This is a genomic window from Cupriavidus sp. YR651 (assembly GCF_900101625.1).
Taxonomy (GTDB): Bacteria; Pseudomonadota; Gammaproteobacteria; order Burkholderiales; family Burkholderiaceae; genus Cupriavidus.
In genome coordinates, this window is record NZ_FMYZ01000003.1 from 57,672 (window position 1) to 115,342 (window position 57,671).

A 57,671-nucleotide genomic window follows, 5' to 3' on the forward strand; every position below is an offset into this window, starting at 1 on the left:
GTCTGAGCAGGCTCAGGCTGCGCAGTGGATTGTGGGAATCTGCACGGGCCCGCTGGTATTGGGTGCCGCGGGGTTGCTGCAAGGATACGAAGCTACTTGTCATTGGGCGTCCCACGACTTGCTTCCCGCGACGGGAGCCATTGCCGTAGACAAGCGAGTGGTCGTTGACCGCAACCGAGTGACTGGGGCAGGTATGACGTCCGGGATTGATTGCGCTCTGAAGGTGATTGAGTTGGCTGGCGGCGAAGATTTGGCCAAAGGTGTTCAGCTGTTTGCAGAGTATGACCCGCAGCCGCCTTTCGACACGGGAACGCCACGCAAGGCCTCGCCGGACCTGGTTCAAGCAATGCGAGACAAGGTCGCTCCAATTGTCGAAGAACGGCGTAAGGTTTTAGCTGAGCGGCAAGGACGTTCCGAGGGGAGGCTGTCATGAACGCATCCCGCCGCAAAGCGCTCAAATTTCTCGCTTCCGCATCGCTTGCTTCCTTGGCGGTGTCGAGCCCCTTTCGCGCAACTGCAGAAGACTCTCGCAAGCCTATCCGTTTGCTGGTTGGCTATCCGCCAGGTGGTCCTGCTGACATTGTCGCGCGGATAATGGCCGAGCGACTTTCATCAGTGATGGGAGGACCCGTCGTGGTCGATAATCGTCCCGGAGCTGGGGGACAGATTGCGGCTCAGGCGTTGAAGTCCGCTGTGCCGGACGGTGCCACACTTTTCTTGAGCAACACGCACACCATTGTGACAGTGCCACTAACGGTGGCGTCGCCTGGCTTTGCGCCAAGTACCGACTTCCGGCCGATTGGCACGGTAGCAAACTTTGAGCTGGCACTTGCGGTTCACAAGAGAACGGGCGTGAAGAAGTTGAGCGAACTTAAGGCCTGGTTGGCTGCCCATTCCGATGAGGCCAATATCGGCGTTCCCGCGCCAACGAGCGCCCCTGAGTTCATTGCAGGCAAACTTGCTCGCGCTTTTCGCACAAAGACAGTCCCTGTTCCTTACCGAGGAGCTGCGCCGATGGTGCAAGATTTTCTGGCTGGCCAAGTCGCGGCGGCTGTTTCCGGGGTGTCAGACTTTCTACCGTACCTGGAAAGCGGCGCACTACGCATTCTCGCTGTGACCCGAGAAACGCCGATTCTGGCAGGGGTTCCATCCTTCGAGCAGGCTGGATACAAGGGGCTTGATGCTACCGACGTTCTTGGTGTCTATGCACCGGTCGGGATGTCTGACGCCGTCGTTACGCAGTACAACGCCGCCATCCGACAAGTCCTTTCGATGCCTGACGTTGCAGCAAAGTTGCGAGGTTACGCCATGACAGCGGCACCGAGTTCCCCGGCGGAGCATGTTCAACGGCTTGCCGAGGTTTCTCGGACCCTCACGAACCTCATGAAAGACGGCTCTTACACAACCCAGTAGCAGTGCGATAACATCTCCCTCATATCGGGGGACATATTCGAGTCCGCGGAAAAATTGACCTGCGGACTTATTTCGCGCAAAAACAGTTGTACATCTGAGTAGCGCCAAGGAGACGTAACGGATTTTCTGAAGCGTCCCCGTTGGGTTGGACTGTGCGATGTGCCCCTTATTTCAGACGCAAAGAAAGGAGCGCGATGTCCGACAGTCTGCTCGTCAGAGCTAGCCGAGACGGCGACCAGTTTCACTATTTGTGGGCAGCCCGTCGAGCGCTTTCGTTGCTCAATCCGCTATCCGGCTTGGTGGCCATCACCATCGAAGGTGCTTCGACGGACGAGACGGGCACCAGTGCGCCGGTGGAGACTGGGGAAGAGCTTATTGATATCGCCGAATACTATGGCGACACCGATATGAGCAAGGCATCCCTGGTGCGGTACATGCAACTCAAGCATTCGACTCTGCACGCTGAGGATGAGTGGAAGCCTAGCGGTATCGAGAAGACAATTTCGGGCTTTGCTAAGCGTTATGGCCAGCTCCAGACGGTACTGGGTGCGGAGAATGTCGGGGGAAAGCTGGAGTTTTGGTTTGTCACCAACAGGCCCATTCATGCTGATTTCGCCGCAGCGGTCAAAGACGTTGCAAGCAGTGGGACGACTTCCGACACCACCAATCTCGAAAAGCTGGAGAAGTACACGGGCCTGCGAGAAGACAAACTCGCGGAGTTCTGCCGTCTGCTACGACTGGAGGGTCTGGAAGACAATTACTGGACCCAGCGCAACATCCTCTCTCAGGACTTGAACGTCTATCTCCCGCAGCTTGATGCGGATGCGCCTATACGGCTAAAGGAGCTCATTACCCGCAAGGCTCTCTCGGAGAGTGCGAACGAGCCAAGCGTCACCAAAATTGATGTGTTGCGTGCTCTTCAGACCGATGAGCCAAGCTTGTTTCCTGCTCGTTGTCTCATTGAGTCGGTGCCGGATGCGGTCACGCGAGCCCAAGAACACGGTTTGGTGAAGGCTATCGTCGCGGCAGGTGCGATTCCCGTTGTCATCAGTGCTGATGGTGGCGTAGGCAAGTCGGTATTCTCAACACAGATTGCGCGAGGATTGCCGGAAGGCTCGGTGGCGATTCTATATGACTGCTTTGGGAATGGTGAATATCGCAGCCTTTCCGGATACCGACATCGACACCGCACGGCTCTCGTGCAAATGGCGAATGAGTTGGCCGGCAAGGGCTTATGCCATCCACTCATCCCCAGTCCCCAAGCAGACACGACGAGTTACGCGTGCGCTTTTCTCCATCGCCTGCGGCAAGCAGTTCGTATCGTCCGCGCCGACCATGCGGACGCGCTGGTATGCATCATCGTCGACGCGGCCGACAACGCGCAAATGGCCGCGGAAGAGGCCGGCGAGGCAAGGTCGTTTATCCGCGACCTGCTGCGGGAGACGCTACCTGACGGAGTGCGATTGGTAGCGCTATGCCGCCCGTATCGCGAAGCTATGCTCGACCCCCCACCTCACGCCTTGAGGTTCGCGCTTGAAGCATTCAGCCAAGACGAGACGGCTGCCCATTTGCGGAAACACTTTCCGTCTGCAACAGACCAAGATGTAAGTGAATTTCATCGGCTGAGTTCACACAATCCTCGGGTACAAGCACTAGCGTTGTCACACGGGGGAACACTTCCTGACATTTTGCGATTGTTGGGGCCGAATCCCTCGACGGTGGAGAGCACAATTGGGGAGATTCTCGAGCAGGCTGTTCAAAAGCTACGGGACGAAGCCGGCGTGACGGCGCGTGAGCAGGTCGACATGATATGTGCGGGCCTTGCGGCCCTTCGGCCGCGGGTACCGATTTCGATTCTGGCATCTATGTCGGGAGTAGATGCTGCGGCAATCAAGAGCTTTGCCCTGGACCTAGGTAGGCCTCTGGTAGTTGCTGGCGAATCGGTTCAGTTCTTCGATGAGCCCGCGGAATCCTGGTTTCGAATGAGATTCAGGCCGAGTGCGGCGACGCTGGAGGCCTTCCTGGAAAAGCTGAAGCCTTTAGCTTCGGAAAGCGCCTATGCGGCTTCCGTGTTACCCGCCCTGATGCTTGAGGCCGGCCAATTTGCGGAATTGGTACGGCTGGCGCTCGACTCGGAAGCGCTGCCAGACGCAAATCTACTCGAGCGGCGGGATATAGAACTCCAGCGGCTACAGTTTGCACTGAAGGCGGGGCTACGAAACCGCGATTACGTCGCGGCGGCAAAGCTTGCGATGAAGGGAGGCGGAGAAAAGGCGGGCGACGTTAGGCAGCGCGAACTGCTGCAGTCAAATATCGACCTGGCAGGAAGCATGCTAGATGTCGATGCTGTACAAGAGCTCGTGACCCGGAGGGCGTTCGAAGCGGACTGGAAAGGGTCGCATCACGCGTATGAAGCGGCGTTGTTGTCTGCCCACGCAGAGTTGATTGGCGAAGCCGGAAGCCGCCTCCGGATGGCGAATGAGTGGTTAAAAAACTGGAACTCACTCCCAAGAAACGAGCGCGAGAATGAGTCCGTAACAAACGAAGACCGTGCCGTTCTCGCTCTGGCCAATCTGAATATTCACGGTCCACAGGCGGCGTCGGACTTCCTGGGTCGATGGCGTCCGCGCAGCTACGCTTATGAGGCAGGACGGATTCTGGCAAAGCGGCTGCTCGACCACGGTCGTTGCGCTGATGTGGACGCCTTGGGGAATGCAGCTTCGAACAATCTCGGCCTGCTCCTGGCCATCGTTCAGGAATCCAGAGCGCTGCATCTGCTTCCGCCAGTAGATATCTCGAGATGCGCGCTGGAGGGCGTAAAAAGCCATCTTGAAAAGACGCCGGACGAACGAGAGCTCAATATAGAGCTATTGGCTGTCGTTGCGGTCGTAGAGGCAGCGCATCTTCAGAAACTATGTGAAGCTGAAGAGGCAGCGAAGATTTTGGATGTCTCCCTTCCCAGCGTGGCCCCGCGGATAGTATTGTCGCCACACGCGTCTGAGCGCTTCGACTACACGCGGGCATATGCTTTGAGAGCAGCGTTGCGCGGTGAAAGCGTCACGCTAAAGGATGTTGCCCCGGAAGAACTACGAAAAGAAATCGAGAAGCAGAAGTCGCATGGAGCAAGCGGTGAGCTGCGGGAGTTTGAAGCTAGCATCGGAGCGGTGTTACCGTGGGCGAACGTTTGGGCAGCAGTGGTGTGTGGTCGACTGCAAGCGCATCAGATAGCCTCAGCAATCGCCGAAGCGCGCAACGCCTCGCACAGGGCGGAGAGCGCAACATATCGAGAACGGTCTCTGATTGCTGACGAGGTTGCTAGCCTTTGGATTGATGTTTTGATGGAAAGTGGTACCGCGACAACGGACACTGTACGCGAGCTTGTAGCATGGTCGCACAATCTCAATCGCCCGCTATATACCCCCACGCTGAATCGGCTTGCAAGGCTTTGCGCGAAGACCGATGGCATTGAAGAATTTGCCTTCGAATTTGCGCAGACGTCAATTGATTTAGTGCGCAGGGACCGGTCGGACGCGGGAAGCGAGGCGGACGGGTACGTGAGCGTTGCGCGGTCTTTGCTAGCGTTGAGCCATGCAGATGCTGCCTTGTACTTTGACAAGGCAATAGAAGTGGCAAACAAAATCGGCGAAGAGAACGTTGCTCGGTGGCACGCGATTCTCGCGCTTGCCGAGCATGCTGCCCAGACGGAGAAGGCGTCTCCGGAGATGACCTACCGTTTCGCACGATGCGCCGAACTGACGTGGCGTTATGTCCTCAGAGATAAGCATTTTCCCTGGGAGGCCACGGTGGAAGTGCTGACGAAGCTCGACCCGCAATCGTCATTCGCGATTATAAGTCGATGGCGGGACCGAGCATTCGGCAACCCCGCTCGCGTTTTGGCTGTGGCTGTAGAGTCCCTGGCAGCAAGCGGAAGACTGTTACCGGGAGATGCGCTTGCCATGATTCCTTTCGACGCGAGTTGGGACGAGGATGCACTCTTAGCATCGGCCCTGCCTCGGTTCGGAAGCGATGCGGAACGTATTGCCGGATTGAGTCTTGTTTATAGGTACCTCTGTCTGGGTTCCCACGGTGCGTCCAAATGGCAACGTGTTAGGGATACCGCGGCTACTGTCGGAGTGTCATTGCCGGGGATTGAGCAGCGGATTGCTGAAGCCACCGCTCGTGAAACGTCGAAACAGAACCGCGTTCCTGGCCCAGCAGTGCCGGGTTCATCGGAAGAGGTATCCGGACATGACTGGGAGGCTGTTTTCGCTGGACTTGATGTGGCGTCTGCCGCGGAGCTTACGGTCGCGTACCAACGATTCCGCGAGGGTGAACCACCATTTCGGTCGACTGAGTTCTTTCGCGCGGCTTTCGCGCGAGTGAAGTTTGGCCGGGAGGTTGAATTTGTTCAGGCGGTGGAACGATGCGACTGGTTTGACCTGTTTGAGCTTCGTGACTTCCTTTCAGAATGGCCATCGCGATGGATACCGCGAGAGGTTATTCGCGCGGCGCTCGCGTCAATGGTTGCGAGGATGTGCAAAAAGTTCTGTTTGCGAATCGAGCGAAATCGCTACTACGAGGTCATGCCATTTCAGTTAGCCAGCGAACGTTCCGGGCTAGGTATCCAGGAGATGGTGGATGCCGTATTTCAGGGGCTTGCTGAACTGCCGGACGCTCTCGAAGGTGACCGGCTATTCAGCCTCGTCGCTCTGTTGGCACCGAAGATGACGGGGCCCGAGTCTGTTGCTGTCCTATCATATGCAATAGCGTTTCTGGAGATTCATCTTGAGTCGGAGGATGGTGATGGGGCATGGTCATATGATTTGGAAGCCCCTGACGATATCCATAAGGCCGTGGCCGGGTACATTTGGGCGGGACTCGCATCGCCGGTGGCAGAAGTGCGCTGGCAAAGTGCTCACGTCGTAGTGGCGCTTTGTACCTTAGGGGCTGACAAGACGCTGGCGGCAGTAGTTGACTACGCGAATGGCGCACCCGCGCGAGCTTTTCACGATGGGAAATTGCTGTTTTACAGTCTACATGCGCGTCAATGGTTGTTGATTGGACTGGCGCGTGCTTCGTTAGAGTACGGAAAAAGCGTGGCTTCCCATGCGGATTTCGTTCTCTCGTTGGCTGACCCGTCGCAGTCCCATGTTTTTATGCGGGGTATTGCGGCGCGCACAGCTCTTGCTCTAGATGAGCAACATCTCATTGTGTTATCGGAGCAACGCAGAGATGAGCTTCGGAACATCAATGTATCGAAGCTTCCAGAAGTTGAGGGTGACGCCTTCGCCGCCAAGAGCGCTCGACGTGAGGTGGCTTCCCTGTCCGAACCAGTTGTAAGTCGAGACAACGAGTTCTTCTTCGGTATTGATTTCGGGCCGTACTGGCTGGCAGCCCTGGGTAGATGCTTTGGGATGACGCAAGGCGATGTCGAAGAGGAGGTCCTGACAGCAATTCGAAAAGACGTCGGATACAGCGGTCCCAGTCGTTGGGACGCCGATGAACGGACCAAGAAAAAGATATATCAGCATGACGAGACCCACCACAGTCATGGGGCCTACCCCAAGGTAGACGACCAGACGTTCTATTTTTCGTATCATGCAATGATGATTGCGGCTGGGGTACTCCTGGCTTCGAGGCCTCTTGTCATCGATGAATGGGAAAGGTCGCGGTTCGTGGAATGGCTGTCCGGACATGGTTTGTCTCGCTGCGATGGACGATGGCTTGCGGACCGCCGCGACCCGGAACCGAGAAGTTTGTTGACTACCCGAGTCTCTCCCGATTGGGAAACATGGCGAAACAGCGTTTCTGCAGACGAGTTCACCGACGCACTGGCTGCGAATCCTGGGTATATAACCGTCTGGGGTTCCTGGTCTGACGAAGAAGGAAACATGCGGCAGACTACGCTTGTATACTCGGCGTTAGTTTGCAGCAGTCGCTCTTCTTCGCTTCTTCGAGCCTTGCAGTCAATAGATGACCCCCATGACTTCCGCATTCCGTCAGCGGGCGACGAGCGCGCAGAGATTGATGCTGGAGCATTTCAACTGCGGGGCTGGATAAAGGACGACCACAACGATAGCGGCCTCGATGAATCCGACTTCTGGGCGGGCACGACACGGTTTCCGGCGCCCGAGCCGGCGGCGTTTGTCGTTGAGAAGTTTGGACTTCGCACTGACTCGGACAGACGCCACTGGCATGTGCCGGAAGCCGTCGTAGCGGCATTCCGTTCTCAAGTTTGGGGCATGAGAGCGGAACGACGTAGCTCTGAGCCGCCCAGTGGGCGAAAGCTGGAAGTGTCCAGCGAGTTCATTTCTGAGCTATTGACCGCTGTGGACATGGATTTGATTATCGAGGTACAGGTGGAGAAAACGAATCCTTCGAGATTCCGAAACGGGGATAGCGATGAGCCAGCAAGAATCCCTTCAAGCAGTCGAATCTTTGTCGTCAAAGCCGATGGAACAATCGATACGCTATGAAGCACTCACCGCGCTGGGTAAGCGGCTTGTAAAGGAGCTTGACCTCAGCGGAGACGTCGATACGCTTGGCAGATGGATGGCGCACTATGTTGCAGAACTCCTTCATGAAGCTGAGCAGGCATCTGGCGAAGACCGATTAGAGAAGCGGAGCGCGGTTCGCGATGCTATTCTGGCGCTATGGGCGCATCGAGCTGAGTTGCCATCCGGTGTCAGGCCATTCGCGGATTTCGAGCCAATTCTTAGAGTCTTGGAGCAACTTGCGCCGGACACGCCATCATTGCGTTTCGTGCCACGTCCTCATCTTCCGAAGGATGCCACCCAGGAATCGATGGAGACACAACAATGGCTCGACATGGCTCAATCACTAGACCAGGCGGCAAAGCTGCTTATCACATATTGCCTGGCGTCTGCAGCGAAGGCATCTGTAGACCCGGCACAGGAATGGGCGAAGCTTGCTGCAGAAGCTGGAGAGGAGGACGTGCTTGAGGTGCGGCTGGCTCGATTTCTAAGGTGGGAGCGCGACCTGATGCATGGCGATGATTCGGAATCGCCCGAGCAAAGGGCGTTAGCTGAGCGCCGCGACAAACTTGACGCCTTTATTTCACTAGCTACCAAGGTTCGAGCTGAAATTGAAGAGCGTTTGAAAACGTCTCCCAAGGCTAGTTTGCCCGGTGAGATATGAGCAGTAGGCAGCCAGGAGAGGCGTCCTGCACCGCTAGCCGGAAAACGGCCACGTAGTGAGCCGAAAATGCCTTTGTGCTCACAGAACGGCCAGGGCATCCCTCTCCTGAGAATGTCACTTAGAGCTAAACTTTGAAGGGGACACTCTGCCTTCCAGAGCGGCGGTCCTGCTGGGGTCAATCGCAGCACCTTGTCATCCGGTCGGTTATCCGAATGCAACTTTCCCTTCTTCAAAATTCCGAAATGCACGCGTTGCGTGAACGTGAGGAAGCTATTCTGTGGATAAGAACGCAAATGGCTCGTTTCGGTGTCCATCTCGAAAACCTGCAAGAAGCGGGTTGTTTCCGACCTCTGCTAGACAATCAGTCGTCTGCCGCCGCCATTCTCTATCGGGATGCTCAAGGCCAAACTTGGGATGGGCGCGGCGACCTTCCTAGTTGGCTACAGCGCGCTGTGAATGCAGGGCAGTCCATTGAGCATTTTCGGATATGAGCTAGCTAGGCGCGAACTCGATAGTCTCGCGCACGGACATTCTCATAGCGCAGTTGCCGCAGTATTTTTTGGCTTAAGCGTTTGCAGTAATGAACTGAAACAGGCCGAGATTGTTCTAACCTAGCCAGGTTGAGTTAGAGTTGACAACCCAGCAACTTCGTAAGGACGAAGACATGGCAACATACAAGCAACTCATCGCGCAAAAAGAAGCGTTAGAAGCAAAGCTGGAAGAGGTCAGGGCGACCGAGGTGGCAGCCATTATTGCCCAAATCCAAGGTTTGATGACCGAATATGGTCTGACGGTGGACGACATCGCCCCGAAACGCCGGCGTGGCCGCCCCGCTGGTAGCAAGGCAAACGGCGAAAAACAACCGCTTCCCCCCAAATACCGCGACCCGAAATCCGGAAAAACGTGGTCGGGGCGTGGACGAGCACCTGCCTGGATTGGAAAGAACCCAAGCCGCTTCCTAATCGCGGAAGAGTAGGCGAACACACTCGGGCGATGGACCCCAGAAGCGCAAAGGGGAGGCAAGCCTCAATCACTCCTCCCCTGGCTGCCCAACCGCGAAGCGGTTACGTCTCCCTGGGAAACGTGCAAAAGGATATCCTCAATCGAGCATATCCTGAGGTTATTCCGAAGCATATCCTCAATCGAGGAGAGTACTGGAATAACCAGATACATATCCTCACGTAAGCATATCCACAAATCGAGGATATCCTCACAAGAGATTCTCCCTAGGGAGGATATGCTTACTAGGGGAAATCTTTAGTGAGGATATCCTCCCTAGGATATCCTCACAAGAGATTCTCCCTAGGGAGGATATGCTTACTAGGGGAAATCTTTAGTGAGGATATCCTCCCTTTGATATGCTAGGGATAGCCGAAGGCCCCCCATGCAGCGGCATCAGGACCCCTTCAGCCATCCAGGGAAGGATGGTTCCGACAGTCATTCGAGTCACGCGCTATCTTCGTCCGCGTGCTGGTCGTCTCAACTCTTCCCCCACAGAGACCAGTCTCCCCCCATCGCTGCCGTACCAAGCCGACCAATGAGGCGGTCATCCCAAGAACCCCCTCTCTTGGAGAGGCTGGATACACCCCGGGGCGCCAGTGTGGTCGGCCGACGGATGACATAGGGTATAGATGCGCGGACTAGATGAATCCCATCTTTTCTAGATGCTTTCGTTATGAATTTGTCGGGGTAATCCGCGATTTGGTTATAAGAAGCCGTGCGTCGCCGGAACGCCGAGTCTGCAACCCAGAACTACAGGGTGGGAGCGGATGTCTGCGGGGGCGCCGCCGGACGTTGCCCGCCATTAAGACTCCAGACAAGAACGGTCCCTGACCGGTTGATGTTCCCGAGCGCCATCATCCGGCGCCCATGGTTGCCCGATACATGCGGGGACAACACGCTCCGTGTCTCGCACATCTTCCATGCCCTCAATCGGTAAGGGCGCAGCCAATAGGTAGACGGCTCGCAGGACAACAGCCGCCACCACAATAAGAACAGCTACTCCAATCGCCTGGAAGAGGAATCTAATCGCGGGGTGGTGCATGCGGTCGTACTCAGTGTTTATGGGCTCAAGAGGCGAAGTCCCAGCAAACGCAAGGCAAGGCCAAAGGCAAGCGATGGATAGACCGGGCGGCCGTGGTTTCAAGTTTAGCGGAAGGTGTCCGATATTGCACATACGGCGCAATGCGTCCGTACTGTCGAACAAACGGGTTGCCCCCCCGCGAACGGGGCATCCCGGCATGCAATCGGAGGCCGGTTTGAGCTCGCTTGGTATGAACATTCACGGGGACGTGCGCAGCGCGTCCGAATTCAAGCAGATTGTCGATGATGGGGGCCGCCCATATGGCCCATACAGATGTCCATTCTGCGAGGTACGGTACGAAGAGAGATGCATCGTCACAGATTGTGTGAGGGCACCGCACTTCAAGCTCCCGAAAAATACATCTCACCGCGGGTCGTGCAACGGGGAAGCAGGCGAGGTGGTTCCATCTGGCAAAACCGAACCTTCGATTGAACCGAAGCGGACTGTGGTGGGGGAAATCGAGCTTCCGGAGGCCCTGGTGAACCGGCGAAAGGCGACAAAGGTGCGCGGACCTGAAGATGATGGGTCTGGTCCGCCGCCAGATGATGCGGAAGTCGCCCGACGTAGGAGAATCGTTGCCTCTGATAGGACGATATCAAGCCGCTACACCACCTCTCAGCTTCAGGCGATTATTTCCGCGTACAAGAAACTGAAGTCTCACGCGTATGAGGTTGCGATTGCAGCCGGGCTAACAAAAGGCACAAAGCAATACAACGAGAGTTTCGGCAAGACGCTCGACGCACGTCCTTTGGACTTGTACGGGCAGAAGCTCACCTATGGCAACGCGTTTCAGGGTAGCAAGCTTATTCCGAACAGAAAGGAACGCGTCTACAACGGTTCTGGGCTGGTGCGGGCCAACGGCGACCATTTCATTGTGGAAGACGAGGATTCCTGGCCGAAGTCGAAGACGGAGCACGTACACTTCAGTTTGAAGATTGCCAGGCTTCTAGTGCCAGACGCGCCGACGAGTCATCAGCGAGCATTGGAAGAGCTGGAGCGGCATGCTGCGGCGGGACGAAGCATGAGATGGCACGCATATGGCCTGGCAGTACTTCGAGATGAGAGGTTCGAACTTCTCATTGATTCCTTCGACCACATCTGCTGGACCGGCATCTACAAGCGGTGACTGCCGGCTCGCGCTTCGTACAGGCCCAATAGCGCAGCAACGTCTCGCTGGTGCGGCACGACGGGAACAGGGCGATGGGGCCTCAGGTCAAGTATCGCCAGAGGGCCCAGTCCCTCGTCTTGCAGTTCCTGTGCACAGATTGGAGTGAGAGGGGTGGGCCGCGGGTCCCCCATGTACATCCGGATGAATTCCGAATAGTCACTGTGACACGGAAAGATGCCGGCGGTAAGTTGGCAGCTTTGCTCGGGATGCGAAACATACTGCAAGCGCCAGCTATCGTTCGGGGTACGAGCTAGTTCGATAGTAGCGAGTTCGATATCGAGGCCATCCGCTTCGATACCAGCGGTCAGCACGATTTGAGCTTCATCGAACGGCTCCTCACCCGCAAGCCGGGCAAGGTTGATTGCGCCTTCGCGGGTCAGGGGAAAGCATCCTAACGTGACAAGTCGAGATGCCGGAATGCGAACCTGAGTGGCTTCCATAGCATAGTGGGGAAGTTGGTCTTCGCCCGTATAGCTCCCGAAACCCGACATGCACTTACCTCGTCCAGTGCATGCTGTTCGCGATTCAACGCCTTGCCTTTCGGATGACCTCAGTTGACCGAGCGGGAATTCCAGCAATCGTGCCGCAAACATCGCAGACTGCGACCAAAATGTTCTGCGCGGAACCTTTGTTGTCGGAAAACGGCGCGTTGCGTAGGAAAAAGGTTGTGCTCACAACTTTTTTGCACTTTGGGCAAATTGCTGTGCTCTTGTCGCCTTCCTGAAAAGCTGCTGTGCTCATAGTGTTTTAGCCTTCCACGGTCTATCGGCGTGGTTCGCGAGCCGAGAGCGGTGGTCGCGAACCACTAGCCCCTTATTTGCCCTTGGCTCGGTGCAACTGCCAGGCACCGATTTCCAATAGTACGGCGCAGTCTCCATCGTCATTCCAGACTGCTTCCTTCAGTCCCCAGAAATAGCGATGAACGGTTTGTCCGTTTGAATTGGTATCCACCACGTTCTCGCCGGGCTTAGTCCATAGCGAGATATACGAACCTTTCTTCACAATTCCGTCTGGGAACCAATACGTATGACGTACCTTGTTTGAAATTGTTCCGTTCGAGTTGTACGTGCTGTCAGCGAGAACGTAGTGTCCGATGTCGGCGTCTTCCAGAGCCTGGAGGTAGACGTATTCCTTGTCATAATCTCCATGGCCATGAACGCTGATGATTTTTACCTTCATATCGACCTTTTATTTTTTTGAGTACTCAAGACGGTGACCGTCTCTTCGTCTGTGTTTCACAAATATGGCTTCTTCTGGTAGCCATTTTTTTATGGTATCGGGTATCGCGATTGCGCGACACCACGACAAAGAGGGGCCTTTCATCTTCCTCGGTTCGCAAGTCTGCAGAGGAGCCGGTGGCAGGATTCGCTTGATTCTCTCGGTAAAAGACATACACTGGTTACGCGGCAACCCTGCCGCTTCACTTGCTACCACGACAAGTAGAACTAGACCTCGGTAGCGCAATCTCCAGTCCAAGCCTGTTCCACAAGCCACCTAAGTTTGTTGGCGCGTGCCTCATCGCATCGCGCTGCCGGGCTGCAGTGTTGTCTTTGTGGAGCAGGCGAAATTTGTCGCACTTCGTATGCGACAAAGGGGGACCTATGCCTGTATGGAACGTGGACTCCGTCGATGCGGAGCCAGAAATCGAGTTGCGCCATTGGAGCGTGTACGAAACCGAAAGAGGTGAGCGGCATTTCGTTGGCCAAGCTGCTGATTCCGCCACCGGGAGAGTGAGCTCGGCTATTCAGAAGTTCGACCGAACATCGCGCGTCGGCGTTACTCGTAGCGGCCGCCGGTATGTCTTGCAAGGCGAGCCAGGATTCGACCCCGATGCCATGCACGTTTGGAACGTGTGGTCGATGGTCAATGCGGTGATTGAAGCAAAGAATGTCACCGCAGAGTATCTTGCGCAGGACGAGAGTGGCTGCAATGACTTTGCTGGGCCACAAATGGGGAGTGGGCCATGTCCAAACTGACATCATCCCTGGGCCCAGGCAGTACATCTCGGCGCATAGAGAATTGGCGATTGCTAAAGACGTATCGCGCATTGCATCTCTTCGGGCTTTTCCCGCCTCACAGACGCTTTTGGGTGACGGCGGCAATTGTCGCGCTGGACGTCGCCGAGCGTGTCGCAGTCACGGAGGACGGCGTCACCTACCACCTCGCGGGAGAACCGGGGAGCACGGTGTTTGCGGCTCGTTTTGTTGCACTGTGCGCAGCGTTCGATGAGCGTCTAGAAGGAACGAGAGACGTCACCGACACGCTCTTGGGCGAAGCCTGCGTTCAAAGCCTATTCGAAAACGCAATGCGTGCTGGCCGCCATCCTGTCACCTGGCAGTAGAGATGTAAAGTGGCTTGTCTTCCGTGGAAGTTGGTGTAGGCTGTTGGTATGGGTTTTCACACGCGGAGCTTGGTAGCCACTGTGGCAGCTTGTTCGATATCCGTCTGGTCTACGAACCGATGAAGGACTACGACAGGCGCTACGGCCGATAGCTGTAGGAGCAGCGTGAAGGGGTAGCTCCCATTCGACACTTGTCTTTCAGTCGATACAGGTTCGATATCTACCCCTATCTTCCCAAGTCGCTTTGACAACTGAAGAAACGTCAGGCCTTGCTTGGAGAGCTCTTGCATGAAGAGCTTGTGGGCTGCGTCTTCCCAAGTTTCGCCTTTAGCGTGAGCCCATAGCGATGGAGGGACGTCTGCGCGCGCCGCTAGGAGTAGCTGCAAAAAGAAGCTGCAGCGAAACGAGCCGCGTTGGACTTTTCCTTCCAGGCCGCGGGCTGACTCGCTTACGCCCTCCGCGGCAAGCAAGTCTACGAGCTGCTCGTAGGAGATGCCCTTTCTTACCAGCAGACCTCGAGCAGTACGCGATGCGAGACGCGACCACGGCGTATCCTGATGACTCACGCTGGTCCTCATGCAGTGGAGAAGCATTGCTTTTGCGCGTCGCGTGCGAACGGAAGACAGCCGGCTCCAATAAGCAGAACTACAGCCCTATCGTGGCGGAGCCGGGTCATCAGTACGACGCAGTATTGGCATTCTATGCCGCCTTCCACCCACTGTGGCAAGGATGCCAGGTCTGCTGATTTTTGAGCGAGGCTGCCGTGGCCACTCTCTATCTCAATCCTGAAGGGATTTTGTATCCCCGTCGACCAATTCTTTGTGCCGACGATGTGCGGGTCCTCTCTGCAAACGTCGCGTTATTTGACGGGGTGTTGGCAGAATTTCCTTCCACGCAAATTGTCCTTCATAGCTGGCTTGTCTATGAAGTTGGTTATCACCAGGCAGTTGGCATGCTGTCGCCACACGCTCAGGAGCGCATTATTGGCGCGACCGTTCCGGGAAACAGGATTTGCCCTTTCAGGCATTCTTCAAAGCCAACTCGGCGCGAGTGGCTTAGGGCGGATTTAAAAAGGCGGCACCCACCATATCCAGTTCTGCTGGATACAGATGCCCGCCAAGTGCTGCCCTCGCTAATCGAGTACAGCCTAATCATCTGTGAGTGGATAACCACGCCGTTGGAAGGCGATGCTGCCGCCTTGTGCGAGCTGCTTCAAGAAGTCGAGCGTCCATACACGTCGACGCCTCCCACGAAATCCCTGTCGCGTCAAGATGATTGTTCAAAATTTTTGGCCGGGTAGGGGCGCGGGCAAAGTGTTCCAGAAGGAGGATTAGCACTCTTGTCCTTCCCCTCGCGTGGCGTTAAAATCGCCCATCTTTCGCCCAGCAGCTACCGAAGACCCAAGACCCACAACCTTATACGAGGGTAGACCCGTAGTATAAAGAAAATGGTGGTTTTGTCAACTTCATTCAAAAATTTTGAATCGACACCGTCAGTCGCTAGCTAGAGCTTAAGCGCAGTTGTTTCCTGAGGTCGAACGCAATCGCCATACAAGGAGTACGAGAAACAGGGATTTGCACACGAAGAAAGGCCACCGCGTTTTGGTGAATGGAGCCAGAACGGCTCTCTAGAAGGTATAGGCGGGTGACAAAAGAGACGCAACCTCTAATGCCACCCGTGCGCGAGCTGCGGACAGCACACGTGCCAACGTCAGTGTCCTCGCTCGCCCCTATTTTGTCAACTGAAATCAAGGGGGCGGCATTCGGTCGCCCATACTTCAAGCAAGTGAGGCAACAAAATGTGGACAAAAGCTGACATTCCGGCCGAAGATAATTGCCGGATTGATTTTCTGATTACTGGCGCGCCTCGGGATTGGGCGAGTATCGGGCGCATTATGGAGAGCCTTCAAGACGTGGGTTTCCAGCGTTTTGCGCTTCATTGGCGCGCCGAATCGGGACATGAGCCGGAAGATGATGAATCGGACGATGACGACCTACTGACCCCGGCCGCCGCCTCAAGCCACACTGAGGATGCACGGATTCCATCTCGCGGCTCGCTCAAGGCGGCCATCGAACGCTCGGCCATAGAATTGAACGAGCGTATTCGCTCGGACGCAGACGCCAGGCTGCATACAACTTCCTCGTTGCCTGGCCACCTCACGGGCTTCGCTAATGTTCTCGTCGACAACGGGCCCGACGGAAAGAACTATCGCGAGGCCTACGCACGGAGCCTTGGACCGGTTCCAGAAGAGCGGCGCCGCGTAGCAAGGGTTCGGCGGGCCACAAAGCCATCCTCCAAATAACAGCCATGAAGCTCGCACGACTGCCTAGGTAGTCGTGCGCTTGCGCTCGTCCGTGGGAAGTCTGGCCATGCCAGTCAGCCCTGGATGCGGCCGCCTATCGCTCGTTCATTCAGTCATTTCCAGGAAAGATGACCATCGATATGGAAGTCTTGGATGCCATCGCGCAGCCCACGAATTCACTTGTTGTTGCCAGCGCGCCGGACGCCAATGCAGTTCGCCAGCCCAACGCGTTTCTTGCGCAGGTCAGACCATTCCCAACGGAGAGGAAGCCTCGCTACGACGCCCTATATAGCAACGGGCGGGTAGGAATGAGTAGCGTACTAGAGGACGTATGCGAAAGACAGGACGACTCGGAATTCTTTCATCCTAGCGAAGAGCACATGTTGACCGCTCGCATCGTTGTAGGCGCAGTGCGTGATGCATACACACGTAAGGACCCCTCGACTCCAGAGTTTGCGGGGCGTTTGGCGCTCCAAGCCCGCTATCTTCAGTCGCCGGGCATTGACCCGTTCCCCAAAGCGGACGTAGCTGGCCTTTGCACTGTTATCGCCGGGCCGCCGGGAATTGGAAAGGGAGCGTTCCGCCGACGCATCCGGGCCTACCTCGGCGAACAGCCGGTCCCGCACAAGAACCCTTCCCCTGCGACTCACTTCGTATGGCAAATGAAATACCTCGAGATGCCGTTCCCGAGCAACATGAAGGTGGAGAGCTTAATCTCGCAGTTGTTGATGCACATGGACGCACGAGTCCGTGGGGTCGCGTTCAAGGATTCCCAACGTCAAGCAGCGAAAAGTAATCTGGCCAGGCTTCGCCTTTTTACTCACGCCGGCATGGTGGGGCTTGGTCTGCTCTATATGTATGACCTGGACGGCAGCAAGCTGAGTCGCCGGCCCGCCGCGGAATGCCTAGATTTCCTGTGCGAGTTCGCCGAGTACACAGGCGTTCCGGTTGTCTGTTCTTCCACCTACTCAATCTTCGGCGTACTGGACGGCTCTTCAGGAGGTGCCATAACCCTTGCCAATGGCGGAGTGCGCCGCTTCGACTACATGCGTCTCGATTCGGACTGGCGCAATCTCGTGAATGGTTTCCTGATGCAATACAAACTCACAGTCGGGTCGACCAACATTGCCTTTGCGGCCGACAAGGCGATTCCCGAGAGGCTCATGCCCGCTGAGCGGGCCTTTGTTGAGTCAGTGTCATGGTTCGAGGGATGTCTCATGGTCGAAACGCTCGGGCTCCCGGAGCTGTTGTTCACATTCCTCGGATTTCTTTGGCAAGTACTGTCCAAGAAGAATGCCAACAGAACTGTTATCGAGAAAGGAGACTTTGATTTCGCTGCGGCCCAGTACCGAAAGGGCAGTGGACTTCTACGAGCGAACCTGTTCATTTTGCTTACCAAGGAGCGATGCTCGCAGGTAGAAGTCAATCGGTTCCCGGACTGGATAACTCCTGAACAGCGGGGAGAGAAGTGGTGACCATACTGAAAACTGGAGGTCGCTGATGCTCCCGACCATCCGACGGCTTTGTTGTGCGATGCCTGGGGAAGATGTCCATAGCTTGATTAGGCGTAACGCACTGATGTCGGGGTTTTTGTCCGACAGAGCGTTCATCAAGGCAATGCAAGCCTATGTCCAGCATGACCTTCGCGCGCTTCCGAAGTTCCTGCCTCAGTTCTGCTCGGGTGTGGACAACGCATATGGCACACCAATGGAGGTTCTTCTCGGAAGGAGCCTTCTTCCGTACTACGGGAGTGTGTTGACAGCCGAAGCGTATCAACGCTTATTGACCCGTATCCTGGAAGCTGCGCCTGGAGTTGGACGCCCGACGCGTCTTCCGCTCATCGGCTCAACGTCTCTCTTCGCGGAACCTCATTGTGCGCAATGCGATAGCCATTCAGAACGCCTCTGCGGAATGGCTGTCGTGATGAGCATCCACTTGCCAGAATTCGTTACGCATTGCGGCGAACATGGTCTGGCATTGACGAGTGCATCCGGGTCGGCCACGTATCACACAGCTGTGCAGATGCCCCCCACTGAGGTGCGAGAAAGGAATGCACACGAGTTCTCCGTTAGGAGTTCTCAATTGCTAAGGGAAGAATTCACCCCCGGCGCCCGCCTCGAACATCTGAAGGGTCGCCTTCTAGCCCACGGATTCTGCACGAAGGCGGGCAGATATCGTTTGCAAGCAATCACGGAGGCGACAGCGGATGCCTTCGAGGGAGGCTTCATGGATTGTAGGCTGAGCGAGGTGGTTGCGAACGGACAGGCGGCGCAGCACGCAATAGCGGCATTGCGCCGAGAAGGCCGCCAGTTGCACCCGGTGTACTTCATTCTTCTCGATTGGGCCTTGGACCGTTGCTCGCCAAACAAGGTCGGTGTCGAACGGACTCCACGCAGGCCAGGACCATCGAAAGAGCTTCTCCATCAAGAGGTCGCGGCGGGGAAGTCCATGGACCAGATTGCTAAGGAGAACAATTTCTCTCCCTCAACAGTTGCCGTGTACGCGGATTTGTATTCCATACCGCGCGCTACGCTGCCTAGGCGCAAGACGGCTACGGTGACCGACGACGTCGTTGCGATGTTGTCTTCCCAGACACCCGAGAAGGTTGCCAGGCAGGTTGGGCTGTCGGAGGCAACGGTATGGCGAATCGGGCGTGCGGCCGGTGTTCAGCGATGCAGGTCGCTCGAAGACCTGCAACGCGAAGAGCGTGCACGAGAGGGACAGCGTCAGCGCTGGCTTGATGAGTGCCTCACCCATCAGGCATGGGGAAGGAATCAGTTTCGAGAAGGCGTTCCTCTTGTGTGGAAATGGCTTTACCGCGATGACCCCGTCTGGTTGGACATGCATTCGCCACCGAGAAGGCGCTCAAGTGGCGCAGGTTCCAGGCTGTCGTTGGAGATGACAAAGCTGTTAGTCGCACCGGCCTTGGCCGCGGCGCACTCGTTAGACCGACGTTCTGACCGACCGTTGCGCAGGTCTGAACGCCGTATGTCAGAAGCAATGGGTCTGACCCCCTATGAGTTTGTGCGGCTGACGAAGCTTGAATCCAGCGTGAGAGAACTCGTCGATACCAGAGGCGCTTTCGTCCGGCGTCGTCTCAGATGGTCGGCGCGCACACTTCGCGCTGCCGCACGCACTGCACGGTGGCGAATTGTCAAGAAGGCCTGCATCGCCACGAGGAAATAGACACTAGATGCTAGATAACCAGTTCATGCCGGCTATACAACAAGCAGAGCCGGTTCCGCATTTCCTGCATCGCTTGTTCATGCATATCGACAAAGAGGTTAAGGCGCAACTAATCCAAACCGTAAATGGTCATCCAAACGCCAGACGTACGTCATGGGTTTTGCCAATCAATCTGAGTGGTCTCGCAAAAATCCTTGGAACGGGGTGGTGCGGAAATATGCTCATGCGTCAGCATAGTCTTGCGCCACTCTTTCATGCGTTCCTCGATGCAAAGACATCGGAAGATTTCCGAGAGCTGGTCGAGCATGGAAAAGGGGAAGAAGCGTACATGAACGCGAAGCCTGCTATGCATATGGGATTTTCCTGGTCAGCCGCATACTGTCCCACATGCATCAGAAGCGGCGAAGCTGGCATCCCAATTGTCAGGCGAACCCATCTGTTTTCAGGGCTGGCCGCTTGTCATAAGCATGGCGAAGCGCTGATTGAGTTTTGCAAAGTGTGCGCTTATCGGTATAGAAACTCGGCCTGGAAACTGCTGATGCGCGACCGATGTGCTTGTGGGGGACCGTTGCGCTCCCGAGCAGAAGGGCTAAAGGATGTTGAGCTAGAACAGGACATAAAGCTTGCGCGAGTGATAAGAGGACTTCTCGACAATGACATGACGAAGTCTATCGGGACTACCCTCGCCATTCATATGCAACGAAACGCAGCCAAACTCGGAATTCTGAGAATGAAATGGAGTGCACAACTTCTGCGCGAATTCATGAACGACAAACTAGGTAGCCAATTTGTAGAGCGGCACCGCATCCAGGTATCGGACCAAAGTCAATTCTATAAGAGACTATACCTCGGAGAGCCGGTTCAAAAACCGGTGACGGGGAGCGCACTAATTCTTGCGCTGTTCGGTGATGAATTTTCGCTGCATCGGTTGAACGAAGGAGTCGAGGCAATCCCTCAGGAAAGGGCTCAACGAGGAAGGCAAGATTGGGAGGTTGAGGCGGAACGGACAGGTCTGGTAGCGCTCGGTACGAAGACCGTAACCGTCGCGGAGTTCACGCCGTATTGTCGCGAGCGTTTGAGAGCAATGATGGAACGATATCCCAACGCCTTGCGGAATGAGGTTCTGGTGCGGCTTCGTCCCAGAGTGCAGCGGTGGCTGCGAGGACACGACGTGGCATATCTCGATAGCGTGCTCCCCTCAAAGCTGAATTTCCGCGGCCCAATCCGCTGGACAGAGTCCGTTGATGCCTCCTTGGTGAAACACATGAGAGAACAGCACAGGATACTTTGGATGTCGCAGGGGGAACGCCCGTTTCGCGTCTCATTTTTCTTGCTTATCGCAGGGTTTCCTGGGGCGAGTGGGCGGAGATGGAGGCACGTTGGCCTACCGCTTTCGAAGGCCGTAAGGCTCGAACTTGAAGAGACCCGGGAACAATTCCGGCAACGAATACTATGCCGATACTGGTTAGCTCGAGGATATTTTGCAGACGCTGAAGCAGCGATGTCGAGGATTCGGATGCTCTCGGACAATGAGGTTCGGACCGGCATTAAATGCGAGGCCACGCTGCTCCGTAGCCGCGCTGCTTCCAGGAGGGGGAAATGAACCTCAGGCGCCTAATGGCTTTCCCCGGTCAGTTGCGTTGGCCTCTCAATCTGCCATCAGTCGACCCGTGGGAGATTGAAGCGGGCGAGGAGTACCAGCCGTTTCTCCGCGCAAGAGATGTGATGGGAAAGAAAACCGAGTACATCGTCAGCGACAATCCTTTTGCCAAGTATGGGACTGGAGCCGTTCCGGCGCATGCTGGGCAGGAGCAGCGCATCCAGTTGGCGGCATTCTTCTGTCCCCATGTGCTGGACATTCGGTCGCAGTATTACTACGGCGACGAGGAGACCGACCGACTTCTTGTCATCAGAGCGATAACGGACAGAAATCAGCTGCCCACACTGGACCTCATGCTTACCGTCCTGTGTCCATGGACGCGGCGAGTCGTCTACCACGCCATCAATGTGAAGCCGAAGAAGATGCAAAGGGGAAAGCCGTTCAAGAATCGCGTTGCGCGTGATTTGGCCTTCTGCAATCGATGGGGTTTCACGTACGAGGTCCTCAGCCAGGAAGAGTTCCCCAAGGTCGAGCTCGGGAACCACTGGGCTCTATTTAGCCGACTACGGTTTCAGAACCGAGATGCCGTCCACCGCCCCGCGTGGGAATTCTCGCGCCTGCTCAACTCCTCAACGGCATCCGGTACTGCCGACAGAGTTTTGGGCATGGTGGGTCGACGGTATGGTGTGGGCCTGGACGACAGCCATCGTCTATTCGCGGCCGCGGTCTTCTTCGGCTTCATTCGCCTGGACATGCGTCACAAGTTCCAGTCCCACAAAGAACTGGTGCTCCTGAGAGATAGCCATGGCTGACGAAAAAATGACGGTGTTCGATACGCCCGAGAGCGATGACATTGCTTATCGGCCCTATAACCGAGGGGCGCTTTTGCGGATGGCGGAGAAGGGGCGCAAGTACTCGTATTGGCGGTACCTCGGTTACTGGGAGGAGTCCGACGAAATATTTATGCTCAAGGTGATTCCAGGAGAGCGCCCGAAAACCAGCAAGCTACCGCGGTCTTGGAGACGGTTCGAGCTGCAGGGACGGTTTGGAGTGGATGTGATAGAGGTCCCTGATATCGTGCGGCCTAAGTACATGGACGTCCCGCTGGGAACGCTAACTCATGATGAGGCGCAAAAGATTCGGCGCCAAATCGTCACCCGTCTCGCCCCAATACGAAACCTGGTAAGCAAAAAGAACTTCATGGCGGTCGTTGCCGACTCCGACACCAGGACTGCCCTTGTCAAGGCAGCGGTGGTGCAGAGTGGCATGGATGAGTCAACGCTGCGAAAGCGACTCACCGCCTATTGGTGGTACGGATGCAATCGTAGCGGAATGATGCCCCTGAAGAGAGGAGGGGAAGGCAAGAAGCGCAGGAAGTTCGGAGGAAAGAAGACGGGGCCCAAGCCAGCCGGATACCTCGATTCTGGTGCCGCGATTGACCTCGGTGTTCAGATGAACCCGTTGCTCTACGCAAGAATGGCGCGAGCGGTGCAAGCGTACGTGATTGACAAAGACATGTCTTACGACGAGGCCTATGACGAGTACTTGGACAATGACTGCTTCGCGACCACGACAGTGAATGGTGAGACTGTCGAGGCGCCTTGGGATAGAAGGCGGGCAGGGAGCCTGTATCAGTTTCGTCGAGTTTGCCAAGAGGTTCTCCAAGATATCCGTAACCGAAAGGCGAAGGTCGGTAAAGAGGATGCTGACAACGACTTCACGCCCAGGCGCGGTCATGCGACGGACCTGCTGGACCATTCGAAACAGATTCTCGTCTTGGATGGTGTGACCTTGCCCGTGTACCTCATACGGGATGCTATCTCCTGCATACCGATGGGCCTCGCCAACGGACTGGCGGGAGTTTGCCTGGCGAGCGGCGCGCTTGCTGCCATGCATGTCTGGCCCAATGCGGAAAGCGGTGATGCCTATCGCTACTGCATCTTCAACGCTATGAGCGACAAGAAGAAGATTGCGGAAGAGAATGGCCTCGTGTCGACAGACGGTCTACCGAGAGGATACTGGGACGCGATTCTGGTTGATGGCGGTCCTGCCATGAGCGAGTCCATGTTGGAGACCGTCGTTAAGTCGCTCGGTATGAGCCGAGAACGTGTGAGAGGCTACACAGGCAAAGCGAAGGGAACGATTGAGAGCTTCAATGCGTATTTGAAAAAAGAGCTCGACAAGTATCCGGGGTCGTACACCCGAAAAATCCGTACACGGGACAGGCAAAAGCGGAAGGACGCCGCCGACAAGGCCTTGCTGACGCTCGCTGAGCTGCGTCAATGCGTCTGGCTTGCCATCGATAAGCTCAATATGGAATCCGAAGCGCTCGAGTACTACACCACCGAGATGCGCAATGCGACGAAACCAGAGGTCTTGCCTGTCCGAGCGGACATGATGAGATATATCCAACGCATTCGTCGCGGAGATGCCGCACCGGACTGGAGTGAAGATGAACTCCTGCTGAGGGTCTTGCCATTCAGGCAATGCGCTAACCGAGAAGGCTTCATTCACATCGGGACAACAACCTACACGAGTGAGAACCTGCAGAAGTCGTGGAAGCCAAAAGTTGCTCGCAATAACCACAAGCAAAACCCCAAGATTTGGGTATGCCAGCTACCGGGGACCACGAATTTCCTTGTGTGGAGAAAGAATGACGGAAGCATTGAGTATCTTCACATCTCTGAGCGCGACGCAAATCGCTACGGAAACATGACGCCTCAAGAGCAGAAGCTTGTGGCCCGGCCTACAGACCTCGGCAAGGCAGCGAAAAGCCGAAAACGGACGAACCCTAACAGGCGAGTCCGCAACGATGTCTATAAGCGAATCGAAGCGCAAGCCAAGCGCCGGATTGGCGATAGGTTACCAATGATGGCTACTATGGGTATCGCAGAGAACAAGAGACAAGCTATCGTGGAGTCCGACAAGGAACTCGGTAAGCAGCTACTCGGGGTGTTGGCGCAGAATCAATCCCTGCCGGCGGTAAGCGTCGATAAGCTGATGGAGCCCATTGTGGTGCAGGTCTATGACGAGCACGAAGACAACACCGACCTCTTTGAGGCGAACTTCAGGGCCTGAGTTTGTCGCTGGAACTTCAGGCGTCGGGTAGTCCCGCCATTCCGATGGCATGTCGGCGCAGCAACATGACGCGCGGGGGTGCCGATGCCCTAGACGTGGCTCACGTTCGCCCAGGCGCGGAAATAGTAGATAAATATAAGAGTGGAAAAGAGTGGATTCCAGCAGCTCGCGTCGTCGTTGGTTTGCCACGCGAGTGCTTGAAGATACTCATAGTCTGAGTGTCTGCTCAAGTATCCGCTCATTCCGGCTGAAATCCGCTCAATCTGAGCGGATTTCAGCCGGAATGAGCGGATTGGACCCGGACGTCGCCCTGGCAGCCCATCTCTCGGCCCCCGAAGCGGAGCGGTTAGGGAGCTGAGCTGTTGGAAGGCGGGTGGCGGATAAGAGGCAAGCGCCAAAAGTCATTGAGTTACAATGGGTTACGGCGCGATTGGCGTTTAGTAATGCGAAGAAGTGCTCAAAAAAAACTACGCCACCATAGGGGGAGGGTAGATACCCCAGAAAATTGCACGCTCCGCTGTCAAGGGTTCGTGTAACGTGTTGATTGGAAAGGGACTCTGGACTTCATTGCGCGTACTAATGCGGCGATTGGCGTTTTGTAATGCTTAGGGCCACCATGGCCGGTCACTGAACCCCGCGAGCGCCACAAGCGCCGCGGGGTTTTTTACTTGGAGGTTCGCCAAAGCGTTGGTGCGGGACCAACGCTTTGGGCGAAGGTGGTGGGTTGCTCGCCATCGCGACGCATCGCCAGGCGCCATTTCCAGCCGTTTTTGCGGCGACGGGCGCACCTCCGGCCGCGTAGTGCCGATGGCATGGCCCTTGCGCTAGGGAATCAACCCGCGCACCGGATTGGCGGACAGCATCATCGGAAAGGAGCCAGGCGTGAACACCAAGCAGCTTGCCTACGTCATCGTCGTGTTATTGACCATGCTTGCCGTCGCATTTCTCGCGGGCAACATTGAACCGTCTTTGCTGTCGCTCGACCTCGATGCGCCTTGAAGGCATGCGCGCCAGCCACGCCGCCAGGCGCGTGCGCACGGCGGCGTATTCGCCGCTGGCATCGAGTTTCTCCGCGGCATAGGCGCGCGTCATCGGCGACAGCCAGTATTGCGGTTCCCCCGTTTCCCCTGTCGACGGCGTCGCTGACACCAGCGAGCGTGTCGTCAGCGACGCCAGCAGGGACGCCACCTGGTGTTCGCTCACCATGTCATCCACCACCACGGCACGCACGCAAGCCAGCCGGAACGATCCCGCCAGGACTGACAGCCGTCGCAACGTAATCTGCTCCAGCGCCGACAATCGTGAGTAACTCCAGTCGAGCGACGCCCGCAGCGAGCGTTGCCGGCGCTGCACGCAACGACGCCGTGCATCAAGCAGCGCAAATCGTTCGTCGATCTGGTCCAGCAGGCCGAGCACGCCGAACGCACCCACACAGCCCGCCGCCAGTTCGATGGCCAGGGGCACGCCGTCGAGCCGCCGGCATAACGTCGCCACCACGGCGGCATCGCGATCGCTCAGCACGAACGCGGCGGCGCTGGCCTGCGCGCGCGTCACGAACAGCTGCACCGATGGGTACGTCAGGGCCTGTGCGGCAGTGAAAACCGCATCTTCCGGCGGAACGCCCAGCGGCGGCAGGCAGACGGTCTGCTCGCCGGAGACACCCAGTACCTCGCGGCTGGTCGCCAGCACCGCAATGTCCGGCGCGTTGGCCAGTGACATGACAAGCCGGGCGACGTCGTCGCGTGCCGACTCGCAACTGTCCAGCACCAGGAGCATGCGGCGCCCGGCGAGGGCCGCCGCCAGCGACTCGGGGTGGCCGCCATGGCCGGCATGTCCGTCAGGGATGCCCAGCGCGGCGCCCACCATCGCGGTCACTGACGTGCCCTCCGGCAGCGCGGCCAGATCGACGAAGCACACGCCATCGGGATACAGGGGCTGCAGGCTTTCCGCCGTCGCCAGCGCCACCGTGGTTTTGCCGATGCCGCCCACGCCGACGACGCTCACCACGCGGGCATGCGCCAGTTGCTCGCGGAGGCCGGCGACATCCGCGTCGCGGCCGATCATCGTTGCGATGCGTCGCGGCAGCGGCCGAGGGGCCATCCCCGCCATCGCCGCGATCCCCGCCGACATCGCGGGCGCGGCGCGACTGCCGACGCCTTCGACCGCGCCCGCGTAGCGATAGCCGCGTCCCGGCACGGTCACGATGGCCGCGGCGCGGTCGCCCAGCGTGCGGCGCAACTGGGCAATCTGCACGCGCAGGCTGCTTTCCTCGACGATCATGCGAGGCCATGCCACGGCCGTCAGTTCATCGCGAGAGATCACCTCGCCGGCGCGCTGCACCAGCGCAGACAGGATGTCGAATGCGCGGCTGCCCAGCAGCACGGGCACGCCGTCCGCCATCAACTGGCGACGGGCCGGCCACAGCGTGAATGCGCCGAAGCGAAACGCGTGCTCCGCATCCGCATTGGCGGACGGCGTCGTCGTCTTCGCCATCAGCGGCCCTCCACCAACGCCGCCGATGCCGCCGATGCTGCCGACGCATCGCGCATGGCCGATGCCGCCGCCTCGCACGTGGCCAGCAGCGCCCGTGCCGCACGGTAGTCCGCCGTGTCATGGCCTTCCGTCACGCGCGTGCAGGTGTGAGCGAGGACGTCGGCGGCGTGGCTGGCATCGCCTTGCTCCAGCCGAACGCGGGCCAGGCTGGTTGCGGCGCGCAACTCCCACGCCAGCGCGCCCTGCTGGCGGGCCAGCGCGATCACCTCGGCAAACGTCGCGGCCGCCATCACGCGGCCTGCCGTCGTGTGGCGGCGCGGATCGGCCTCCGCCGCCACGCGCCGCACTTCGGCCATGCACCAGCCCGATACGCCGGACTGTGCACGGTCGATGGCAAGCGGTGTGAGGAACGTCGCGCCAAAGGTTGCGTAGAGATCGACCTGCTTGGCGCCCGTATGCGTGATGCGCGCCAGCAGGGCCTGCCGGCTTGCGTCGAGGCCGGGGGTATCCGCGTTGGCGTCGCGCAGCTTCAGCGCGGTGTCGAGCAATTCGACCCAGCCATGCCATGCCACCAGCGCGTGCCGTGCCGAATGCTCGCGCAGCCGCGTGGCGTAGCGGCACAGCGCGGCTTCGTCGCCGCGCCACAGCGCGATGGGGCATGCCGCGAAGGCCAGAGCTTGCGCCAGCGCCAGCGGCATGTCGTGCAGCGCGTCTTCCACGCATCGGTCGGCCATGGCGGCCGCGCGGTCGGCATGGCCTTCGAGCCACAGCGTGCGCGCCAGCACGATCTGCATGCAGACGCGCCGGCACACCAGCGCGGTGAGGTTGTCGACAGGCCGCGCCAGGCGGCTCGGGTGCGCGCGCACGCGTTCGGCCAGCCGACGCGCGGTGCCGTGGTGGCCCTGATAGTGATGCGCCAGCGCCAGCATGTGGTCAGCCCACAGGCGGGACATCGGATCGCTGTCGTGCGCGGCCAGCGCGCCCATCGATTCGGCGTGGCGTTGCCCACCGGCGTAGTCGCCCATCGCCAGCGCCAGCATGCCGACGCCGGTCAGCGCCTGCTGGCGCACACCGGCCTGCGGCAGCGCCACGGATGCGTCCAGCGCGCGGTCATAGGCCTCTTCCGCACCGGCGGCCAGGCCGCGTGTGTGGAAGATCAGCGTGCCCAGCGCCACGCGCAGCCGGGTGGTCAGCGTGGCGTCCAGCGTTGCGGCGCCGTCATCGGCCAGCGCCAGCGCGCGGGCGGCGTAGCCGCAGAATTCGTCGAGCCGCGACAGGAAGTAGGCGAGCGGCAGCGCGGCGATGATCAGCCGGGCACCCAGCTCGGCATCGCCATCGGCAGACAAGGCCCAGGTGATGGCGGCGCGCACGTCGTCGATGGCGACGCCATAGCGGCTGGCCCATTCGGCCTGCGTCAGTTCGGGTTCGTCCAGCCACGTCCTCATCAAGACGATGCGCCAGTGCATTGCATGGCGGGCCCGTAGCGCGCGCAACGCGCCGGCCTCCGCCAGCCGTTCGTGGGCATAGGCCCGCGTGGTGGCCAGCAACCGGTAGCGCACCACCGGTTCGCTGGCATCCGCGCTGACCAGTGACTTGGCCACCAGCGCGGCGATGCCGGCCTCGACGTCGCCGCGATCGAACCCGGGGTCGACCAGCACGGCCCGCGCCCATGCCAGCGTGAATTCGCCGTTGAAGATGGAGAGCCGCATCAGCGTCGTGCGTTCGCGCGCGGACAGGCCGTCGTAGCTCCAGTCCAGCAGGGCGCGCAGCGTGCGATGCCGCGGCAGCACGATGGCGCTGTTGTGGGCCAGCATCTGGAAGCGGTCCGACAGCAAGCGGCGCAGCGCCTGGATGCCGAAGGTGCTCACCTGCGCGGCCGCCAGTTCGATGGCCAGCGGCATGCCGTCGAGGCTCGCGCAGAGCTCCACCACGCCGGCGGCGTCGGCATCGGGCAACTGGAAGGTGTCGGCACTGTGAATGGCGCGCTCCACGAACAGCTGGATCGCGGCATAGCGCATGGCTTCGGTCGCATCGATCCGCGTGCGGGCCGCAGGCAGGGCCAGCGGCGGTACGCGCTGGACCCACTCGCCCTCGCATTGCAGCGGCTCGCGGCTGGTGACCAGCACGTGCACATCGGGCGCGGCCTGTTGCAGCTCCAGCACCAGCATGGCCACGGCATCGATCACGTGCTCGCAGCTGTCCAGCACCACCAGCATGCGTTTGTCGCGCAAGGCATCGACCAGCACCGGTGGCGCCGCCGCCCCGGCCGTCATGCCGAGCGTGGCCGCGAGCGCGCCGTTGACCAGTCCCGGGTCCGCGACGCGGCCCAGATCGACAAAGCGCACCCCATCGGCATAGGCCGGTAGCAGCCGCTCGGCCATGGCCAGCGCGATGGTGGTCTTGCCCATGCCACCGGGCCCGCACAGCGTCAGCAGCCGCCGCAGCGGCAGGCTCTGCGCCAGCGCGGCGATCAGGTCGTCGCGGCCGATCACGCGCGTCGCGCGCGCGGGCAGGTTGTGATGGGGGATGGCTGGCGCCGTGCCGGCCACGTCGACGCTGCCGTGACGGACCACCGGTGCCACAAAGCAGTAGCCACGGCCGGCCACGCTGGCGATATAGCGCACGCCGCCCTGGCCGTCGCCCAGCACCTTGCGCAGCGCGCCCATATGTACGCGCAAGGTCGCTTCTTCCGCATCGCCATCGGGCCACGCATAGGCGATCAGCTCGCTCTTGCTCACGACCTCGCCCGCGCGTTCGACCAGGGCTGCCAGGATGCCGCGGGCGCGGGCGCCCAGCCGCACCGGGCGGCCGCCATCCAGCAGCAGGCGCTGCGCAATGTGCAGTGTGAACGGGCCAAAGGCGACCGGTGGGTCAGCCTTGGCGGGGGCGGCTTGGCTCATGAGGCTTTCTCTTCGCCGGCGGGGGCGCGGGACGAAGCGCTATTCTGAATGGCCCGGTGACGATGAGCAAATCGTGCTCATCGAGGGTGACCACTGCATGACGATGGTGCACGGTGGATGGGTGAGCCAGCTGGCGCGTGCCGGCAGCCCTGTTGCACCGAAAACGGGCGCGGTGCTGGCGTGCGCGACACCTGCGCGCATGCCATGCAACGGGTTTCAGCGTGTGCGGCGATCAGCGGTTGCGCGCCGCGAGCACGACCAGGATGACCACCGGCGCGGCCAGGCAGACAAAGCCCAGGGTGGCATACGCAAATGCGCCGACCACCGCGCCGCATGCAAAGCCGGCCACGGCAGGCAACATCTTGCGCAACCGGGTGCGGGCTGCGTTCTGCTCCGCCGATGGAATGCCCGCGCCGTGAAGCGTGTGGACCAGATCGATCACGATCTGCGTGGTATTGCCCGTCATGATGGTCGTGGGGACATGGTCGGGCAGCACCAGCCGGGACTGCGCGTTTTGCACGCCCATCGCCGCCACGCCGAGCATGCCGGCCAGCAGGGCCAGTGGCGAGTCGGCCACTGTGATCGGCGCTGCCGCCAGACCGCAGGCCATGAAGCCGGTCAGCAACACGGCCTGCATCCAGAACAATGGGCGCACCGCCGGTAGCTGGCGCCGCTCGCACCGGGCCACCCACAGCGTGGTCAGCGCCACCGTGACCACAAACACCGGCAGGGCCAGCAGCTTGGCCAGCACGCCTTGCGACGCGCTGACCAATTCCACGCCAAGCATCACGAAGTTGCCGGTCACGTGTGCGGTGAACAGGCCGAACAGCGCGATGAAGCCCACCACGTCGACGTAGCCCGCCAGGAAGGCGAGGCAGGTGCCCTGGACGACGGCGGAAGGTGTGGAGACGACAGGACGGACGTCGGCGGTAGTCATGGGGGCGCGACAGGTTGACCGGAGTGCGACGAGCGTAGCACGGCCGGGTGGCGCTGTTCAGGCACCGCTGCCAAGGCCCCGCCGTTCAGGCCCCGCGAAAGCGCGCGCGGTAGTCCGCCGGGGACACGTTCAACTGCCGCAGGAACGCGCGGCGCATGCCGTTGGGGTCGCTGAAGCCGGTCAGGGAGGCCACGCGCTTGAGCGGGTTGCGGGTTTCCTCCAGCAGCCGCCGCGCGGCTTCGACGCGTGAGCTTTCGACGAACTCCGCTGGCGTGACCAGCGACTCGCGCTTGAAGATGCGCGCGAAGTTGCGCGTGCTCATGCCGGCGCGCGCCGCCAGGCCGTCCACGGTCAAGGGCTGGTTCAGGTTCTCCAGGATCCAGTTCTGCACGTCGCGGATACCGCCTTTCTGCGCGACTTGCGCGGCCAGGTGCGCACTGAATTGCGACTGGCCACCGGGCCGCTTCAGGAACATCACGAATTCGCGCGCCACCTTGAGCGCGATGGCGCGGCCGAAGTCTTCCTCCACCATCGCCAGCGCCAGGTCCAGCCCGGCCGTCACGCCCGCCGACGTGTAGAGATTGCCGTCCTTGACGTAGATCTGGTCGGGCTCCACACGCACGCCCGGAAACTGGCCGGCAAGCCTGGCGGTGCTGTTCCAGTGGGTGGTGACGCGCTTGCCTTCCAGCAGGCCGGCGTTGGCCAGCAGTAGCGCGCCCGAACACACCGAGCCCAGGCGCCGCACCGAGCGCGCATAGCGATGCAGCCAGGCGCGAATCGCCGGGTCCTGTTCGATCAGGCGTACCTCGGGGCTGCCCGCGATCAGCAGCGTGTCGATATCGGGGCTGCTGGTATCCAGCGTGGTATCCGGCGTGATGCGCATGCCGTTGGAGGCCGTCAGCGGCCCGGATACGGGCGATACGATCTCGAATTCATAGGCATCGGGGTTGCCGGCCTGGCGCGCGGCTTCGGCAAAGACATCGATGGGACCCACCAGATCGAGCATCTGGACCTGGGGAAAAGCAAGCACGGCAATCTTCATGGCAATACAGGCGGCGGGGGGTGCCGCGGCACAACGGGTGTCGATGGCCGGATTCTAGGCAATCAGGCAGCTTCTGCCAGCCCGTCTGGCCGAACATGCCGCCGCGTTGGCCGGCTTTGCGATGTCAGCAGGGTGGACAAGGCCGCACATGGCGGCATGGCCAACGAGGTTGGCCGAATCTGCACCATTGGCGAGGTTTCGGTCAGCCCCGGCGCTGACCATACTGCGATCACCCACCCACCTGATCGAGGGCAACATGAACATCGCCGCGCTTCCGTCCACCGCCGCCGCCTCCGTCTCCGCCACCACTGCCTCCGCCGCCTCCGTCTCCGCCACCACTGCCTCCGCCGCTTCCGTCTCCACCGCCACCGGCTCCGCCGCGCAACGCGGGTCGGTGCGGCATCTTCCCGTCAACCTGTTCGGCGCCGTGATGGGCTTGTCGGGGCTCTCGCTGGCCTGGCGCGGCGCCCACCAGCTGTTCGGGGTCGATCCGCGCGTGGCGCAGGGCATCGGCATCGTCGCCATCGTCACCTTTCTCCTGCTAGCAGGGGGCTACCTGGTGAAGTGGGCGCGCTATCCGGCCGCTGTGCAGGCCGAGTTTCGTCATCCGATCGCGGGCAACTTCTTCGGCACCATCACCATCGCCATCCTGCTGCTGTCGTCGATCGTCGGCGCCTACAGCGAGATGGCGGGGCAGGTCATCTGGACGACGGGCGCGCTGGCCACGGTGGCGCTGACGTTCGTGATCGCCCACCGGCTGCTGCAGGGGCGCGTGGACCCGACGCATGCCGCGCCGGCCTGGCTGATCCCCGGCGTGGCCACGCTGGATATCGCCGTGGCCGGCGGCACCATGCCGATGGCGTGGGCGCACGAGGCCAACCTGTTCGCGGTCGCCGTCGGCACGGTGATGGCGCTGGTGTTCTTCGTGATGATCGTTTCACGCGTGGTGCACCATGAGCCGCTGCCGGCCGGCATGGTGCCGTCGCTGATCATCCTGATCGCGCCGTTCGAGGTGGGCTTCCTGGCCTACGTGAACATGGTGCAGCACGTCGACATGTTCGCCGCCATGCTGTTCTACTTCGGCCTGTTCCTGTTCCTGGCCTTGTCGGCCAAGGTGTTCCGCAAGTCCATCCCGTTTGCCGCGTCGTGGTGGGCCATCAGCTTTCCGATGGCGGCGCTGGCCAACGCGGCGATCCGCTATGCGGGCCATGCGGATCACAACACCGTGCTCGATGGCATTGCCGGCCTGCTGCTGGCGGCGCTGACGGTTGCGATCGTGATCCTGTTCGTCCGCACGCTGCATCGCCTGTTCACCGGTCGGCTGCTCGTGGGCTGAGGCACATTCCATCCGATTCCCGTCGACTCGCCGCGCTCGTCACGCACGCCCGACGGCACTAATATCAATCTCGACGGCGCGATCCCTGACGCATTCGACTTCTCCTTCGCGTCGCCGGGAACCGGGGACGCAAAGTGCCAAACGTGACATCCGACGGGGTTTCGATTCACTACGAGGTCAAGGGCCAGGGTTCGCCCGTGCTTCTTCTGGCGGGGCTGGCGGGAGTGGGGGCATCCTGGGGTCCACAGATCGACCTGTTCGCCGGGCATCACCAGGTGATCGTGCCTGATCACCGCGGCACCGGCGCATCCGAGCGCACCGCACGCGACATGACGATTGCGCAGCACGCACGGGACATGGCGAGGGTCATCGAGGCGGTCGGATGCGGGCCGGTCCACGTGGTCGGGTCCTCGACCGGCGGCGCCATCGCGCAATGGCTGGCGATTCATCACCGCGAACGATTACGCAGCGCGACCATTGTCTCGTCGATTGCACGCGCGGATGCGTTCTACCGTCGCCAGTTCGACATGCGTCGACGCATGTTGACCGATTCCGGCCTGCGCGCGTCCACCGAGGCCAACGCACTATTCCTCTTCGATCCGAGATTCATGCGCCTGCACCCGGAGCGGGTGCAGGCGTGGGTAGACGCTACAGCGGCTGGCACATTCGATCCGGAGATCGGCTTTGCCCGCATCGACATGATCGTGGGGCACGACGCCTTCGAGGATCTTCCGTCGATCACGACGCCGACGCTGGTGCTGGTGGGCGAGCGCGACTTCTGCGCCCCGCCGCACTTCTCCGCGGAGCTTGCCGAGCGGATTCCGGGTGCCGAATTTGCCATCCTGGATGGTGGCCACTTCATCTTCCTGGAGCATCCCGAACGGCTGCACGACACGGTCGAGGCGTTCATCGCCAGGCACGAACGATGATCGGCCCTTGCTCCCCAAGCTTGCGATGACCAAAAAAAATCGCCCGGCGCGACGCCAATTGGTCGTGCCGGGCATATGCCGTTACCCGTCGATTGACGGATACGGCGCATCGCGATGTGACTGATCGTCGTTACGGCTTCTTCGCGCCGTCGGTGTAAGGATCGGGTTTGCCGGTCTTCGCGCCGTCGGTGTACGGATCAGGCTTGCCACTCTTGGCGCCATCCGTATAAGGGTCAGATTTTTTCGGCGCCAGGTCCGACCGTGTCGAGGTCTTGGCACCATCGGTGTAGGTGTCGAACTTGCCCGCCTTGGCGCCATCGGTGTATGGATCCGGCTTCCCTGCCTTGGCGCCCTGGGTGTATGGGTCAACCGGCTTTTGCTGCGCGTACGCCATGGGCATCGCCACGACGGCGGCGGCGGCAACAAACAGACTGGACAGTAGGGTCTTGCTCATAGGTACCTCGCGAGATGGGCGCAAGTGAGATGCCTGCTTCGACTGCGCCCCAACAAAGCCATCGGGCAGGCGGCTTGATACGAGTACTTCGCTACCTTCAAGGATAGACACTGCGGTGTCAGCTTCCTCGAACGACTTGGCCAGGATCGGCACGCATCCTGCATGCCGGCGGCGGTTGTGGCGGTGGCACCACGCCAGCCGCCGGACCTTGCAGAAGGTACTGTGTAAACGGATGCGCGCCGGCCTGCCGTTGACCGGTTTGAAGACTGTTTTTTAGTGCGCTTTGTTCTTGCGCGGCTGCGGAGTTTCGCGGACGGTCACGGCAGGCACGTCCACCACATCGCCACTGGCGGTGGCCACTGCGGCGATGTCCGGCATCACCGGCATCGCGGGCAGCAGTATCGGCACGCCAAGCAGGCGTCCCCAGGCATCGACCCACGCACGCTGGGAGGCGGCGCCCAGTTCGAGCATCGCCGTGGCGTAGTGCAGCGGGATCGACATCAGCGGCATCTGGCTGGTCCACTGCCGCGCATAGAACTCCTCTGGATCCTGCGGCATGAAGCACGCCGCCCAGTCGAACTGCGTCTCGTCGATCCAGGACTTGGCGAAATCCGAATTGAGACCCATCATCTTGCGCCAGTTATCAAGCAACTGATCGTCGAGCGCGCCAAAGGCCTGGAAGGTAAATGCTGGCATCGGCCACAGAGTCGGTGGAATGCTGTTCATGGTGGGAAGCTCCGGTTGAAACCTGTGGTGAGGAAAGGCTGCGGTGGGATCGGGCCGGCAAGTGGAACAGAATGACCGGGCGCGGTGATGACGGCATCACGCCAATCCATAGGGACCATGGCCACATGCTCATCCATACTCGCCCTGCGGTCAACCTGCGTATCGTCTGGTGAGCAGCGTCCGTCATATCGTCATGCACATGTCATCCGCACGTCATCCGCGAGGTTCCGCCACACGGGATCGACACTGATGATCCGGACGCGCAGGAGCCGTCACACGGATTTGCGATAGCACCCGACGGGGCGCGCGGCGCGCGGCCTTTTCGCCACAGGCACAATACCGGCTGGATTCGACGGGGGAGGGGAAATGGAACTGCGGCAACTGCGCTACTTTGTCCACGTGGTGGAGCTTGGCAGCATGGGGCAGGCGGCCCAGCGCCTGGGCGTGGTCACGTCGGCGCTGAGCCAGCAGATCAGCCGGCTGGAGAGCGAGCTGTCCACGCGGCTGCTGCAGCGTACCTCGAGCGGCGTGGTGCCTACGGACGCCGGGCTGGCGTTCTGGCGCCAGGCGCAACTGGCGCTGCGGCATGCGGACGATGCCGCGCGCGCCGCACGCACGGCGCGGCTGTCGGGCCATGTCAGCGTGGGCATGGCGCCGACCACGCTGGCCGTGCTGGGCCCGCCGTTCATGGTGGCCATGCGCGAGCGCTATCCGGACATCCGCCTGCATCTGGTGGAGAGCCTGTCCGGCAACCTGGCGACGATGATCGGCGCGCGCCAGCTCGATCTCGCCGTGCTGTTTCAGCTGGAGCCCAGCCAGCGCCGCAGCGTGACACCGCTGCTGGAAGAGCGCCTGTTCGTGATCGCCCGCCCGGATCAGCCGGGGCTGCCGGCCACGGATTCCGTCCGCCTGGATCAGCTTGGCGATCTGCCCCTGATCCTGCCCAGTGGTGCCCACGGGCTGCGCGCCGTGCTGAACGCGGCGCTCGCGCGCGGCCAGCGCCCGCTGAATGTGGTGGCCGAAATCGACGGACTGGCCGTGTTGATGGATGCCGTACGGGCGGGCCTGGGGGCCACGATCCAGCCCGGCGCCGCCGTGGCGCGCCATCTGGGCGATCCGCTCGCGCTGATCGAGATTGCCGACGCCGGGGTGCAACGCCCGAACCTGCTGGTCAGCCTGTCCGACGACGAACTGTCGCCCGCCGGCCTGGCGGCGCGCGGAGTGCTGGACACCGTGGCGCGCGGGCTGGTCACCGCCGGCCGGTGGCCGGGCGCGACCCTTCACAAATCCTGAAGACCTCCCGCCGCGGCGGGGCTGGTGTGCGCGGCAAGACCTCCGTACAGTCTCGGGGCAATGCGAAAAGGGGCAACCCGGGCCAAGGATGGCCTTGCCACCTCGCCAAGAATTCCAATGATCCCCAGGAGACCCGCAAGATGACTACCGCTGCGCGCCGCACGGCGCTCAAGGCCCTCGTTGGCGCCGCCCTCGTATCCACCGGCGCCGTCGCCTTCGCGGCGGACAACTGGCCGTCCAAGCCGATCACGCTGGTCGTGCCGTTCGCCTCGGGCGGCACCACCGACATCATCGGCCGCGCCGTGGGCCAGAAGCTCGGCGAAGGACTGGGCCAGCCGATGGTGGTGGATAACCGCCCCGGCGCGGGTGGCACGATCGGCGGGTCCATCGTGGCGCGCGCCAATCCGGACGGCTACACCTTCCTGCTGGCCACCGTGGCCCACACCATGGCGCCCGGTATCTACAAGACGCTGCCGTACGACTTCCAGAAGGACCTGGAGCCGATCGGCATGGTGGCGCTCACGCCGAACGTCCTGCTGGTCAATCCGTCGATTCCGGCCAAGACCGTGCAGGAGCTGATTGCCTATATCAAGGCGCATCCGGGCAAGGTGAACTACGGGTCGGCCGGCATCGGCAGCACCGAGCACCTGTCCGGCGAACTGTTCCGCGCGGCCACGGGCACGGACATCGCGCACGTGCCGTACAAGGGTGGCGCGCCGATGATGACCGACCTGATCGCCGGGCAGATCCAGATGGCCATCGAGACCAGCCCGTCGGCTAACCCGCATGTGAAGAGCGGCAAGGTCAAGGCGCTGGCCGTGACCACGGCCCGGCGCTCGGCGGCGTACCCGGGCGTGCCCACGGTGGCGGAAAGCGGCGTGCCCGGCTACGAGGTGACTACGTGGTACGCGCTGATGGCGCCGCACGGCACGCCGGAAGCGATCCGGCAGCGCATGAGCGCGGAGCTGGTCAAGGTGCTGAAGCAGCCGGACGTGCAGAAGCGCTTCGAGGAGCAGGGCGTGACCGCTGGCGACATGACGCCGCCGCAGCTGGCCGGTTTCATCAAGACCGAAACCACCAAGTGGACCAAGGTGGCCAAGGATTCCGGCGCCAAGGCCGAATAAGAGGTCGCGCCTGTTGCCGCGGCAAGCCGTGGCTGGCAGAGCAGCAGCACAAGCGGCAGGGCAAGCGTTGTCCGCCTGCACGCCGCAAAGACAAAGGGCCGGGAAACCGGCCCTTTGTCTAGGTTCGCTGGCGGTGTTACATCGCCCGCCGGATCTCCGCCACGCCGAAGGCGGCCAGCGCAAAGCCGGCCGCGCGGTCGATCCACTGCCGCACGCGCAGGCCCAGTGCATGGCGTGCGCCGGACACCATCGTCACCAGCACGCACCACCAGGCGATGGAGCCGAAGAACACGCCCAGCACGGTCGTCATTGCGATGCTCGTCGAGAACGCGCCGCGCGGGGCCAGCGTGGCGAACAGCGCGGCGAACATGATGATGGTCTGCGGGTTGGTCAGCGTCAGCAGGAATGCGCTGGCAAACGACCGCATTCCGGTGCCATTGCCGCGCAGCGTGGCCGCCTGCTCGGCGGGCTTCTGGAAGAACGTGCGCAGGCCCAGGTACACCAGGAACAGGCCGGCCACCAGGTGCAGCGGCTTGTCGTAGGCCAGCATGAACTGCGATACGCTGACCAGCCCCAGCGCGGCCACCAGGCCGTAGACAGCGTCCCCGCAGGCGATGCCGAAGCCGATGGCGAGACCCGCGCGCGGGCCTTCGGTCAGGGTGCGGCGGATGCAGAGCATCCCCATCGGGCCCACGGGGGCGGCAACCGCCAGGCCGACGCCGGCCGCGGTCAGGAACAGGGTTGGCAGGGACATGTCGGCGCGTGTTCTTGAAATGGATATGCCGAGGATTCTAGCGTCACGCCGCGGCTTGCGGCATGGATTTGGCCAGGAGTTTCGCCAGCTCCACCGCCGGCACCGGGCGCCCGAACAGCCAGCCCTGCCCGAAATCCACGCCCTGTTCGCGCAGGAAGTCGGCCTGCGCGCTGTCCTCGATACCTTCCGCCACCACCTGCAGGCCGAGCGAGCGCGCCATCGCGATGATGTGCGGCGCCACGGTGCTCGATGCCGCCTCCTGCCCGATGGTGTCGACAAAGGACTTGTCGATCTTGAGCGCGTCGACCTTGAAGCTCTGCAGGTACGACAGGCTCGAATAGCCCGTGCCGAAGTCGTCGATATAGACCGGGTGGCCGGCGTCGCGAAACGCCTGGATGGTGTCGCGTGCCACGTCGGGTTCCAGGAAGCCGCGCTCGGTGGCCTCGATGCGGATCTGCTCGGGGGTGATGCCGGTGCCGCGCAGCCGTGCCGTCAGCACGCCCAGGAAGCGCCGGCTTTTCAGGTCTTCGGCACCGACGTTGATCGACACGTAGAACGACGGATGCCGGCGCAGCATCGTGCCCAGCTCCGTCAGCACGATCTCCAGCACCTGGTCGGTGATCTGCTGGATCAGGCCGGCGTTCTCCGCCATCGGGATAAACAGGTTCGGCCGCACCAGGCGTCCATGCCGGCGCCAGCGCACCAGTGCCTCCACGCCGACGCAATGGTTGTCGGATAGCGCGACGATGGGCTGGTAGTGCACCGCCATTTCGTGGCGCCGCACCGCGCCGCGCAGTTCGCCCTCCAGGCTGAAGCGCCGCGTGGCGCGGCGCCAGACCAGCACGCCGAGGGGCAGCCCGGCCGCCAGCCCGACCGCCAGCCCGCCTGTCAGCAGCGCCTTCCAGTTGGCCAGCAGCACCGCGCGCGGCGCCAGTACCACGACCGCCAGTGGCATGACGCGCGAGCGGCGCAGCACCACGGCCGCGTCGTCGTCGTGCGTGGCGCCGCTGCCGGCACCGTACGTGTGGTCGGCGTAGGCCTCCTGCATCCGCTTCAGGTTGGCACCCTGCGAGGCCGCGAAGATGCGGCCCGCTTCCGTGTTGATCACGGCCAGCATGCGCGCGTCGCGATCGACCACGTCGACAAAGGTCTGCGGGTCCAGCGAAACATTGCTGCCATTGCGGCCGATCAGCATGGCCCGGCGCGGCGCGCTGAACGGGTTGGCGAGGTCGAACCAGTATTCCATCCCGTCCGGCGTGCGCCAGTCGGGCGGCGGCAACGTCAGGCCCTTTGTCTCGACCGGGCCGAGCAGCGCCGAGCATCGGCGCTGGCCGCCGCCGTAAATGCCGGCATCCTGGATATGGCGATAGCTGTAGGCAATGCGGCGCAGCTGGACCAGGTGGGCCGGCGAGCAGGGCTCCTCACGCAGCACCTCCATTTCCTCGATGGCGCTCGTGGCCTGCGTCATGACCAGTTCGGCGCGCTTGAGCGCGGCATCCGCGAACACGCTCAGTTGATCCGCCTCGCGCCGGTTGGCTTCGAGTTGGGCCATGAACACGCCGATCCCTACCGGGAACAGCGTGGCCAGGGTGGCCAATACGATCGTCAACGCCAGAAACCAGCTGCGGTGCATCGGGAGTCCTCTGGAAGCTGCGCCGTCCCATTCACAAAGCGGATTTGAAAGTGTTACCCGTCCCAGGGCGTTTATCGCCCGGATATTGGCATCTAGAGTGGGGCCCTGGACCACGAAAAGCGTCCCGCTGTTGGGGAGCATAGCTAACAATTACCGATCATGTCTGATACTTCGCGACTGTTTTCGCCTTTTTCCGTGGCCGGCCAACCGGTCTCGAACCGCATCGTCATGGCGCCGATGACCCGTGCGCGCAGTGCCCAGCCGGGGGATGTGCCCACCGCGATGAATGCACGCTACTACGCCCAGCGCGCCTCCGCCGGCTTTATCGTGACGGAAGCGACGCAGATATCGCCGCAGGGCAAGGGCTATTCCTTTACGCCGGGCATCCACAGCGCCGACCAGGTGGCCGGCTGGCACACCGTGACGGATGCCGTGCATGCGGCCGGCGGACGCATCTTCCTGCAGCTCTGGCACGTGGGCCGGATGTCGCATCCGGACTTCCATGAGGGCGCGTTGCCCGTGGCGCCGTCGGCCGTGCCGTTCGACGGCCAGATATGGAAGGTGGACCCGGCCACGGGCGTCGGCGCGATGGTGGATTGCCCGACGCCGCGCGCGCTCACGGAGGCCGAGATCCGCGGTATCGTGGCCGACTTCGGCCGCGCCGCCCGCAACGCGATGGCGGCGGGGTTTGACGGCGTGGAGATCCACGGCGCCAACGGCTACCTGATCGATCAGTTTCTGCGCACCAGCTCCAACACGCGCACCGACGCCTACGGCGGGTCGCGCGAAAACCGGCTGCGCTTCCTGAAGGAGGTGGTGGACGCGGTGGCGCTGGAGGCCGGCGCGGCGCGCACCGCGATCCGACTGGCGCCGTTCCTGACCGCGCGCGGCATGGCCTGCCCGGACATCCTGCCGACGATCCTCGATGCGGCGAGCTTCCTGCAGCAGCGCGGCATCGGCTACCTGCATCTGGTGGAAGCGGACTGGGACGATGCGCCGGCATTCACCGAAGACTTCCGCCAGGCCGTGCGTGCGCGCTTTGCCGGCCCGATTGTCGTCGCCGGCAAGTACGACCGCACGCGTGCGGAATGGGTATTGTCGAAGGGCTACGCCGATCTCGTCGCGTTTGGCCGCCCGTTCGTGGCGAATCCCGACCTGCCGCGCAGGCTGGCCGAAAACCTGCCGCTGGCCCCGCTCGATGGCAACACGCTGTTTGGCGGCGATGACCGCGGATATGGCGACTATCCAGCCTGGCAGGTGGCTGCCTGAAGAGGTCGTTTCAAGAAGATCCCGGCGTCTTCCCCTCCGCTTCCGACAAGGAGACACGCATGACCCACGACCAACCCGACGCCCCCACCTGGCGCTTTGACCATCTCAACGTCTCCGCCGGTGGCCGGCAGGTGCTGGATGGCTTTTTCGGCGACATCATGGGGCTGCGGCCCGGCTACCGGCCGCCGTTTCCGTTCCCGGGCGCGTGGCTGTATGCGGGCGATCAGGCGGTGATCCACGCCGTCGACGATGCCCGGCTCGATGCACAGGCTGGCGACCTGCAGGTCGGGCATATCGCTTTTCGCAGCGACGGGCCGGCCGCACCGGTGATCGAGCAGCTACGCAACAGCCCCTATCCGTTCCGCGTCGCGCGCGTGCCGGCGGACAGCACGCTGCAGATCTTCGTGATGCTGCCCGGCGGGCTGGTGATCGAACTCGACATGCCGGACGACGGTGCGGCGGGCGACTACCAGTACGGCACCGGCCAGACGGCTCCGGCACAGCGCGATTTCAAGCCGCGCTGACTGGCGGTGGCTGGCGGCGGTGAGCGGCTAGAGCCGCGTACCCGGCACGATGGCGGCGGCTCGGGCCGAGCCTGCCGACGGCGCGTCATGCGCGCCGCGGCCCGGCGGAGGTGGCGGAGGACTGCCACCGTCCGACATCGGCCCAGGGGCGGGCTCGCGTGGCGCCGCCGCCGCCGTGCCCACCACCAGCGTCAACGTGGCCACGTAGCGGTCCTTCGCCTCGCGCACGGCGCCCAGCGTGGTCTCGCCGGCCATCAGCGCGATGCCGTCGTTGCTGTTCAGCGTTTCGCGCAGACGGCTGCGCTTGTATCCCGCCAATTGCGTGTAGAGGTATTCGCTCAGCGCATCGGGCAGGAAGCACTGGGTCGTCAGCATGGCGCGATTGCCGTCCAGCACCTTGATATGCAGATGCGTGGCGCGGCCGGCATACCAGCCCGGATAGATCGTGCGGAACATGGCCACGCCGTCGGCGCCCACCGGCTGACTGCCGCGCAGGAAGGTCTGTCCGCGCGTGGACACGGCGTGCCCGCGCTCATCGCTCTGGCCCGCATAGCCGGAGTACACACCGGTGGCGTTGCAGTGCCAGAGATCGACGCGTTTGCCGGCCAGCGGCTTGCCGTGCGGGTCGACCACGGTGAAGCGGACTTCAAGCGGCACGCCGGGCTGGCCTTCGGTGATGTCCTGCCGGACCTTGCCCGGATCGAAATAGAAGGGGCCTTCGGTGGTTTGCGCGGTCTGCGTCAGGAGGTGGCCAGCGGCCGGGGTGCCCGCGGTGAGCGGGGTGGCGGGGGCCGCTGCCGGATTCGTGGGTTCGGCCGCCTGCACCGCGCGGGACAGCGCGGCAAGGCCGGCGCCGCCAAGGCCGGCCGCCAGCAACTGGCGGCGGCGTGACGGGGATTCCGGTCGAGGCGACGAGGAAGCATTGGGCATCGCACGCTCCGTTGGAAGTGGAATACCCAGTGTAGTGCCGGGGCTTGCAGGCAGTATTTCCGCCCTGTGTCGACCCGGCTACACATGTGACGGCGGCTCTCAGACCCCCGGCGAATGACTACACCGCCGACTTCACCACCGCGCCCGTGGCGAAGAAGCTCTGCAGGTTCTCGAAGACCAGGTTGGCCATCGCCGCACGGGTTTCGTGGGTGCCGCTGGCCACGTGGGGCAGCAACACGACGTTGTCGAGCGCGAACAGCGCCTCCGGCACCTGCGGCTCATTCTCGAAGACGTCCAGACCGGCCCCGGCGATTTGCTTGTGCGTCAGCGCGTCGACCAGCGCGGCTTCATCGACCACCGTGCCGCGTGCGATGTTGATCAGGTAGCCCTGCGGGCCAAGCGCGCGCAGCACGCTGGCCGAGATCAGGTGCCGCGTGGCCGGGCCGCCGGAGGTGGCCACGACGAGGAAGTCCGCCCATTCCGCCAGCGCTTCCAGCGAGGGCTCGAAGCCGTAGTCGAGCCCCTCCTGCGGGTTGCGGCCGTAGTAGCGCACTTCCATGTCGAAGCCGCTCGAACGTTTGGCGATGACCCGGCCGATGCGGCCCATGCCGACGATGCCGAGCCGCTTGCCGCTGACGCGCGTGGTGAGCGGATACGGGCCCTTCGGCCACGCGCCGCGCCGCACGAAGCGATCCGCCGCGCTGACCTGGCGCGCGACGTCCATCAGCAGCGCGAAGGCGATATCGGCCACGCAATCGTTGAGCACGTCCGGCGTGTAGCCCACGGCGATGCCGCGCGCACGCGCCGTGTCCAGGTCCAGCTTGTCCAGTCCGACGCCAAAGCTGGAGATCACGCGCAGGTTGGGCAGCGCCGCCAGCGTCTTGCCGTCCACGCCCGTTGCCGCGCGCGCGGTCATCGCCACGAACTCGCCACCGTGCTGCGCCAGATAGCCGGCGGGATCGGTCTCGGCCCAGAACGGGTGTACATCGTAATGTTCGGCCAGCCGGGTTTCCGTCTGTTCGGGGAGCCGGCCGTGCTGCAGGAGGCGAGGTTTCATGCGAGAAGAGTCCTGTCTTGGAGGCTGTCTTGGAGGATGCGTCGGCGCGGAGCGTCGTCAGTCCGCGCTGAGGTGATTATCGGCGATGATCCTTGCGTAACGCTTGCGGTCATTGGCGATGAGCTCCGCGAACTGCTGTGGCGTACTGCCCACCGGGATCGCGCCCTGATCGATCAGCTGCTTCTTCACCTCGGGGATGGCTACCACTTGCTTCACGCCGGCTGCGATCTTGTCGACGATGTCTTTCGGCGTGCCGGCCGGCGCCAGCAGGCCGACCCATGATCCCGATTCCGCACGCTGGATGCCGGCCTCGGCAAGCGTGGGCACCTCGGGCATGGCAGGCGAGCGCACCGTGCTGGTCACGGCCAGCGCGCGCAGCTTGCCGGCCTTCACATGGCCGGCGGTTTCCAGCACGGAGGCAAACAGCATGTCGACGTTGCCGGCCATCAGGTCGGTCATCGCCGCGCCGCCGCCCTTGTAGGGCACATGCAGCATGTCGGTGCCGGTGGCCACCTTGAAGATCTCGCCGGACAGATGCGGCGAGCCGCCGGTGCCGGAACTGGCAAACGTCAGCTTGCCGGGTTTGGACTTGGCCAGCGTCACCAGTTCCTTCGGCGTCTTGGCGGGCAGGCCGGGCGTGACCACGAGCGCGAACGGCAATTCGGCCATCAGGCTGACCGGCACGAAGCCATCCGGGTTGTACGCGAGCTTCTTGTAGAGGAACGGGTTGATCGATTGCGTGCCGACGTTGCCGGCGACCAGCGTGTAGCCGTCGGGTTTGGCGCGCGCGGTGAGTTCGAGCCCGACATTGCCGGCGGCACCGGGCCGGTTGTCGACGAGCACCGGTTGGCCCCACAGTTGCGAGAGCCGCTGCGCGACGAGCCGCGTGGCGATGTCCGTGCCGCCACCCGGCGTGAACGGCAGGATGATCGTGACCGCGCGGGTGGGCCAGGTCGTGGCGGGCTGGGCGTAGGCGGCGGCGCCGAGCGTCGCGGCGAGCAACGTGACGGCAACACGGGTAAAGGCGTGGAGTGGGCGAACCAGAGGACGGCTGATCATGTCTTGACTCCTGTGTCGTGATCTGCGGGCGATGGGGTGGTCGATGAAGCGGGCGTGGGCAATGACGCGGGCGATGACGGGAACGAAGGCGTGAACGAAGGCGCGAACGACAGCGCGGATCGATCCGCGCCGCCGTCGCGTGCTATTCCGCGCTTGCGCCGGACTTCTTCACCAGCGCGGCCCAGCGCGGGATTTCCTTGCTCATCAGCGCGGCCAGTTCCTCCGGGCTGCTGCCGACCACTTCCATGCCGAGCGACTTCGACAGGCGCTCCTGCACCGCGGGCTGCTTCAGCGCGCGCACCACTTCCGCATTGAGCCGGTCCACGATGGCGCGCGGCGTGCCGTGCGGGGCGTACAGCGCCTGCCAGGACACCATCTCGAAACCGGACACGCCGGCCTCGGCCATGGTCGGCACGTTGGGCAGCAGGGCCGAACGCTTCGGCGAGGTGACCGCCAGCGGGCGCAGGCGTCCCGCGCGGATCATCGCGTCCCCGGCCGTCAGCTGGTCGAACAGGAATGGCACGAGTCCGGCGGCCACGTCCTGCACGGCCTGCGGGCTGCCCTTGTACGGCACGTGCGTCATCGGCACGTGGATCAGGTCCGCGAACAACTCGCCCGCCAGATGCGTGGATGTGCCCGCGCCCGACGACGCAAAGCTCAGCTTGCCCGGCTGCTTCTTTGCATAGGCGATCAGCTCCTGCACGGTCTTCACGGGCAGGTCGGCGTTGACCATCAGGACGTTGGGCACGTAGCCGACCAGACTGACCGGCTCGAAGTCCTTCACCGGGTCATAGGACAGGTTCTTGTAGAGACTGGCGTTGATGGCGTGCGTGCTGATGGTGCCGCCGAACAGCGTGTACCCATCGGGCTTCGCGCGCGCCACGTAGCCCGCGCCCACGGCACCGGCCGCCCCGGGGCGGTTTTCCACCACCACCGGCTGGCCCAGCGCGCGCGACAGTTCTTGCCCGATGCTGCGCGCGACGATATCGGTGGAGCCGCCCGCCGCGAACGGCACGACCCACGTGATCGGTTTGGACGGCCATTTGTCGGCGGCGTAAGCCGGTGCGGTGGTGGCGATGCCTGCCGCCAGCGCGGACAAGGCGAGGGCGCCGCGCACCAGGGTGCGTTGCCATTGGGTCATGCGTGTCTCCTGCGGGCCAGTCGTGCCGGCCGTGTTTTTATGGAAAGGGATAGGTGCGTCTTAGCGACCGCGCGCGCGGCGCCATGCCGCGAAATCTTCACGCGCCTGTTCCGTCGTCGGCGGATACAGGCCGATGATCGAGCGGCCGTTGCGGACCTCCTCGGTGACGAAGTCCTCGAACGCTGTCATTTCCACGGCCTCGGCGGTGATCTCTTCGACCAGGTGGCGCGGAATGATGACCACGCCTTCGGCATCGCCCACCACCACGTCGCCGGGGAATACAGCCACGTCGCCGCAGCCGATCGGCACGTTGAATTCCAGCGCCTGATGCAGCGTCAGATTGGTCGGCGCCGACGGACGCTGGTGGTAGGCGGGCATCGCAATCTGGGCGATCTCGGGCGAGTCCCGGAAACCGCCATCGGTGATGATGCCCGCGCCGCCGCGCTGCATCAGCCGCGTGACGAGGATCGATCCGGCCGATGCCGCGCGCGCATCCTTGCGGCTGTCGATCACCAGCACCGCGCCCGGCGGGCATTGCTCGATGGCCTGGCGCTGCGGGTGGTTCGGGTCCTGGAACACCGTGATCGGGTTGAGGTCTTCGCGCGCGGGGATGTAGCGCAGCGTGAAGGCCTCGCCCACCATCGTGGCGCCGTTCGGATTCAGCGGCCGTACATCCTGGATGAACTGGTTGCGCAGGCCGCGCTTGAACAGCGCGGTGCATAGCGTGGCGGTGCTGACGGTCTTCAGCGCGTCGCGCAGGGAAGGAGTGAGCTGGGTCATTGCGGTGGGGGCGGTGGGGTCAGGGGATCAGTAGATGCTCGGTTCGTCGACGGGCGCGCCGAAATCGGTCTGCAGGAAGTCGAAGTCGCAGCCGTCGTTGGCCTGGCGGATATGTTTCGAGAACATCCAGCCGTAGCCGCGCGCATAGCGCGGGGGCAGCGGCGTCCAGGCCGCGCGGCGCCGTGCGAGTTCCTCGTCGGAGACTTCCAGCTGGATGCTGCGGCGCTCGATGTCCACGGAGATCCGGTCGCCGGTCTGCACCAGCGCGAATGGCCCGCCGATATACGACTCGGGCGAGACGTGCAGGATGCAGGCGCCGTAGCTGGTGCCGCTCATGCGCGCATCGGACATGCGCAGCATGTCGCGCACGCCCTGCTGCACGAGTTTCTTCGGAATCGGCAACATGCCCCATTCCGGCATGCCGGGGCCGCCTTGCGGGCCGGCGTTGCGCAGGATCAGGATGTGGTCGGCCGTGACGTCGAGGTCGTCGCGCTCCACTGCTGCCTTCATCGACGGATAGTCGTCGAACACCAGCGCGGGGCCCGTATGTTTGAAGAAGCGTTTCTCGCAGGCGCTCGGCTTGATCACGCAGCCGTCCGGCGCGATGTTGCCCTTGAGCACGGCCAGCGCGCCCTCCTGGTACAGCGCGTTGTCGACGGTGCGGATCACGTCGTCGTTGTAGACCTCCGCGCCCGCGATGTTCTCGCCGAGCGTGCGGCCCGTGACGGTGCGTGCGTCCAGGTGCAGCTTGTCGCGGATGCGGCTCATCAGCCCCGGCAGCCCGCCCGCATAGAAGAAATCTTCCATCAGGTACTTGTCGCCGCTTGGCCGGATGTTGGCGATCACGGGCACGTGGCGGCTGGCGCGGTCGAAGTCGTCCAGGCCGATGTCGTGGCCCGCGCGCCGCGCCATGGCGATCACGTGGATGATCGCGTTGGTGGAGCAGCCCATCGCCATCGCCACGGCGATCGCGTTTTCAAACGACTGGCGGGTCTGGATGCGCTGCGGCGTCAGGTCTTCCCAGACCATGTCGACGATGCGGCGGCCCGCTTCGGAACACATGCGGATGTGGTTGGCGTCGGCGGCGGGAATCGACGAGGCGCCTGGCAGCGTCATGCCGATGGATTCGGCGATGGCCGTCATCGTGCTGGCCGTGCCCATCGTCATGCAGGTGCCGTGGCTGCGGGCGATGCCGCCCTCGATGCCGATCCACTCGGTCTTGCTGATATTGCCGGCGCGGCGCTCGTCCCAGAATTTCCACGCATCGGACCCCGACCCCAGCACGTTGCCCTTGTAGTTGCCGCGCAGCATGGGCCCCGCGGGCACGTAGATGGCCGGCACGCCGGCGCTGGTGGCGCCCATCAGCAGGCCCGGCGTGGTCTTGTCGCAGCCGCCCATCAGCACGGCGCCGTCGATGGGGTGGGAGCGGATCAGTTCTTCCGTCTCCATCGCCAGCAGGTTGCGATAGAGCATCGTGGTCGGCTTGACGGAGCTTTCCGACAAAGAAATGGCCGGCAGTTCTACGGGGAAACCGCCGGCCTGCAGGATGCCGCGCTTGACGTCTTCCACCCGCTGTTTGAAGTGCGAATGGCAGGGGTTGATATCGGACCAGGTGTTGATGATGGCGATGAGCGGCTTGCCCATCCACTCGTCGGGCGAGTAGCCCATCTGCATGATCCGCGAGCGATGCCCCGACGAACGCAGGTCATCGGGGGCAAACCAGCGCGCGCTGCGCAGCGCGTCCGGCGTCTTCTTGTGAGCCGTCATGTGTCTCTTCCACCGTTGAAGTCGTCACGGCGCGCTTGTCCGCTGGATCGGAGCCCGATCGCTGCCCGGGTTGCCGGATACCTGCCCGATGTCGCCGGACGCGGTGCCGGACATGTGCGCCGTTGTTTCGAAGCATTAAAGCACTAATATATTAGTACGTCAACGCGAAAGGTTTGGGCTAGAATCCGGGCCGATGGGGCGACATGTCTCGACAATGTCCGCCGCATTGCGCATCCCGCATCACAATTTCAGACGCATCCGATGGAAGCCACGCTTCAAGCCCTGCCGATCCAGTTCCAGTTCGACCGCACGCGCCAGGCGGCGCCGCAGGTGTTCGAGCATATGCGGGACCTGATCATCTCGATGGCGCTGCCGCCGGGCACCGTGCTGTCGCGGCCGGACCTCGCCACGCAATACGGCATCAGCCAGACGCCCGTGCGCGACGCATTGATCCGGCTGGCCGAAGAGGGGCTGGTCGACGTCTTTCCGCAGCACGCCACGCGCGTGAGCCGCATCGACGTGGCGCTGGCGCGGCAGGCGCATTTCCTGCGCCGGTCGGTGGAACTGGAGATCGTGCGCACGCTGGCCGGGCATCCGGACCCGGTGCTGGTCGAGCGCCTGCGCGCCACCGTGGCGCGCCAGCAGCGCATGCTGGACCTGGACGACCTGGCCGAATTCAGCGTCAACGACCAGGCATTCCACCGCCAGCTATACGAGGCCGCCGCCGTGCCGGACCTGTTCGCGCTCGTGCGCCGTCAGAGCGGCCATCTGGACCGCCTGCGTCGCCTGCATCTGCCGATCCCCGGCAAGGCCAACGCCGTGCTGCGCGATCACAACGCCATCATCGACGCCATCGCCGCCGGCGATCCGGCCCGCGCCGAGGCCAGCCTGCGCACCCACCTGTCCGGCACGCTGGCCAACGTGGAAGATATCCGCACGCGCCACGGCGACTACCTGCGCTAAGCCTCCAGCACGGACAGGATGTTGCCGGCCGGGTCCCTGAACCAGGCGATGGTCGGCCCGTTGCCGCGCATGATGCCGCGCGCGTCGGTTTTCAGGCCGGGCTGGTCATACATTTCAAACCGTACGCCGCGCTGCATCAGCGCCTCCACCGTCTTGTCGACGCTCTCCACCGGGAAATTCAGCACCGTGAATGTTGCGGGTGCGTGATTCGACTTTGGATACAGCAGCACGCGATTGCCGCCCGCGAGGTGCAGGGTGAGCAGGCCGTGTTCCTCGGTGACATCCAGCCCGAGCGTGTTCGCGTAGAAGTCCCTTGCCAGCGGGATATCGTTGACCGAGAAGCTGCTGAAAGCCTGACTGTCCTTGAGCATCGGTGTCTCCCTGGCAGAAAAAGGCATGCGCCGGGCTTGCGAACTGGCGCACCATCGCCCCAGTATTGTTCATCGACGGATGACTCACAAATGGCGCGATCCCTGTCCACATTGCCCGCCGCCCCGGCCACCGCCGCGCTCACCGCGCTGGCGATGGCCGCGTTTGCCGCCAATTCGCTGCTGGCGCGGCTGGCGCTCAAGGGCACCGGCATCGACGCGGCGACGTTCACGCTCGTGCGCATCGCCTCGGCCGCCGTGGTGCTGATGCTGATCCTGCGCGTGCGCGGCGGCCAGCGCGGCATGGCCGGTGACTGGCCCGCGGCCGTGGCGCTGCTGGTCTATGCCTGCGGATTCTCGTTCGCGTACCTGCGGCTGTCCGCCGGCACCGGCGCGCTGATCCTGTTTGCCTGCGTGCAGGCGACGATGATCGGCCACGGCCTGTGGCAAGGCGACCGGCTGCGTGCGATCCAGTGGCTGGGCACCGCGCTCGCGTTGGCCGGCCTGGTGTGGCTGGTGCTGCCCGGGCTGCAGGCACCGCCACCGGGCGCCACGGTCATGATGGCGGCCGCGGGCATCGGCTGGGGCGTCTACTCGCTGCGCGGCAAGCGCGCTGCCGATGCGCTGGCGGCGACCGCGGGCAACTTCGTGCGCGCCGTGCCGCTGGCCGTGGCGATCAGCGCGGCCGCGTTGCCGATGTTGTCGGTGGACCTGCACGGCGTGCTGTGCGGCATCGCGTCCGGCGCCGTCACATCGGGTGTCGGCTATGTGATCTGGTATGCGGCGTTGCGCGGATTGTCGTCGACCACCGCGGCCACCGTGCAACTGAGCGTGCCGGTGCTGGCCGCGCTCGGCGGCATTGCGTGGCTGGGCGAGCCGATGACGGCGCGGCTGGCCGTCGGCGCCAGCGCCATCCTTGGCGGCATCGCCCTCATCATCGTGGCACGGCGACGATGATCCCGCCGTGAAGCCGGCGATGCGGGCATGACCCATGGCCCATGGCGTGGGCCGTCGCGTCCGGTTTTTTGGCAGCAACGTGCGCTGCAGACGACACGCTGCGCGCTCTCGCGGCCAATCCCCGCTGCACAAGCCACGATCAGTGGTCAGTCACCCGTTGGAATTGATAGATTCTGGGTATCTTCCTATCGGATTGCCCGCGATGTTCAGAGTCATGATTGCCACCACCGAGCAACTGGGGCAGGTGCTCCAGGGCGCTCGCCAGATCGCCGGCCTGACCCAGGCAGAAGCTGCCGCCCGACTGAACATCAGTCAGAGCCGGATATCCCACATGGAGCTCAACCCCGAAACCATCAGCGCCACGCAGTTGCTGGCCTTGCTGGGCACCTACGATCTCGACCTGTATGTCGAGTCCAGGGCGATTGGCGACGCGGCGCTGGAAAGGATGGAGTGGTAGATCGAGGCGCAGATCGGGATGCGGGTTGCGCGCCCGGGCACGCAGCGATGCCGGCCGCATCCCTCGGCGGCGGCTACGGCAGGTAACCGAGCAGGCGCCACCACAGGAAGTCGAGCGGCAGCAACACGAGCACGGTGATCGCCGCCAGCGACAGGCACAGCCGCGTGCCGTGCCGCAGCCCCACGCCGCCCAGCTGCATGGCAATCACAATGGGTGGCGACTGGTACGGGAAGAACACGGTCGAGAACACCGGCACCTGCAGCATCAGCACGGTCTCCAGCGGCAGGCCGGTCGCACTGGCCAGGTCGCGCGCCAGTGGCGTCAGCACGGCGGGCAGCGCGGGCAGCGTCGACATCAACCCCAGCACGGCGCCCATCGCGCCGAGCGCGCCGACATTGCCAACGGTGTGCCCCGGCGCCAGCGGCAGCCAGTGCAGCAGCGCCGCGCTGATCGCGGTGCCGAGCCCCGTCGATTCCACCACCGCACCAAGCCCGAGAAAGCCCGCCACGTACAGCAGCGGGATCAGGTGCACTTGTTCCGTCAGGGCCTTGGTCGATACAAGCCCGACGCCCGGCAGCAGGCAGATGATGCAGGCGGCCAGTGAAATCCAGGCCGGCGAGACGCCATGCCACGCATCGGTCGCGAAGCCGGCCACGGCAAGCGCCAGGATGATGGCCAGCGTCTTCTCCTGACCACCCATTGCGGTGCGCGTGGCGGCGGGCTGCGCCGCCATCGTCCGGGTCTCCGGAAAGAGCCGGCAAACCAGCCACACCAGCACAACGGTCTTGAGCGCGCCGAGGATCGGGAAATGCAGCAGCAGGTAGCTGCCATAGCTGAGATTGATCCCGTACAGCGAGCTGGCCGCACCCAGCAGCACGCTGTTGGGAATATTGGCGGGCAGAATCGAGGTAGGCGGCATGTAGCTGGCCGCGGCCACGGTCAGCACCATGCCGATGCGGCCATTGGACCCGGGCCCGAAGCCGAGCCGCTCGGCCAGCGCCAGCACGATCGGCATCAGCAGCAGCACGCGGCCCGTGGTGGACGGCATCAGGAACGCCAGTCCCACCGCACTCATCGCCACCGTGGCGATCACTTGCGGATAGGTGCCCACGCGCTTGTGGAAGATGATGTCGGCCAGCCGCAACGCCAGCCCCGTGCTGCGTAGCGCCACGCCCGTCACGGCACCGCCAAACATCAGCCACCATGCCGTCGACGTGAAGCCCGAAAACACCACGGGCGCCGGCGCGATGTGGAACACGACGGCGCACAGGAAAAACAGCAACGTGGCCGTGGGCTCGGGCAGCACGCCGAGGGCCCAGCAGCAGACCGTGGAGGCCACCAGCGCGCCGGCCCAGATCAGCGCGGCCGGGGCACCGACCGCGTGGCCGGCGATCCAGACTGCGCTGATGCAGGCCGCGATCAGCAGTGCGGCGCGGATGGAGTCCGTGGCGCGGCCGGCGAGCGGCGCGGGTTTGGGTGGGGCGGAGGGGGCGGTGGGGGCGTCGGCACGTGATTCGGTACGTGAATCGGCGCGGCCGGGGGTGGCAGGCATCGGAGGCAGTCTCGCTGGGCGCCAGTCGCACGCTTGGCGCCGACGGCATCGTTGTCATTGCCGACATCGTAGGCGCGGGCCGACTGGCGGAGTTACACTTTCCGGGCAATTTCTTACGAATTCCTGCCAGCGCCCCGATCGTGCCCCTACGTCCCATTCAGCGCCCCGTGTTTGACCCCGCGCCGCGTACGCGCCCCAGTGCGGCGGAGCCCGTCATCGCGCACCTGCGCCTGCCACCGCCCAATGCGATGATCCCGCGACATCGTCACACGTGGGCGCAAGTGTCGTTTCCGGTCAACGGCAGCATGCGTATCACGGCGGCGGGTACCACGTGGATCGTGCCGCCGCTGCGCGCGGTGTGGATTCCACCCGGCGTGCCACACGAGGTGGTGACGCAGGGCCACGTGCGGTTCTATGCCTGTTATCTCGATCCCCACGTGTGTGCATTGCCGGCCGATGCCTGCGTGGTGCTGGAGGTGTCGCCGCTGATGCGCGAGCTGATCGATGCGCTGACGCAAGGCGCGAGGCGTGGCGACAAGCGCCGCCACCTGGCGGCCAGCCTGTTGATCGAGGAACTGGCCGCGGCGCCGACGCTGTCGCTCGGACTGGCGCTGCCATCGGACCGCCGGCTCAAGGCGCTTTGCGATGCGCTGATGGAAGATCCGGGATCGGCGGCCAGCCTGGCGGAATGGGCGGCGCGCACCGGGGCCAGCGAACGCACGCTGGCACGTCTGTTCCAGACCGAACTGCAGACCAGCTTTGGCAACTGGCGGCAGCAGTTGCGCCTGGCGCATGCGATCGACCTGATGAGCCGGGGCAAGCCGCTGGCCCACGTGGCGGCGGAAACGGGATATGCGAATGCGGGCGCGTTCTCGACGATGTTCCGGCGCGCGCTGGGGCGTCCGCCGCGCGATTTCATGGCACAGCGGCGCGACGCCGGCGGCGGCTAGCGTGTCTTGCGAAAGGTGAGGTTGATACGCTCGTGGCCCGTGAGCGGGTGATCGCCGTCGGCCAATGGCGTGATGCCGTGGAACACCAGCCGCGACGGCCCGCCCCACACCACCACGTCGCCATGCGCCAGCCGGATACGGTCTGGCCGGTCGGCGCGGCGCAGGCCACCCCACAGGAATGTGGCGGGCAGGCCCAGTGACACGGACACGATGGGCGCGCGCAGGTCGAGTTCATCCCGATCCTGATGGAGCGACAGCCGCGTGCCCGGCAGGTAGCGGTTGATCAGGCACGCGTCGGGCGCAAAGCCGGGATAGCCGGCCGCTTCCGCCGCCCGTCGTGCGAGGGCGCGCAACACCTCGGGCATCGCTGGCCAGTGCTCGCCCGACTGCGGGTCGACGGGATCGTAGCGATAGCCTGTGCGGTCCGACACCCAGCCCGCGTCGCCGCAATTGGTCATGGCCACCGACATGCGCAGCCCGCCCGGCGTGATCAGGTTCCGGAACGGCGCGGCCGCGCTCACGTCGCGCACGGCGGCCAGCAGGTCCTGTTCGACGTCCCGCGCGAAGCCGCGCAAGACCACGGCGCCGGGCGCCAGCGTTTCGATGGCGGGCGAGGCGTCGGGATCGGCGGGCAGGGCGTCAAACAGATCGAACGTCATGGCAGGGTGCGCGTGTCAGGCCTCGGATGATACCGAGGCGTCGGCCGCTTCGCGTTCGAGCAGCGTGCGTTTGCGCTCCACGCCCCAGCGGTAGCCGGACAGCGCGCCGTCCTGCCGCACCACGCGATGGCACGGGATGGCCACCGCCAGCGTATTGGCGGCGCATGCCTGGGCCACCGCGCGCACCGCTCGCGGCGCGCCGATGCGTGCGGCGATGTCGGCATAGCTCACGGTCTGCCCGACAGGGATCTCCTGCAAGGCGCGCCACACACGTTGCTGGAACGCGGTGCCGCGCACATCCAGCGGCAGCGCCGGGTCGGTATCGCGCATCCCTTCCACCAGCCCGACCACGCGCGCCACCAGTTGCTCGAAGTGCTCATCGCCGCCTTCCAGCTGCGCGCTCGGAAAGCGGTCCTGCAGTTCGCGCACCAGCGCGTCAGGGTCGTCGCCGAGCGAGATCGCCACCACACCCTTGTCACTGCAGGCCACCAGTACCGCCCCGAGCGAACACTGGCCCACCGCAAAGCGGATGTGCACGTCGGCGCCGCCCGCGCGATACGCGCGCGGCGTCATGCCCAGCGATTGCGTGGACGTGGCATAGAAGCGGCCGTTGGAGTTGAAGCCCGCTTCGTAGATGGCCTCGGTGACGGACCCGCCGCGATCCAGCGCTTCATGCACGCGCCGCACGCGATGCGTGGCCGCGTAGTCGCGCGGCGTGACGCCGGTAATGCGGCGGAACAGGCGATGGAAATACTGCGGACTCATGCCGGCGGCGCGGGCCAGTTCATCGAGCGACGGCATTTCGGGCGACGACTCGATCTGGCGGCACGCCTGGAGTACCAGCGCCGCCTGCCGTTCGGCCAGCGAAGGCTGGTCCGGCTTGCAGCGTTTGCAGGGGCGGAAGCCGGCGTGCTCGGCGTCGTCGCGTGTGGCGTAGTACGACACGTTGTCGCGCAGCGGCAGCCGTGCGCCGCAGGACGGGCGGCAATAGACGCCGGTCGTGCGTACCGAATACCAGAAGCGGCCGTCGAATGCGGCGTCGCGCTGGCGTACGGCGTCCCACAACGTGGCGTCATCGGCGGGCAAGCCGGCGCGCCGGACGGCGGTGGCCCGGGCGCTTTTGGCGGCAGGTTGGGTGGCGCGTTCGGTGGCAGATTGGGCGGACTTGCGGACGGGTTGCGTCATAGGGCGGGCGAGGGGTTCCATGGCAAGGCTCCTTCGTGCGGATCGTCAGGATGTCGATGGCCTCATCGTAGGCAGCTGCGACGATCCACACACTCCGGCGCTTGCTTTTGAATTCTGCGCCTTGGAGGTCGCCTCGAAAAGATCCTGGCGTCGTGACGCTGGCAGGGCCGGCGCATGCCATGTCTCGCCCGGTGCACCCGGTGGTGCACCGATGGGCATTCTCCGTCTCAGCGCACGCTGACCCGCGCCATGCCTTCCAGCAGCGCCTTGTGAAACGCCTGCGGGTCCTGCATCTGCGGGGCGTGGCCCAGCTCGGGGAATTCGACCAGCGTCGTGTTCGGAATCGCCTTCGCAGTGGCTTGCGCCAGCTCCGGATATCGTCCGACCCGCGCCTGCACCTCGGGCGGCGCGGCATCCTTGGCGATGGCCGTCGTGTCCTTGTCGCCGATCATCAGCAGCGTCGGCGCCTGAATCGCCCCCATCTCGTAGACCACCGGCTGCGTGTAGATCATGTCGTACAGCAGGGCCGAGTTCCACGCCACGATCTGCTTGCCCGTGCCGCGATTCATCCCGGCCAGCATCTGCACCCAGGGCTCATACTCCGGCTTCCACTGACCCACGTAGTAGGTCGATTTCTCGTAGTTGCGGATGCGGTCCGCGGTGGTGTTCAGCTCGCGCGCATACCACTGGTCCACGGACAGCGACGGTACGCCCTTGGCCTTCCAGTCTTCCAGCCCGATCGGGTTGACCAGCACCAGTTGCCGCGTCTCCTGCGGATACATCAGCGCGTAGCGCATCGCCAGCATGCCGCCCGTGGAGTGCCCCAGCACCGTGACCTTGCCGACGCCGATCGACGCCAGCAGCGCGTGCGTGTTGCGCGCGAGTTGCTGGAAGGTGTACTGGTAGTGCGGCGGCTTGGTGGACTTGCAGAAGCCGATCTGGTCCGGCGCGATCACGCGGTAGCCGGCGCCGCTCAGCTGGCGGATGGACTCCTGCCACGTGGCACCGCAGAAGTTCTTGCCGTGGAGCAGCACCACGGCCCGGCCATTCGGCTTTTCCGGCTTGACGTCCATGAAGGCCATGTCGAGCGGCTGGCCCTGCGACGAAAACTTGTAGTGCTGCACCGGATAGGGGTAGTCGAAGCCTTCAAGCTCCGGGCCATAGGCCGGGCCATCGTCGGCGGCGGTGGCGGCATTGACGGCGAGCGGCGCGCTCAGTACCGCAAACGCGGTGGCGGCAAGCAGGAGTTGGCGGAGCATTGGCATGGCGGGGGGCGTGGTGGGGGAGAGAGGGGATCGTCGCACAAATGACCATGCCGTGTCGTGCGAAGTTCCGGAAGGGGACGTGCGATGGCGTCGCACGTCAGGTGTCGTCCCGGACGCGTGCGATGCCGCAGGCGCCCGGGGTTAGCCGTCAGGCGAAGGTATCAACCTCGCCGCGCGCCAGCGTGCGCGGGGCACGCGGTGCGGGGGCGGCGGCCGGTGCGGACGTGTCGTTGCCGAAGCCCGTGGCCTGGCTGAACGCGCTGCCGTTGCTGGCCTGGCGCTGTTGCTGCTGGCCACCGTTGCCGGACTGGCCGGCAAAGCTTTCGGCGCCGACCGAGGTCTGGCCCAGCTGGATGCCCGCTTCCGCCAGCGACGTGCGCAGATGCGGCAGCGAGGCTTCCACAGCGGCGCGCACGGCCTGGTGCGGCGAGACGAACTGGGCCTGGGCCTGATCGTTCACCACGTTCAGCACCACCTTCAGCGGCCCGAGGTTGGGCGGATTCAGGTCCAGTTCGGCGGTCTGGTTGCCTTGCGTGGACAGGCGCACCATCTGCTGGCCGAGCGCCTGGGCCCACTGGCCGTCGCCCACGTTCGGCGCGATGACCGGACGTGCGGCGGCCGTCGCAGCGGCGGCTGCCGCCGTATGCGTCGGTGCCTGGGCAGCCATCGCGGATGCCAGCGTGGCCGCGCTGCTGGCGTTGGTCGCGCCCGTGTCGGCCACTTCGCCGGTGCGCGCGCTGGCCTGGGCCGCGGCGAACGGCGTGACGGCCGGCGTGTTGTTGTCTTGTGCGTTGGACGCTTGCAGCACTGCCGGCTGGCCGGACTGGCCAAGGCTGGC

48 protein-coding genes (2 of these 48 cut by a window edge) are annotated in these 57,671 nt (G+C 63.0%); 26 read left to right on the top strand and 22 right to left on the bottom strand.

The genetic code is table 11. From position 1 onward, the window contains the following. The 7 genes from BLR29_RS09910 to BLR29_RS09940 form a co-directional block, all read left to right on the top strand. Window positions 1–433: the 3' portion of a DJ-1/PfpI family protein gene (locus BLR29_RS09910; RefSeq protein WP_092136801.1), read on the top strand. Its footprint begins 254 nt before the window's first position; only the last 433 of its 687 coding nucleotides appear in the window; its start codon lies off the left edge, out of view; the stop codon is at window positions 431–433. Beyond that, window positions 430–1,413, top strand: coding sequence for a tripartite tricarboxylate transporter substrate-binding protein (locus BLR29_RS09915; RefSeq protein ID WP_092136802.1), 984 nt, complete (start codon window positions 430–432; stop codon window positions 1,411–1,413). Before BLR29_RS09910 ends, BLR29_RS09915 begins: the two co-directional genes overlap by 4 nt. Before the next feature lie 194 nt (window positions 1,414–1,607). Next, on the top strand, window positions 1,608–7,889 hold the full coding sequence (locus BLR29_RS09920) for an NACHT domain-containing protein (protein ID WP_092136803.1): 6,282 nt from the start codon (window positions 1,608–1,610) through the stop codon (window positions 7,887–7,889). Then, window positions 7,816–8,571 (top strand): AVAST type 3 anti-phage proein Avs3b, encoded by a 756-nt coding sequence (gene avs3b, locus BLR29_RS31895; protein WP_143018435.1) that lies wholly within the window; start codon window positions 7,816–7,818, stop codon window positions 8,569–8,571. The genes BLR29_RS09920 and avs3b overlap by 74 nt, the downstream gene beginning before the upstream one ends. A gap of 212 nt (window positions 8,572–8,783) precedes the next feature. Further along, window positions 8,784–9,062 (top strand): H-NS family nucleoid-associated regulatory protein, encoded by a 279-nt coding sequence (locus tag BLR29_RS09930; protein ID WP_255371170.1) that lies wholly within the window; start codon window positions 8,784–8,786, stop codon window positions 9,060–9,062. 173 nt (window positions 9,063–9,235) lie between these two features. Continuing rightward, window positions 9,236–9,547 carry an H-NS histone family protein gene (locus tag BLR29_RS09935; RefSeq protein WP_092137291.1) on the top strand — a complete coding sequence of 104 codons (312 nt, stop codon included), beginning with the start codon at window positions 9,236–9,238 and terminating at the stop codon, window positions 9,545–9,547. 1,585 nt (window positions 9,548–11,132) lie between these two features. Further along, the gene (locus tag BLR29_RS09940; protein WP_143018436.1) at window positions 11,133–11,780 is read left to right on the top strand and encodes a hypothetical protein; all 648 of its coding nucleotides are present in this window, start codon (window positions 11,133–11,135) and stop codon (window positions 11,778–11,780) included. An 855-nt stretch (window positions 11,781–12,635) separates the two neighbouring features. On the opposite strand, the gene BLR29_RS09950 is transcribed toward BLR29_RS09940, so the two are convergent. Further along, a complete protein-coding gene (locus tag BLR29_RS09950) occupies window positions 12,636–13,001 on the bottom strand; it encodes a hypothetical protein (RefSeq protein WP_092136808.1) in 366 nt (121 codons plus the stop codon). A gap of 422 nt (window positions 13,002–13,423) precedes the next feature. On the opposite strand from BLR29_RS09950, the gene BLR29_RS09955 reads away from it, so the two are divergent. Together BLR29_RS09955 and BLR29_RS09960 are read left to right on the top strand one after the other, a co-directional pair. Then, window positions 13,424–13,798, top strand: a complete 375-nt coding sequence (locus tag BLR29_RS09955; protein ID WP_092136809.1) for a hypothetical protein — start codon at window positions 13,424–13,426, stop codon at window positions 13,796–13,798. Continuing rightward, on the top strand, window positions 13,786–14,163 hold the full coding sequence (locus BLR29_RS09960) for a hypothetical protein (RefSeq protein WP_143018437.1): 378 nt from the start codon (window positions 13,786–13,788) through the stop codon (window positions 14,161–14,163). Before BLR29_RS09955 ends, BLR29_RS09960 begins: the two co-directional genes overlap by 13 nt. Window positions 14,164–14,219: 56 nt before the next feature. On the opposite strand, the gene BLR29_RS33195 is transcribed toward BLR29_RS09960, so the two are convergent. Beyond that, window positions 14,220–14,756: a DUF6471 domain-containing protein gene (locus BLR29_RS33195; protein ID WP_092136811.1), complete on the bottom strand. Its 537-nt coding sequence runs from the start codon at window positions 14,754–14,756 to the stop codon at window positions 14,220–14,222. Window positions 14,757–14,926: 170 nt separating this feature from the next. Between BLR29_RS33195 and BLR29_RS31900 the strand changes: the two genes are divergently transcribed. The 7 genes from BLR29_RS31900 to BLR29_RS09995 all read left to right on the top strand — a co-directional run bounded on the left by BLR29_RS31900 (window position 14,927) and on the right by BLR29_RS09995 (window position 24,329). Beyond that, on the top strand, window positions 14,927–15,463 hold the full coding sequence (locus BLR29_RS31900) for an HAD domain-containing protein (RefSeq protein ID WP_143018438.1): 537 nt from the start codon (window positions 14,927–14,929) through the stop codon (window positions 15,461–15,463). A 498-nt stretch (window positions 15,464–15,961) separates the two neighbouring features. Further along, on the top strand, window positions 15,962–16,465 hold the full coding sequence (locus BLR29_RS31905; protein WP_143018439.1) for a hypothetical protein: 504 nt from the start codon (window positions 15,962–15,964) through the stop codon (window positions 16,463–16,465). 128 nt (window positions 16,466–16,593) lie between these two features. Beyond that, window positions 16,594–17,940, top strand: coding sequence for a hypothetical protein (locus BLR29_RS09970; RefSeq protein ID WP_092136812.1), 1,347 nt, complete (start codon window positions 16,594–16,596; stop codon window positions 17,938–17,940). Window positions 17,941–18,913: 973 nt separating this feature from the next. Continuing rightward, on the top strand, window positions 18,914–19,651 hold the full coding sequence (locus BLR29_RS33200; protein ID WP_369804592.1) for a TnsD family Tn7-like transposition protein: 738 nt from the start codon (window positions 18,914–18,916) through the stop codon (window positions 19,649–19,651). A 7-nt stretch (window positions 19,652–19,658) separates the two neighbouring features. Further along, complete coding sequence (locus tag BLR29_RS09985; protein ID WP_143018440.1) at window positions 19,659–21,254, top strand: hypothetical protein; 1,596 nt, start codon at window positions 19,659–19,661, stop codon at window positions 21,252–21,254. Continuing rightward, the gene (locus tag BLR29_RS09990) at window positions 21,251–22,063 is read left to right on the top strand and encodes a PDDEXK family nuclease (protein ID WP_092136816.1); all 813 of its coding nucleotides are present in this window, start codon (window positions 21,251–21,253) and stop codon (window positions 22,061–22,063) included. Before BLR29_RS09985 ends, BLR29_RS09990 begins: the two co-directional genes overlap by 4 nt. Further along, complete coding sequence (locus BLR29_RS09995; RefSeq protein WP_092136817.1) at window positions 22,056–24,329, top strand: hypothetical protein; 2,274 nt, start codon at window positions 22,056–22,058, stop codon at window positions 24,327–24,329. The genes BLR29_RS09990 and BLR29_RS09995 overlap by 8 nt, the downstream gene beginning before the upstream one ends. Window positions 24,330–25,247: 918 nt before the next feature. Here the strand turns inward: BLR29_RS09995 and BLR29_RS10000 are convergent. The 4 genes from BLR29_RS10000 to BLR29_RS10015 all read right to left on the bottom strand — a co-directional run bounded on the left by BLR29_RS10000 (window position 25,248) and on the right by BLR29_RS10015 (window position 31,701). Beyond that, window positions 25,248–26,822: an ATP-binding protein gene (locus BLR29_RS10000; RefSeq protein WP_143018441.1), complete on the bottom strand. Its 1,575-nt coding sequence runs from the start codon at window positions 26,820–26,822 to the stop codon at window positions 25,248–25,250. Next, on the bottom strand, window positions 26,822–29,722 hold the full coding sequence (locus BLR29_RS10005; RefSeq protein ID WP_092136819.1) for an ATP-binding protein: 2,901 nt from the start codon (window positions 29,720–29,722) through the stop codon (window positions 26,822–26,824). The genes BLR29_RS10000 and BLR29_RS10005 overlap by 1 nt, the downstream gene beginning before the upstream one ends. Before the next feature lie 232 nt (window positions 29,723–29,954). Then, window positions 29,955–30,659, bottom strand: a complete 705-nt coding sequence (locus BLR29_RS10010; protein ID WP_092136820.1) for a YoaK family protein — start codon at window positions 30,657–30,659, stop codon at window positions 29,955–29,957. Window positions 30,660–30,744: 85 nt separating this feature from the next. After that, window positions 30,745–31,701: a GlxA family transcriptional regulator gene (locus BLR29_RS10015; RefSeq protein ID WP_092136821.1), complete on the bottom strand. Its 957-nt coding sequence runs from the start codon at window positions 31,699–31,701 to the stop codon at window positions 30,745–30,747. A 430-nt stretch (window positions 31,702–32,131) separates the two neighbouring features. On the opposite strand from BLR29_RS10015, the gene BLR29_RS10020 reads away from it, so the two are divergent. Then, window positions 32,132–33,037, top strand: a complete 906-nt coding sequence (locus BLR29_RS10020; protein ID WP_255371209.1) for an SLAC1 anion channel family protein — start codon at window positions 32,132–32,134, stop codon at window positions 33,035–33,037. Window positions 33,038–33,171: 134 nt separating this feature from the next. Then, the gene (locus BLR29_RS10025; RefSeq protein WP_092136823.1) at window positions 33,172–33,966 is read left to right on the top strand and encodes an alpha/beta fold hydrolase; all 795 of its coding nucleotides are present in this window, start codon (window positions 33,172–33,174) and stop codon (window positions 33,964–33,966) included. Between the two features lie 130 nt (window positions 33,967–34,096). On the opposite strand, the gene BLR29_RS10030 is transcribed toward BLR29_RS10025, so the two are convergent. Together BLR29_RS10030 and BLR29_RS10035 are read right to left on the bottom strand one after the other, a co-directional pair. Beyond that, window positions 34,097–34,420, bottom strand: a complete 324-nt coding sequence (locus BLR29_RS10030) for a hypothetical protein (protein WP_092136824.1) — start codon at window positions 34,418–34,420, stop codon at window positions 34,097–34,099. Between the two features lie 273 nt (window positions 34,421–34,693). Next, window positions 34,694–35,146 carry a polyhydroxyalkanoate granule-associated phasin gene (locus BLR29_RS10035; RefSeq protein WP_092136825.1) on the bottom strand — a complete coding sequence of 151 codons (453 nt, stop codon included), beginning with the start codon at window positions 35,144–35,146 and terminating at the stop codon, window positions 34,694–34,696. Window positions 35,147–35,512: 366 nt separating this feature from the next. On the opposite strand from BLR29_RS10035, the gene BLR29_RS10040 reads away from it, so the two are divergent. Together BLR29_RS10040 and BLR29_RS10045 are read left to right on the top strand one after the other, a co-directional pair. Then, window positions 35,513–36,439, top strand: coding sequence for a LysR family transcriptional regulator (locus BLR29_RS10040; protein WP_092136826.1), 927 nt, complete (start codon window positions 35,513–35,515; stop codon window positions 36,437–36,439). A gap of 140 nt (window positions 36,440–36,579) precedes the next feature. Then, entirely contained in the window at window positions 36,580–37,563 is a 984-nt protein-coding gene (locus BLR29_RS10045; protein ID WP_092136827.1) for a Bug family tripartite tricarboxylate transporter substrate binding protein, read from the top strand. Window positions 37,564–37,699: 136 nt separating this feature from the next. Here BLR29_RS10045 and BLR29_RS10050 read toward each other — a convergent pair whose 3' ends face one another. Continuing rightward, the gene (locus BLR29_RS10050) at window positions 37,700–38,317 is read right to left on the bottom strand and encodes a LysE family translocator (protein WP_092136828.1); all 618 of its coding nucleotides are present in this window, start codon (window positions 38,315–38,317) and stop codon (window positions 37,700–37,702) included. A 43-nt stretch (window positions 38,318–38,360) separates the two neighbouring features. Then, window positions 38,361–39,950, bottom strand: a complete 1,590-nt coding sequence (locus BLR29_RS10055) for an EAL domain-containing protein (RefSeq protein WP_092136829.1) — start codon at window positions 39,948–39,950, stop codon at window positions 38,361–38,363. A 159-nt stretch (window positions 39,951–40,109) separates the two neighbouring features. Here BLR29_RS10055 and BLR29_RS10060 point away from each other — a divergent pair, with 159 nt between their 5' ends. Together BLR29_RS10060 and BLR29_RS10065 are read left to right on the top strand one after the other, a co-directional pair. Continuing rightward, window positions 40,110–41,219 carry an alkene reductase gene (locus BLR29_RS10060; protein ID WP_092136830.1) on the top strand — a complete coding sequence of 370 codons (1,110 nt, stop codon included), beginning with the start codon at window positions 40,110–40,112 and terminating at the stop codon, window positions 41,217–41,219. Between the two features lie 59 nt (window positions 41,220–41,278). Then, the gene (locus tag BLR29_RS10065; RefSeq protein WP_176860917.1) at window positions 41,279–41,743 is read left to right on the top strand and encodes a VOC family protein; all 465 of its coding nucleotides are present in this window, start codon (window positions 41,279–41,281) and stop codon (window positions 41,741–41,743) included. 27 nt (window positions 41,744–41,770) lie between these two features. On the opposite strand, the gene BLR29_RS10070 is transcribed toward BLR29_RS10065, so the two are convergent. The 6 genes from BLR29_RS10070 to araD form a co-directional block, all read right to left on the bottom strand. Further along, on the bottom strand, window positions 41,771–42,673 hold the full coding sequence (locus BLR29_RS10070) for an intradiol ring-cleavage dioxygenase (protein WP_092136831.1): 903 nt from the start codon (window positions 42,671–42,673) through the stop codon (window positions 41,771–41,773). Between the two features lie 118 nt (window positions 42,674–42,791). After that, window positions 42,792–43,730 (bottom strand): 2-hydroxyacid dehydrogenase, encoded by a 939-nt coding sequence (locus tag BLR29_RS10075; RefSeq protein ID WP_092136832.1) that lies wholly within the window; start codon window positions 43,728–43,730, stop codon window positions 42,792–42,794. A gap of 57 nt (window positions 43,731–43,787) precedes the next feature. Beyond that, on the bottom strand, window positions 43,788–44,789 hold the full coding sequence (locus BLR29_RS10080) for a Bug family tripartite tricarboxylate transporter substrate binding protein (protein WP_092136833.1): 1,002 nt from the start codon (window positions 44,787–44,789) through the stop codon (window positions 43,788–43,790). Window positions 44,790–44,931: 142 nt separating this feature from the next. Next, window positions 44,932–45,930: a Bug family tripartite tricarboxylate transporter substrate binding protein gene (locus BLR29_RS10085; RefSeq protein WP_092136834.1), complete on the bottom strand. Its 999-nt coding sequence runs from the start codon at window positions 45,928–45,930 to the stop codon at window positions 44,932–44,934. 60 nt (window positions 45,931–45,990) lie between these two features. Then, window positions 45,991–46,710 (bottom strand): ribonuclease activity regulator RraA, encoded by a 720-nt coding sequence (locus BLR29_RS10090; RefSeq protein WP_092136835.1) that lies wholly within the window; start codon window positions 46,708–46,710, stop codon window positions 45,991–45,993. Window positions 46,711–46,737: 27 nt separating this feature from the next. Next, window positions 46,738–48,477: an L-arabinonate dehydratase gene (gene araD, locus BLR29_RS10095; RefSeq protein WP_092136836.1), complete on the bottom strand. Its 1,740-nt coding sequence runs from the start codon at window positions 48,475–48,477 to the stop codon at window positions 46,738–46,740. 261 nt (window positions 48,478–48,738) lie between these two features. Here araD and BLR29_RS10100 point away from each other — a divergent pair, with 261 nt between their 5' ends. Next, window positions 48,739–49,440 (top strand): GntR family transcriptional regulator, encoded by a 702-nt coding sequence (locus BLR29_RS10100; RefSeq protein ID WP_092136837.1) that lies wholly within the window; start codon window positions 48,739–48,741, stop codon window positions 49,438–49,440. On the opposite strand, the gene BLR29_RS10105 is transcribed toward BLR29_RS10100, so the two are convergent. Next, window positions 49,437–49,811, bottom strand: a complete 375-nt coding sequence (locus BLR29_RS10105; protein WP_092136838.1) for a VOC family protein — start codon at window positions 49,809–49,811, stop codon at window positions 49,437–49,439. The genes BLR29_RS10100 and BLR29_RS10105 overlap by 4 nt on opposite strands. 90 nt (window positions 49,812–49,901) lie before the next feature. On the opposite strand from BLR29_RS10105, the gene BLR29_RS10110 reads away from it, so the two are divergent. Together BLR29_RS10110 and BLR29_RS10115 are read left to right on the top strand one after the other, a co-directional pair. Beyond that, window positions 49,902–50,765, top strand: a complete 864-nt coding sequence (locus tag BLR29_RS10110; RefSeq protein WP_092136839.1) for a DMT family transporter — start codon at window positions 49,902–49,904, stop codon at window positions 50,763–50,765. Between the two features lie 202 nt (window positions 50,766–50,967). Next, entirely contained in the window at window positions 50,968–51,222 is a 255-nt protein-coding gene (locus BLR29_RS10115) for a helix-turn-helix domain-containing protein (RefSeq protein ID WP_092136840.1), read from the top strand. A 73-nt stretch (window positions 51,223–51,295) separates the two neighbouring features. Here BLR29_RS10115 and BLR29_RS10120 read toward each other — a convergent pair whose 3' ends face one another. Then, window positions 51,296–52,774, bottom strand: a complete 1,479-nt coding sequence (locus BLR29_RS10120) for an SLC13 family permease (protein WP_092136841.1) — start codon at window positions 52,772–52,774, stop codon at window positions 51,296–51,298. Window positions 52,775–52,941: 167 nt separating this feature from the next. On the opposite strand from BLR29_RS10120, the gene BLR29_RS10125 reads away from it, so the two are divergent. Further along, window positions 52,942–53,724, top strand: coding sequence for an AraC family transcriptional regulator (locus tag BLR29_RS10125; protein WP_255371171.1), 783 nt, complete (start codon window positions 52,942–52,944; stop codon window positions 53,722–53,724). Here BLR29_RS10125 and alkB read toward each other — a convergent pair. The 4 genes from alkB to BLR29_RS10145 all read right to left on the bottom strand — a co-directional run. Then, window positions 53,721–54,383, bottom strand: coding sequence for a DNA oxidative demethylase AlkB (gene alkB, locus BLR29_RS10130; RefSeq protein WP_092136842.1), 663 nt, complete (start codon window positions 54,381–54,383; stop codon window positions 53,721–53,723). The two genes, BLR29_RS10125 and alkB, sit on opposite strands and share 4 nt — an antisense overlap. Window positions 54,384–54,398: 15 nt before the next feature. Continuing rightward, entirely contained in the window at window positions 54,399–55,589 is a 1,191-nt protein-coding gene (gene ada, locus BLR29_RS10135) for a bifunctional DNA-binding transcriptional regulator/O6-methylguanine-DNA methyltransferase Ada (RefSeq protein WP_255371172.1), read from the bottom strand. Between the two features lie 206 nt (window positions 55,590–55,795). Then, window positions 55,796–56,833 carry an alpha/beta fold hydrolase gene (locus BLR29_RS10140; RefSeq protein ID WP_092136844.1) on the bottom strand — a complete coding sequence of 346 codons (1,038 nt, stop codon included), beginning with the start codon at window positions 56,831–56,833 and terminating at the stop codon, window positions 55,796–55,798. 148 nt (window positions 56,834–56,981) lie between these two features. After that, a protein-coding gene (locus tag BLR29_RS10145; protein ID WP_092136845.1) for a flagellar hook-length control protein FliK crosses the window boundary here: on the bottom strand, window positions 56,982–57,671 show its 3' portion. 837 nt of this gene lie beyond the right edge of the window; only the last 690 of its 1,527 coding nucleotides appear in the window; its start codon lies beyond the right edge, outside the window — the gene reads right to left on this strand; its stop codon occupies window positions 56,982–56,984.

Bases quoted from the DNA above. Each gene is read 5' to 3' on its own strand.
- BLR29_RS09990 (WP_092136816.1), top strand. From the start codon at position 21,251: ATGAACCTCAGGCGCCTAATGGCTTTCCCCGGTCAGTTGCGTTGGCCT.
- BLR29_RS09930 (WP_255371170.1), top strand. From the start codon at position 8,784: ATGCAACTTTCCCTTCTTCAAAATTCCGAAATGCACGCGTTGCGTGAA.
- BLR29_RS10100 (WP_092136837.1), top strand. From the start codon at position 48,739: ATGGAAGCCACGCTTCAAGCCCTGCCGATCCAGTTCCAGTTCGACCGC.
- araD (WP_092136836.1), bottom strand. From the start codon at position 48,477: ATGACGGCTCACAAGAAGACGCCGGACGCGCTGCGCAGCGCGCGCTGG.
- BLR29_RS10045 (WP_092136827.1), top strand. From the start codon at position 36,580: ATGACTACCGCTGCGCGCCGCACGGCGCTCAAGGCCCTCGTTGGCGCC.
- BLR29_RS10015 (WP_092136821.1), bottom strand. From the start codon at position 31,701: ATGAAGATTGCCGTGCTTGCTTTTCCCCAGGTCCAGATGCTCGATCTG.
- BLR29_RS09920 (WP_092136803.1), top strand. From the start codon at position 1,608: ATGTCCGACAGTCTGCTCGTCAGAGCTAGCCGAGACGGCGACCAGTTT.
- BLR29_RS10120 (WP_092136841.1), bottom strand. From the start codon at position 52,774: ATGCCTGCCACCCCCGGCCGCGCCGATTCACGTACCGAATCACGTGCC.
- BLR29_RS09915 (WP_092136802.1), top strand. From the start codon at position 430: ATGAACGCATCCCGCCGCAAAGCGCTCAAATTTCTCGCTTCCGCATCG.
- BLR29_RS10075 (WP_092136832.1), bottom strand. From the start codon at position 43,730: ATGAAACCTCGCCTCCTGCAGCACGGCCGGCTCCCCGAACAGACGGAA.
- BLR29_RS10005 (WP_092136819.1), bottom strand. From the start codon at position 29,722: ATGAGCCAAGCCGCCCCCGCCAAGGCTGACCCACCGGTCGCCTTTGGC.
- BLR29_RS10070 (WP_092136831.1), bottom strand. From the start codon at position 42,673: ATGCCCAATGCTTCCTCGTCGCCTCGACCGGAATCCCCGTCACGCCGC.
- BLR29_RS09950 (WP_092136808.1), bottom strand. From the start codon at position 13,001: ATGAAGGTAAAAATCATCAGCGTTCATGGCCATGGAGATTATGACAAG.
- BLR29_RS10000 (WP_143018441.1), bottom strand. From the start codon at position 26,822: ATGGCGAAGACGACGACGCCGTCCGCCAATGCGGATGCGGAGCACGCG.
- ada (WP_255371172.1), bottom strand. From the start codon at position 55,589: ATGGAACCCCTCGCCCGCCCTATGACGCAACCCGTCCGCAAGTCCGCC.
- BLR29_RS09935 (WP_092137291.1), top strand. From the start codon at position 9,236: ATGGCAACATACAAGCAACTCATCGCGCAAAAAGAAGCGTTAGAAGCA.
- BLR29_RS10090 (WP_092136835.1), bottom strand. From the start codon at position 46,710: ATGACCCAGCTCACTCCTTCCCTGCGCGACGCGCTGAAGACCGTCAGC.
- BLR29_RS09985 (WP_143018440.1), top strand. From the start codon at position 19,659: ATGCTAGATAACCAGTTCATGCCGGCTATACAACAAGCAGAGCCGGTT.
- alkB (WP_092136842.1), bottom strand. From the start codon at position 54,383: ATGACGTTCGATCTGTTTGACGCCCTGCCCGCCGATCCCGACGCCTCG.
- BLR29_RS10080 (WP_092136833.1), bottom strand. From the start codon at position 44,789: ATGATCAGCCGTCCTCTGGTTCGCCCACTCCACGCCTTTACCCGTGTT.
- BLR29_RS10030 (WP_092136824.1), bottom strand. From the start codon at position 34,420: ATGAGCAAGACCCTACTGTCCAGTCTGTTTGTTGCCGCCGCCGCCGTC.
- BLR29_RS10110 (WP_092136839.1), top strand. From the start codon at position 49,902: ATGGCGCGATCCCTGTCCACATTGCCCGCCGCCCCGGCCACCGCCGCG.
- BLR29_RS09970 (WP_092136812.1), top strand. From the start codon at position 16,594: ATGACCATCGATATGGAAGTCTTGGATGCCATCGCGCAGCCCACGAAT.
- BLR29_RS33200 (WP_369804592.1), top strand. From the start codon at position 18,914: ATGGACCAGATTGCTAAGGAGAACAATTTCTCTCCCTCAACAGTTGCC.
- avs3b (WP_143018435.1), top strand. From the start codon at position 7,816: ATGAGCCAGCAAGAATCCCTTCAAGCAGTCGAATCTTTGTCGTCAAAG.
- BLR29_RS10115 (WP_092136840.1), top strand. From the start codon at position 50,968: ATGTTCAGAGTCATGATTGCCACCACCGAGCAACTGGGGCAGGTGCTC.
- BLR29_RS10040 (WP_092136826.1), top strand. From the start codon at position 35,513: ATGGAACTGCGGCAACTGCGCTACTTTGTCCACGTGGTGGAGCTTGGC.
- BLR29_RS09955 (WP_092136809.1), top strand. From the start codon at position 13,424: ATGCCTGTATGGAACGTGGACTCCGTCGATGCGGAGCCAGAAATCGAG.
- BLR29_RS10065 (WP_176860917.1), top strand. From the start codon at position 41,279: ATGACCCACGACCAACCCGACGCCCCCACCTGGCGCTTTGACCATCTC.
- BLR29_RS10020 (WP_255371209.1), top strand. From the start codon at position 32,132: ATGGGCTTGTCGGGGCTCTCGCTGGCCTGGCGCGGCGCCCACCAGCTG.
- BLR29_RS10105 (WP_092136838.1), bottom strand. From the start codon at position 49,811: ATGCTCAAGGACAGTCAGGCTTTCAGCAGCTTCTCGGTCAACGATATC.
- BLR29_RS10050 (WP_092136828.1), bottom strand. From the start codon at position 38,317: ATGTCCCTGCCAACCCTGTTCCTGACCGCGGCCGGCGTCGGCCTGGCG.
- BLR29_RS09960 (WP_143018437.1), top strand. From the start codon at position 13,786: ATGTCCAAACTGACATCATCCCTGGGCCCAGGCAGTACATCTCGGCGC.
- BLR29_RS31905 (WP_143018439.1), top strand. From the start codon at position 15,962: ATGTGGACAAAAGCTGACATTCCGGCCGAAGATAATTGCCGGATTGAT.
- BLR29_RS10060 (WP_092136830.1), top strand. From the start codon at position 40,110: ATGTCTGATACTTCGCGACTGTTTTCGCCTTTTTCCGTGGCCGGCCAA.
- BLR29_RS10140 (WP_092136844.1), bottom strand. From the start codon at position 56,833: ATGCCAATGCTCCGCCAACTCCTGCTTGCCGCCACCGCGTTTGCGGTA.
- BLR29_RS10010 (WP_092136820.1), bottom strand. From the start codon at position 30,659: ATGACTACCGCCGACGTCCGTCCTGTCGTCTCCACACCTTCCGCCGTC.
- BLR29_RS10035 (WP_092136825.1), bottom strand. From the start codon at position 35,146: ATGAACAGCATTCCACCGACTCTGTGGCCGATGCCAGCATTTACCTTC.
- BLR29_RS10085 (WP_092136834.1), bottom strand. From the start codon at position 45,930: ATGACCCAATGGCAACGCACCCTGGTGCGCGGCGCCCTCGCCTTGTCC.
- BLR29_RS10055 (WP_092136829.1), bottom strand. From the start codon at position 39,950: ATGCACCGCAGCTGGTTTCTGGCGTTGACGATCGTATTGGCCACCCTG.
- BLR29_RS33195 (WP_092136811.1), bottom strand. From the start codon at position 14,756: ATGCTTCTCCACTGCATGAGGACCAGCGTGAGTCATCAGGATACGCCG.
- BLR29_RS09995 (WP_092136817.1), top strand. From the start codon at position 22,056: ATGGCTGACGAAAAAATGACGGTGTTCGATACGCCCGAGAGCGATGAC.